General features: G+C 38.4%; 66 protein-coding genes (2 of these 66 only partly in view). 47 read left to right on the top strand and 19 right to left on the bottom strand.

The window, feature by feature from the left end:
* The 5 genes from ABMQ40_RS05805 to ABMQ40_RS05785 all read right to left on the bottom strand — a co-directional run.
* Positions 1 to 176, bottom strand: the beginning of a protein-coding gene (locus ABMQ40_RS05805; RefSeq protein WP_370897481.1) for a DNA recombination protein RmuC. 1333 nt of this gene lie to the left of the window's left edge; only the first 176 of its 1509 coding nucleotides appear in the window; the start codon lies at positions 174 to 176; the stop codon falls past the left edge of the window.
* Positions 177 to 227: 51 nt separating this feature from the next.
* Positions 228 to 1082 (bottom strand): GLPGLI family protein, encoded by an 855-nt coding sequence (locus tag ABMQ40_RS05800; protein WP_370897479.1) that lies wholly within the window; start codon positions 1080 to 1082, stop codon positions 228 to 230.
* A 65-nt stretch (positions 1083 to 1147) separates the two neighbouring features.
* Positions 1148 to 1645: a YciI family protein gene (locus ABMQ40_RS05795; RefSeq protein ID WP_370897477.1), complete on the bottom strand. Its 498-nt coding sequence runs from the start codon at positions 1643 to 1645 to the stop codon at positions 1148 to 1150.
* Positions 1646 to 1649: 4 nt separating this feature from the next.
* Positions 1650 to 2828 (bottom strand): nicotinate phosphoribosyltransferase, encoded by a 1179-nt coding sequence (pncB, locus tag ABMQ40_RS05790; RefSeq protein ID WP_370897475.1) that lies wholly within the window; start codon positions 2826 to 2828, stop codon positions 1650 to 1652.
* A gap of 80 nt (positions 2829 to 2908) precedes the next feature.
* A complete protein-coding gene (locus ABMQ40_RS05785; RefSeq protein WP_370897473.1) occupies positions 2909 to 3385 on the bottom strand; it encodes a Dps family protein in 477 nt (158 codons plus the stop codon).
* A gap of 111 nt (positions 3386 to 3496) precedes the next feature.
* Between ABMQ40_RS05785 and ABMQ40_RS05780 the strand changes: the two genes are divergently transcribed.
* The 5 genes from ABMQ40_RS05780 to rpsJ all read left to right on the top strand — a co-directional run bounded on the left by ABMQ40_RS05780 (position 3497) and on the right by rpsJ (position 8560).
* Positions 3497 to 5092 (top strand): ArnT family glycosyltransferase, encoded by a 1596-nt coding sequence (locus tag ABMQ40_RS05780; RefSeq protein ID WP_370897471.1) that lies wholly within the window; start codon positions 3497 to 3499, stop codon positions 5090 to 5092.
* 107 nt (positions 5093 to 5199) lie between these two features.
* Entirely contained in the window at positions 5200 to 5613 is a 414-nt protein-coding gene (gene rpsL / locus ABMQ40_RS05775) for a 30S ribosomal protein S12 (protein ID WP_002983146.1), read from the top strand.
* A gap of 23 nt (positions 5614 to 5636) precedes the next feature.
* Complete coding sequence (gene rpsG / locus ABMQ40_RS05770) at positions 5637 to 6113, top strand: 30S ribosomal protein S7 (RefSeq protein ID WP_370897469.1); 477 nt, start codon at positions 5637 to 5639, stop codon at positions 6111 to 6113.
* A 6-nt stretch (positions 6114 to 6119) separates the two neighbouring features.
* A complete protein-coding gene (gene fusA, locus ABMQ40_RS05765) occupies positions 6120 to 8237 on the top strand; it encodes an elongation factor G (RefSeq protein WP_370897467.1) in 2118 nt (705 codons plus the stop codon).
* 17 nt (positions 8238 to 8254) lie between these two features.
* Positions 8255 to 8560: a 30S ribosomal protein S10 gene (gene rpsJ, locus ABMQ40_RS05760; protein ID WP_002661363.1), complete on the top strand. Its 306-nt coding sequence runs from the start codon at positions 8255 to 8257 to the stop codon at positions 8558 to 8560.
* A gap of 134 nt (positions 8561 to 8694) precedes the next feature.
* On the opposite strand, the gene ABMQ40_RS05755 is transcribed toward rpsJ, so the two are convergent.
* Positions 8695 to 9708, bottom strand: a complete 1014-nt coding sequence (locus ABMQ40_RS05755; protein ID WP_370897462.1) for a terpene synthase family protein — start codon at positions 9706 to 9708, stop codon at positions 8695 to 8697.
* Positions 9709 to 10087: 379 nt separating this feature from the next.
* On the opposite strand from ABMQ40_RS05755, the gene ABMQ40_RS05750 reads away from it, so the two are divergent.
* The 5 genes from ABMQ40_RS05750 to ABMQ40_RS05730 all read left to right on the top strand — a co-directional run bounded on the left by ABMQ40_RS05750 (position 10088) and on the right by ABMQ40_RS05730 (position 15237).
* Positions 10088 to 10753 carry a GLPGLI family protein gene (locus ABMQ40_RS05750; RefSeq protein ID WP_370897460.1) on the top strand — a complete coding sequence of 222 codons (666 nt, stop codon included), beginning with the start codon at positions 10088 to 10090 and terminating at the stop codon, positions 10751 to 10753.
* A 64-nt stretch (positions 10754 to 10817) separates the two neighbouring features.
* The gene (locus tag ABMQ40_RS05745; RefSeq protein ID WP_370897458.1) at positions 10818 to 11318 is read left to right on the top strand and encodes a low affinity iron permease family protein; all 501 of its coding nucleotides are present in this window, start codon (positions 10818 to 10820) and stop codon (positions 11316 to 11318) included.
* 83 nt (positions 11319 to 11401) lie between these two features.
* A complete protein-coding gene (locus tag ABMQ40_RS05740; protein WP_370897456.1) occupies positions 11402 to 12172 on the top strand; it encodes a hypothetical protein in 771 nt (256 codons plus the stop codon).
* Positions 12173 to 12175: 3 nt separating this feature from the next.
* Entirely contained in the window at positions 12176 to 12721 is a 546-nt protein-coding gene (locus tag ABMQ40_RS05735) for a hypothetical protein (RefSeq protein WP_370897454.1), read from the top strand.
* A gap of 269 nt (positions 12722 to 12990) precedes the next feature.
* Positions 12991 to 15237, top strand: coding sequence for a zinc-dependent metalloprotease (locus tag ABMQ40_RS05730; protein WP_370897452.1), 2247 nt, complete (start codon positions 12991 to 12993; stop codon positions 15235 to 15237).
* Between the two features lie 130 nt (positions 15238 to 15367).
* Here the strand turns inward: ABMQ40_RS05730 and ABMQ40_RS05725 are convergent, their stop codons facing one another.
* From ABMQ40_RS05725 to ABMQ40_RS05695, 7 genes are all read right to left on the bottom strand, one after another.
* Positions 15368 to 18076 carry a hypothetical protein gene (locus tag ABMQ40_RS05725; protein ID WP_370897450.1) on the bottom strand — a complete coding sequence of 903 codons (2709 nt, stop codon included), beginning with the start codon at positions 18074 to 18076 and terminating at the stop codon, positions 15368 to 15370.
* Positions 18077 to 18104: 28 nt separating this feature from the next.
* The gene (locus tag ABMQ40_RS05720) at positions 18105 to 19082 is read right to left on the bottom strand and encodes a hypothetical protein (protein ID WP_370897448.1); all 978 of its coding nucleotides are present in this window, start codon (positions 19080 to 19082) and stop codon (positions 18105 to 18107) included.
* Positions 19079 to 19492: a hypothetical protein gene (locus ABMQ40_RS05715; protein WP_370897446.1), complete on the bottom strand. Its 414-nt coding sequence runs from the start codon at positions 19490 to 19492 to the stop codon at positions 19079 to 19081. The genes ABMQ40_RS05720 and ABMQ40_RS05715 overlap by 4 nt, the downstream gene beginning before the upstream one ends.
* Before the next feature lie 122 nt (positions 19493 to 19614).
* Complete coding sequence (locus tag ABMQ40_RS05710; RefSeq protein ID WP_370897444.1) at positions 19615 to 20415, bottom strand: TorF family putative porin; 801 nt, start codon at positions 20413 to 20415, stop codon at positions 19615 to 19617.
* A 16-nt stretch (positions 20416 to 20431) separates the two neighbouring features.
* The gene (locus ABMQ40_RS05705) at positions 20432 to 21163 is read right to left on the bottom strand and encodes an MIP/aquaporin family protein (protein ID WP_370897442.1); all 732 of its coding nucleotides are present in this window, start codon (positions 21161 to 21163) and stop codon (positions 20432 to 20434) included.
* Positions 21164 to 21195: 32 nt separating this feature from the next.
* Positions 21196 to 22692 carry a glycerol kinase GlpK gene (gene glpK, locus ABMQ40_RS05700; RefSeq protein ID WP_370897440.1) on the bottom strand — a complete coding sequence of 499 codons (1497 nt, stop codon included), beginning with the start codon at positions 22690 to 22692 and terminating at the stop codon, positions 21196 to 21198.
* A gap of 7 nt (positions 22693 to 22699) precedes the next feature.
* The gene (locus ABMQ40_RS05695) at positions 22700 to 24304 is read right to left on the bottom strand and encodes a glycerol-3-phosphate dehydrogenase/oxidase (RefSeq protein WP_370897438.1); all 1605 of its coding nucleotides are present in this window, start codon (positions 24302 to 24304) and stop codon (positions 22700 to 22702) included.
* Between the two features lie 111 nt (positions 24305 to 24415).
* Here ABMQ40_RS05695 and ABMQ40_RS05690 point away from each other — a divergent pair, with 111 nt between their 5' ends.
* The 29 genes from ABMQ40_RS05690 (at position 24416) to rplQ (ending at position 39258) form a co-directional block, all read left to right on the top strand.
* Positions 24416 to 25180: a DeoR/GlpR family DNA-binding transcription regulator gene (locus ABMQ40_RS05690; RefSeq protein WP_370897436.1), complete on the top strand. Its 765-nt coding sequence runs from the start codon at positions 24416 to 24418 to the stop codon at positions 25178 to 25180.
* Positions 25181 to 25384: 204 nt separating this feature from the next.
* Entirely contained in the window at positions 25385 to 26011 is a 627-nt protein-coding gene (rplC, locus tag ABMQ40_RS05685) for a 50S ribosomal protein L3 (RefSeq protein ID WP_370897434.1), read from the top strand.
* Positions 26002 to 26631, top strand: coding sequence for a 50S ribosomal protein L4 (gene rplD / locus ABMQ40_RS05680; protein ID WP_370897432.1), 630 nt, complete (start codon positions 26002 to 26004; stop codon positions 26629 to 26631). The genes rplC and rplD overlap by 10 nt, the downstream gene beginning before the upstream one ends.
* Positions 26632 to 26634: 3 nt before the next feature.
* Positions 26635 to 26925, top strand: coding sequence for a 50S ribosomal protein L23 (gene rplW / locus ABMQ40_RS05675; protein ID WP_370897430.1), 291 nt, complete (start codon positions 26635 to 26637; stop codon positions 26923 to 26925).
* Positions 26926 to 26947: 22 nt separating this feature from the next.
* Positions 26948 to 27769, top strand: coding sequence for a 50S ribosomal protein L2 (rplB, locus tag ABMQ40_RS05670; RefSeq protein WP_370897428.1), 822 nt, complete (start codon positions 26948 to 26950; stop codon positions 27767 to 27769).
* A 2-nt stretch (positions 27770 to 27771) separates the two neighbouring features.
* Positions 27772 to 28050: a 30S ribosomal protein S19 gene (gene rpsS, locus ABMQ40_RS05665; protein WP_002983209.1), complete on the top strand. Its 279-nt coding sequence runs from the start codon at positions 27772 to 27774 to the stop codon at positions 28048 to 28050.
* Between the two features lie 2 nt (positions 28051 to 28052).
* Positions 28053 to 28451 carry a 50S ribosomal protein L22 gene (gene rplV / locus ABMQ40_RS05660; protein ID WP_370897425.1) on the top strand — a complete coding sequence of 133 codons (399 nt, stop codon included), beginning with the start codon at positions 28053 to 28055 and terminating at the stop codon, positions 28449 to 28451.
* A 7-nt stretch (positions 28452 to 28458) separates the two neighbouring features.
* Positions 28459 to 29190, top strand: a complete 732-nt coding sequence (rpsC, locus tag ABMQ40_RS05655; RefSeq protein WP_370897423.1) for a 30S ribosomal protein S3 — start codon at positions 28459 to 28461, stop codon at positions 29188 to 29190.
* A gap of 107 nt (positions 29191 to 29297) precedes the next feature.
* A complete protein-coding gene (gene rplP, locus ABMQ40_RS05650; protein WP_370897421.1) occupies positions 29298 to 29723 on the top strand; it encodes a 50S ribosomal protein L16 in 426 nt (141 codons plus the stop codon).
* A gap of 12 nt (positions 29724 to 29735) precedes the next feature.
* Positions 29736 to 29921, top strand: a complete 186-nt coding sequence (gene rpmC / locus ABMQ40_RS05645) for a 50S ribosomal protein L29 (protein WP_370897419.1) — start codon at positions 29736 to 29738, stop codon at positions 29919 to 29921.
* Positions 29922 to 29933: 12 nt separating this feature from the next.
* Entirely contained in the window at positions 29934 to 30188 is a 255-nt protein-coding gene (gene rpsQ, locus ABMQ40_RS05640; protein ID WP_002661338.1) for a 30S ribosomal protein S17, read from the top strand.
* Positions 30188 to 30556, top strand: a complete 369-nt coding sequence (gene rplN, locus ABMQ40_RS05635; protein WP_002983226.1) for a 50S ribosomal protein L14 — start codon at positions 30188 to 30190, stop codon at positions 30554 to 30556. Before rpsQ ends, rplN begins: the two co-directional genes overlap by 1 nt.
* 21 nt (positions 30557 to 30577) lie before the next feature.
* Positions 30578 to 30928 carry a 50S ribosomal protein L24 gene (gene rplX, locus ABMQ40_RS05630; RefSeq protein ID WP_370897414.1) on the top strand — a complete coding sequence of 117 codons (351 nt, stop codon included), beginning with the start codon at positions 30578 to 30580 and terminating at the stop codon, positions 30926 to 30928.
* A 13-nt stretch (positions 30929 to 30941) separates the two neighbouring features.
* Entirely contained in the window at positions 30942 to 31493 is a 552-nt protein-coding gene (rplE, locus tag ABMQ40_RS05625; RefSeq protein ID WP_050020607.1) for a 50S ribosomal protein L5, read from the top strand.
* An 8-nt stretch (positions 31494 to 31501) separates the two neighbouring features.
* On the top strand, positions 31502 to 31771 hold the full coding sequence (rpsN, locus tag ABMQ40_RS05620) for a 30S ribosomal protein S14 (protein ID WP_009087322.1): 270 nt from the start codon (positions 31502 to 31504) through the stop codon (positions 31769 to 31771).
* A 147-nt stretch (positions 31772 to 31918) separates the two neighbouring features.
* The gene (rpsH, locus tag ABMQ40_RS05615; RefSeq protein ID WP_370897409.1) at positions 31919 to 32317 is read left to right on the top strand and encodes a 30S ribosomal protein S8; all 399 of its coding nucleotides are present in this window, start codon (positions 31919 to 31921) and stop codon (positions 32315 to 32317) included.
* 17 nt (positions 32318 to 32334) lie between these two features.
* Complete coding sequence (rplF, locus tag ABMQ40_RS05610; protein ID WP_370897407.1) at positions 32335 to 32880, top strand: 50S ribosomal protein L6; 546 nt, start codon at positions 32335 to 32337, stop codon at positions 32878 to 32880.
* Positions 32881 to 32894: 14 nt separating this feature from the next.
* Entirely contained in the window at positions 32895 to 33248 is a 354-nt protein-coding gene (gene rplR, locus ABMQ40_RS05605; protein WP_370897405.1) for a 50S ribosomal protein L18, read from the top strand.
* Positions 33249 to 33267: 19 nt separating this feature from the next.
* Positions 33268 to 33789, top strand: coding sequence for a 30S ribosomal protein S5 (gene rpsE, locus ABMQ40_RS05600; protein WP_370897403.1), 522 nt, complete (start codon positions 33268 to 33270; stop codon positions 33787 to 33789).
* Between the two features lie 11 nt (positions 33790 to 33800).
* On the top strand, positions 33801 to 33977 hold the full coding sequence (gene rpmD / locus ABMQ40_RS05595; RefSeq protein WP_370897401.1) for a 50S ribosomal protein L30: 177 nt from the start codon (positions 33801 to 33803) through the stop codon (positions 33975 to 33977).
* Positions 33978 to 33996: 19 nt separating this feature from the next.
* Positions 33997 to 34446, top strand: coding sequence for a 50S ribosomal protein L15 (rplO, locus tag ABMQ40_RS05590; RefSeq protein ID WP_370897399.1), 450 nt, complete (start codon positions 33997 to 33999; stop codon positions 34444 to 34446).
* 9 nt (positions 34447 to 34455) lie between these two features.
* Positions 34456 to 35835 (top strand): preprotein translocase subunit SecY, encoded by a 1380-nt coding sequence (secY, locus tag ABMQ40_RS05585; RefSeq protein ID WP_370897397.1) that lies wholly within the window; start codon positions 34456 to 34458, stop codon positions 35833 to 35835.
* Positions 35836 to 35838: 3 nt separating this feature from the next.
* Positions 35839 to 36054, top strand: a complete 216-nt coding sequence (gene infA / locus ABMQ40_RS05580; protein WP_089793277.1) for a translation initiation factor IF-1 — start codon at positions 35839 to 35841, stop codon at positions 36052 to 36054.
* Positions 36055 to 36164: 110 nt separating this feature from the next.
* Positions 36165 to 36281 carry a 50S ribosomal protein L36 gene (rpmJ, locus tag ABMQ40_RS05575; RefSeq protein ID WP_370897394.1) on the top strand — a complete coding sequence of 39 codons (117 nt, stop codon included), beginning with the start codon at positions 36165 to 36167 and terminating at the stop codon, positions 36279 to 36281.
* Between the two features lie 9 nt (positions 36282 to 36290).
* Positions 36291 to 36668, top strand: coding sequence for a 30S ribosomal protein S13 (gene rpsM, locus ABMQ40_RS05570; protein ID WP_370897392.1), 378 nt, complete (start codon positions 36291 to 36293; stop codon positions 36666 to 36668).
* 12 nt (positions 36669 to 36680) lie between these two features.
* Positions 36681 to 37070 (top strand): 30S ribosomal protein S11, encoded by a 390-nt coding sequence (rpsK, locus tag ABMQ40_RS05565; RefSeq protein ID WP_002983263.1) that lies wholly within the window; start codon positions 36681 to 36683, stop codon positions 37068 to 37070.
* Between the two features lie 19 nt (positions 37071 to 37089).
* Positions 37090 to 37698 carry a 30S ribosomal protein S4 gene (gene rpsD, locus ABMQ40_RS05560; protein WP_370897389.1) on the top strand — a complete coding sequence of 203 codons (609 nt, stop codon included), beginning with the start codon at positions 37090 to 37092 and terminating at the stop codon, positions 37696 to 37698.
* Between the two features lie 33 nt (positions 37699 to 37731).
* Positions 37732 to 38727: a DNA-directed RNA polymerase subunit alpha gene (locus tag ABMQ40_RS05555; protein ID WP_370897387.1), complete on the top strand. Its 996-nt coding sequence runs from the start codon at positions 37732 to 37734 to the stop codon at positions 38725 to 38727.
* Positions 38728 to 38733: 6 nt separating this feature from the next.
* Entirely contained in the window at positions 38734 to 39258 is a 525-nt protein-coding gene (gene rplQ, locus ABMQ40_RS05550; RefSeq protein WP_370897385.1) for a 50S ribosomal protein L17, read from the top strand.
* Positions 39259 to 39333: 75 nt separating this feature from the next.
* Here rplQ and ABMQ40_RS05545 read toward each other — a convergent pair whose 3' ends face one another.
* Complete coding sequence (locus ABMQ40_RS05545) at positions 39334 to 39768, bottom strand: hypothetical protein (protein ID WP_370897383.1); 435 nt, start codon at positions 39766 to 39768, stop codon at positions 39334 to 39336.
* Positions 39769 to 39950: 182 nt separating this feature from the next.
* Entirely contained in the window at positions 39951 to 40946 is a 996-nt protein-coding gene (locus ABMQ40_RS05540; RefSeq protein WP_370897381.1) for a hypothetical protein, read from the bottom strand.
* Positions 40947 to 41625: 679 nt separating this feature from the next.
* Here ABMQ40_RS05540 and eno point away from each other — a divergent pair.
* Together eno and ABMQ40_RS05530 are read left to right on the top strand one after the other, a co-directional pair.
* Complete coding sequence (gene eno, locus ABMQ40_RS05535; RefSeq protein ID WP_370897379.1) at positions 41626 to 42918, top strand: phosphopyruvate hydratase; 1293 nt, start codon at positions 41626 to 41628, stop codon at positions 42916 to 42918.
* Between the two features lie 82 nt (positions 42919 to 43000).
* Positions 43001 to 44287, top strand: coding sequence for a citrate synthase (locus ABMQ40_RS05530; protein ID WP_370897377.1), 1287 nt, complete (start codon positions 43001 to 43003; stop codon positions 44285 to 44287).
* Between the two features lie 90 nt (positions 44288 to 44377).
* Here ABMQ40_RS05530 and ABMQ40_RS05525 read toward each other — a convergent pair whose 3' ends face one another.
* Together ABMQ40_RS05525 and ABMQ40_RS05520 are read right to left on the bottom strand one after the other, a co-directional pair.
* Positions 44378 to 44701 carry a nuclear transport factor 2-like protein gene (locus tag ABMQ40_RS05525; protein WP_370897374.1) on the bottom strand — a complete coding sequence of 108 codons (324 nt, stop codon included), beginning with the start codon at positions 44699 to 44701 and terminating at the stop codon, positions 44378 to 44380.
* A gap of 21 nt (positions 44702 to 44722) precedes the next feature.
* Positions 44723 to 45517 carry an SDR family oxidoreductase gene (locus ABMQ40_RS05520; protein ID WP_370897372.1) on the bottom strand — a complete coding sequence of 265 codons (795 nt, stop codon included), beginning with the start codon at positions 45515 to 45517 and terminating at the stop codon, positions 44723 to 44725.
* 123 nt (positions 45518 to 45640) lie between these two features.
* Between ABMQ40_RS05520 and ABMQ40_RS05515 the strand changes: the two genes are divergently transcribed.
* From ABMQ40_RS05515 to ABMQ40_RS05490, 6 genes are all read left to right on the top strand, one after another.
* Positions 45641 to 46000, top strand: coding sequence for a winged helix-turn-helix transcriptional regulator (locus tag ABMQ40_RS05515; RefSeq protein ID WP_370897370.1), 360 nt, complete (start codon positions 45641 to 45643; stop codon positions 45998 to 46000).
* Between the two features lie 72 nt (positions 46001 to 46072).
* On the top strand, positions 46073 to 47134 hold the full coding sequence (locus ABMQ40_RS05510; RefSeq protein WP_370897368.1) for a helix-turn-helix domain-containing protein: 1062 nt from the start codon (positions 46073 to 46075) through the stop codon (positions 47132 to 47134).
* A gap of 80 nt (positions 47135 to 47214) precedes the next feature.
* Positions 47215 to 49368 carry a TonB-dependent receptor domain-containing protein gene (locus ABMQ40_RS05505; protein ID WP_370897366.1) on the top strand — a complete coding sequence of 718 codons (2154 nt, stop codon included), beginning with the start codon at positions 47215 to 47217 and terminating at the stop codon, positions 49366 to 49368.
* A gap of 232 nt (positions 49369 to 49600) precedes the next feature.
* The gene (locus ABMQ40_RS05500) at positions 49601 to 50515 is read left to right on the top strand and encodes a dimethylarginine dimethylaminohydrolase family protein (RefSeq protein WP_370897364.1); all 915 of its coding nucleotides are present in this window, start codon (positions 49601 to 49603) and stop codon (positions 50513 to 50515) included.
* A gap of 61 nt (positions 50516 to 50576) precedes the next feature.
* Positions 50577 to 51500 (top strand): citrulline utilization hydrolase CtlX, encoded by a 924-nt coding sequence (ctlX, locus tag ABMQ40_RS05495; protein WP_370897362.1) that lies wholly within the window; start codon positions 50577 to 50579, stop codon positions 51498 to 51500.
* A gap of 250 nt (positions 51501 to 51750) precedes the next feature.
* Positions 51751 to 53505 carry a discoidin domain-containing protein gene (locus tag ABMQ40_RS05490; protein ID WP_370897360.1) on the top strand — a complete coding sequence of 585 codons (1755 nt, stop codon included), beginning with the start codon at positions 51751 to 51753 and terminating at the stop codon, positions 53503 to 53505.
* A gap of 20 nt (positions 53506 to 53525) precedes the next feature.
* Here ABMQ40_RS05490 and ABMQ40_RS05485 read toward each other — a convergent pair whose 3' ends face one another.
* Together ABMQ40_RS05485 and ABMQ40_RS05480 are read right to left on the bottom strand one after the other, a co-directional pair.
* Complete coding sequence (locus tag ABMQ40_RS05485) at positions 53526 to 54365, bottom strand: alpha/beta hydrolase fold domain-containing protein (protein WP_370897358.1); 840 nt, start codon at positions 54363 to 54365, stop codon at positions 53526 to 53528.
* Between the two features lie 77 nt (positions 54366 to 54442).
* On the bottom strand, positions 54443 to 54862 hold the final stretch of the coding sequence (locus tag ABMQ40_RS05480) for a TonB-dependent receptor domain-containing protein (RefSeq protein WP_370897356.1). 1866 nt of this gene lie beyond the right edge of the window; 420 of the gene's 2286 nt are visible here — the last part of the coding sequence; its start codon lies beyond the right edge, outside the window; it ends in the stop codon at positions 54443 to 54445.

The following is a 54862-nucleotide window of genomic DNA, read 5'->3' as shown; positions in this document are numbered from 1 at the left end:
AGTTCCCGGATCTTCAAATTGGAGTTTTCTAAATCCGAACAGTTTTTGATATGCAGATTGTTCAGTTCATCATAAAAGTTTCTTGAAATCATGGAAGATTTCAAAATGAAGTATAAAATAATTGCCCCAAGGATTCCCCCGACAATGAATCCGATGATTAAATAGGTTAATTCCATGTTTCAAAATTACAAAAAGAAAAATCAATTTTCTTATGGAAAACCTTAAAGTTAATTCTCAGAAAATACTTCTATAGGATTATCATTTTCATATATTTTCATAATGGCTTTTTCTTGCTCCTTTAATATTTCCGCTAATGTTTTTCCACTGTTATCAAATGATTTGTTCATCATTTCTTCTGTAAACATACCGCGCATACTGCTCAGGGGATCTTTTTTGTAAGAGGCTAAAGCTTTAGCGAATTTTTCGGGAGTGGTGTGGATGAATTTATCATGGTTTGGAAGAGTCTTTTCGGCCAAAGATATTTCGTTGTATTGTTCAATCTTTTTATTTCCTTTCAGAGACCATGAAAACTCCTGCCTGTCATCCTCAATCTTCACGATTAACCCCGGAAGACCACAGAATTTATAAGGTCCATCCTGAAATGGGATTTGAGTTGTGAACCATGCTGTCCAGTTTCTTCCTCCGAATGAAAGACTGGCTTTTTGTGCTTCATAGGCTCCGATTTTTTCTTTTTCCGGAAGTATTTTCCATTTTAAAACAGGTTTTATGGTATAGGAAAAGTTGGCTTCTATAAAATATTCCTGATGGATCTGGTTAAAATCAGGATATTCTTTGAGAATTTTGTAAGGGATGTCCGGTTTTCTGATGAAAGTTGACAGGTCCGTGTAGACTCCTGATTTCTGCATGGAGTCCATTTTAGAGGATATCAAAGAATCCTGTGAAAAATAGGTGAAATCTTGATATATAGATTTCTTTTCCGCTATATCCAATATGGTAAGGATCTTCTTCCGTTCAGATGAATTCGTTTTGGGCTTATAGCTGAGCTCATAAAAAAATCTGTTTGCTGATTGGGCACTGCATATCACAGATAAAAATAGAAAGGCCTGAATCAGAAATTTCATACGGTTTTCATGATATGGTTGTTTTCATAAATAGGTAAAAACTTCATAATCTTATGAGGTTACTGCTAAGGGTTTTCTTTGGCTATTTCCGCATGATGCTTTAAGTATAATGGTAGCGCTGCCGATCCGTACCAGGGGAATATTTCATAGCTGAATACTCCGGCCTGAACTGCAGGATCTGTTTTTACCCATTGTTCAGCTTCTTCTCTGGATTTGGTATTGAAGATGAACATACCACGGTAATTTTCTTTGTTTTTTTCTAAAAAAGGCCCGGCAACCACAATTTTCCCTTCATCAGAAAGCTTTCCGATATTTCCTAAATGCCCCTTCATCAGTTCGTTCATTTTGGTTTTGTCTTCAATTTTGGCAGGGCCGGTTGTAAGCATAACAATCACGTAAGGCTTCATTCCATATTGGTCTGCACCAAGTTTTGCAGCAAGCTCCTTATTAAATACCGGTTTGGAAGAATCCCCCGGCTTTCCGGTCTCTCCGTTTTGGCTTCCTGTCACCATACATGAGGAAAGGATACCGCATAGAATGGCGGATAATAAAATTTTTTTCATGGTATTAATCTTTTATTCTCAAAAACTCCCTGGCCAGTTCGATCATCTTTGGGTCTCCCGTATATTTGCCATGTTCATCGGACAGCTTTACGGTTGGGATCCATTCTTTATTGGGAGCCTGCACCCCGATCAGTTTCATTACAATATTCATGGGTTTCAGGCCGACATCATTGGTCAGGTTGGTGCCGATTCCAAAAGAGACGCCTATTTTGCCTTTACAGTAATTGGTAATATCTTCTACCTTTTCCAGATTTAAGGCGTCTGAGAAAATGATATATTTAAACAGAGGATTGATTCCATGCTTTTCATAATGGGCAATGGTTTTATCCGCGAATTTCAACGGATCGCCGCTGTCATGACGCACACCGTCAAAAAGCTTGGCGAATTTTTTATCAAACTGCTGGAAGAAAACATCTGTTGTATATGTATCTGAAAGGGCTACCCCCAGATCTCCCCTGTAGACATCCACCCAATGCTCCAGGGCCAACCCGTTGGCCATTTTGAATCCATATTCGGCACCATGGAACATGAACCATTCATGGGCATGGGTCCCGATAGGCTTTACATTGTACTTCATAGCGAAATGTACATTGGAAGTGCCTATAAACGTTGAATCTTTCTTTTGGGTCAAAGCTTCCATGACCAGATTCTGTACTTTATAGGAATGCCTTCTTCTGGTTCCAAACTCTGCGAAATTGACTCCCAGTCTGGCCAGTGAATCTGCCTTTTCAAGGGTCTTGTGCATAACCATCTCATTGGAATCTCTTTCCAGGTGGTTCATCTCATAATGCAGCTCACTGATCAAAGACAATAAAGGGACTTCCCACAGAATGGTCCTGTACCATAACCCTTCAACCGTTACAGTTAGGTCACTTCCTTCCTGATGAATCTTTACTTCAGACGGATCATAATGGTACCCTTCAAGGAAGTCAAGATAAGGCAGATCTATGTATGGACAGGTTTTTGCCATAAATCTCTTTTCTTCTTTGGTCAGCTTGAGCTCTGCCATTTTATTGACCGCCTCCCTCAAAGCAACATCAAAACCTTCTGGAAAATGATGTTTTCCTCTGTTAATGAATTCGTACTTTACAACAGAATCGGGAAACAGTTTGACTACGGCATTCTGCATGGTGATTTTATAGAAATCATTATCAAGAATGGAATTCAACCGAATATCGTTCATATATGTGTATTTTTAACGCAAATATAAGGGTTTAAAATAAAAATCGCCCTAAATGTAAGACGATTTTTTTTAATATCTGCTTATTTACCCAGATAGGAATTGTACATCCAGACTTCTTTTTCCTGTTCTGTGATATAATCGCTCATCTGAGAGTTGGTTCCCTCATCTCCGGCTTTATCCGTGATGTCGAGAAGCTCTCTTTGCAGGTCTATCACTACCTTGAATGAATTTAAAATGTTTTCAACACTTTTTGTGGCATCGCTTACCTCTTTACTTTCTTTTATGGTAGCTACCTTTAAGTAATCCGAATAATTGTGTGCAGGCGTAGCCCCTAATGTGAGAATTCTCTCCGCGATCTCATCAATTTTTAATACCAGACTGTTGTAAAGTTCTTCAAATTTCGGATGTAGGGTAAAGAACTGATCTCCTTTGATATTCCAGTGAGAGCCTCTGGTATTCTGGTAGAATACTGAATAGTTAGCTAAAAGTACATTAAGCTTTTCTGCAATGTTTTTGCAATCGGCTTCTTTCAAGCCTATAATACTTGCATTTTTCATATTATTAGTAGTTTATTATTGTATGATAACAAATTTACTAAATAAAGTTTAAGATACCTTATGAATCTGATTGATGATACTTATCTTTGAGATTTTATAATTCATTCAGAAATGTTTTTATTCAGAAATAGTAGCCGGAACAGTTTCATTATTTCATTTACCATAAGTGCTGCAATATGTTTATACTACTATTGGAACTGTGTTTCAAAAGCTGAAGGCCATTATGTATACCTTATAGATGATGCCTATATTCATCTTTCAATGGCTAAGAATTTTGCATTGCATCATGTATGGGGAGTTACCCGGTATCAGTTTTCGTCTACCTCTTCTTCCCCACTTTTTACTTATCTGATAAGCTTGCTGATAAAAATTTTCGGAAACAATGACCAGCTTCCTCTTTATTTTAATGTTGTTTTCGGAACCGGGATTGTTTTTTTACTCAATCAGCATTTTTCGGGGATGTTTAAGAACCTGAAAGCGGGGATTCTGGCTACATTATTCACCATTTTCCTTGCCGTACTGCATTTACAGGTTTTGGCAGGGATGGAGCATATTTTCCATGTTTTCCTGTTTACTTTCAGTATCATTTGCTTTTACCGATGGGATAAGGATAAATATGCAAGGGGCGGATTTTATCTGACTCTATTATTAATGGGGCTGGTACGTTTCGAGAGCATATTTTATTTTGCGATTCTTGCATTTGTTTTTCTTCTGGTTAAAAAATGGAAGAGGGCGATCGGGGTTTTGTTGGTTGGATTTGTTCCCATTCTGATTTTTTGTTACTTTAATTATCAGCAGGACGGATATTTCTTTCCAAATTCTGTGGTGGTTAAAGGAACGAAGCTGAGTTGGGATGAAGATCTGATATTTCAGCTCAAAACGATCTTTCTGGATAACTTTTTACTGAATGTCAGCTTTTATAAAATCGGATTTTTTCCGATTATTCTCTGTTTTATTTTTATATACAGGGATTTTCAGAAAAAAGGGTTTTCCGGAACTATAAGGGACGATTTTTTTCTCATTGTTCTTTCCCTGCTGATGATCTGTCATTCCATGTTCGCGGATTTAAAGGGAGCGTTCAGGTATGAGGCTTATATTCTTGTTGGCTTTTCAATGGTTTTAATTCCCAGGGTGAAGGGCTTTTTGGATGATTTTAAGGTTTATATACAAAAAGAGAGGCTCGTCAGCATTCTTATAATAATAAATATTTTTTTGATGGTTTATAAAACCTGGATGGCACATGTCATGCTGGAATATGGTGGGAAGAATATATATGAGCAGCAGATTCAGTCTGCAAAATTCTTAAACCAGTATTATAATACGTCCAGGGTTGTCGCGAATGACATCGGGGCCATCACATATTTTACAGAAATTCATTTATTGGATATAGCAGGGCTGGGCTCTCCGGAAATGATCCCGTTCAGTGAAAATAAAAGAGGGATGGATGACCGGTTTGAAAGCTTTCTGACCCGATACAGCTCGGATCATAATTATGAACTGGCCATAATCTATGATGAATGGTTCCAGGGCCATGTTCCAAAAACCTGGAAAAAGGCGGCAGTGCTTAAAATCGGGCATGCCATTACCGTAGGAAGGGATCATGTATCCATATACTCTGTTAATGGCAGTAACCTTGAGTCATTGAAGCGGAATATCAGAAATTTTGGCTGGAACAGACATGTAAAAGTAACGATTGTGGAGCAATGAGCTCCTTTTGTTAATTAATTTTTAATTTATAAAGATTATTTATATATAACTACTTGTCAATTAAAAAATTATTCATATTTTTGCAGCCTAAAATAAAAAGCAATTAAATGCCTACTATTCAACAATTAGTAAGAAAAGGAAGAGCCACACTTGCCAAGAAGAGCAAATCGGCTGCTCTTGATTCTTGTCCACAAAGACGTGGAGTATGTACGAGAGTATATACTACAACACCTAAGAAACCTAACTCTGCACTTAGAAAAGTAGCAAGGGTAAGACTTTCTAACGGTAAAGAAGTCAACGCTTATATCCCGGGCGAAGGACATAATCTTCAGGAGCACTCGATAGTATTGGTGAGAGGCGGAAGGGTGAAAGACCTACCGGGAGTACGTTACCACATCGTAAGAGGTGCATTAGACACTGCAGGTGTAAATGGAAGAACACAGAGAAGATCGAAGTATGGAGCTAAGAGACCTAAACCAGGTCAGGCTGCAGCAGCACCGGCAAAAGGAAAGAAAAAATAATCATTAAATAAGGAACAGAAACAATGAGAAAGACAAAAGCGAAAAAAAGACCGTTGTTACCAGATCCGAAATTTAATGATCAATTGGTAACTAGATTCGTAAATAACTTAATGCTGGACGGTAAAAAGTCTATTGCATTCAAAATTTTCTATGATGCATTAGATATCGTGGAAAACAAAAAAGGAGATAATGAGAAATCATCTCTTGAGATCTGGAAGGATGCTCTTACTAACGTAATGCCTCACGTGGAAGTACGTTCAAGAAGAGTTGGAGGTGCCAACTTCCAAATTCCAATGCCTATCAGAGCTGACAGAAAAATCTCTATGGCCATGAAATGGTTAATCAAATATGCAAGATTGAGAAATGATAAGTCTATGGCACTTAAACTTTCTGCTGAAATCTTAGCCGCTTCCAAAGAAGAAGGTGCTGCATTCAAAAAGAAAACTGATACTCACAAAATGGCGGAAGCTAACAAGGCTTTCTCACACTTCAAATTCTAATCTGAAATGGGAAGAGATCTTAAATATACACGTAATATTGGTATCGCTGCTCACATCGATGCAGGTAAGACTACCACTACAGAAAGAATTTTATTCTATACAGGTAAAACCCATAAAATTGGTGAGGTTCACGAAGGTGCCGCTACAATGGACTGGATGGAGCAGGAAGCTGAAAGAGGGATCACCATTACTTCGGCAGCTACTACTTGTAACTGGAATTTCCCAACAGAACAGGGAAAAACTTTACCTGAAACCAAAGCTTACCATTTCAACATCATCGATACACCGGGACACGTTGACTTCACAGTAGAAGTTAACAGATCTTTGAGAGTATTGGACGGATTGGTATTCCTATTCTCTGCAGTAGACGGTGTAGAGCCTCAGTCTGAAACAAACTGGAGACTGGCGGACAACTATAAAGTTGCGAGAATGGGATTCGTAAACAAAATGGACAGACAAGGTGCTGACTTCCTTAACGTGGTGAACCAGGTTAAAGAAATGTTAGGATCCAATGCAGTTCCAATCGTTTTACCAATCGGTGCTGAAGAAGATTTCAAAGGCGTTGTAGACCTGATCAAAAACAGAGCTATTATCTGGCATGATGATACTCAGGGTGCAACTTTCGACGTAGTTCCAATTCCTGATGATATGAAGGATGAAGTATTGGAATACAGAGAAAAATTAGTAGAAGCGGTAGCTGATTATGATGAAACTTTGATGGAGAAATTCTTCGAAGATCCGGATTCAATCTCTGAAGAAGAGATCAACGAAGCATTGAGAAAAGCTACTATTGATCTATCTATCATTCCGATGACTTGTGGTTCTTCTTTCAAAAATAAAGGAGTACAGTTCATGCTGGATGCTGTTTGTAAATATCTTCCTTCTCCACTGGATAAAGATGATATCAAAGGAACAGATCCAAATACTGATGCTGAAATCACAAGAAAGCCGGACGTAAAAGAGCCTTTCTCTGCATTGGCTTTCAAAATTGCTACTGACCCGTTCGTAGGAAGACTGGCGTTCTTCAGAGCTTACTCTGGTAGATTAGATGCCGGTTCTTATGTAATGAACACAAGATCAGGAAACAAAGAAAGAATTTCCAGAATTTACCAGATGCACGCTAACAAGCAGAACCCTGTAGAATTTATTGAAGCAGGAGATATTGGTGCAGCTGTAGGTTTTAAAGATATTAAGACAGGTGATACATTATGTGACGAAAAGCAGCAAATCGTTCTTGAGTCCATGATTTTCCCGGATCCGGTAATCGGTATCGCTGTTGAGCCTAAAACCAAAGCAGACCAGGATAAATTGGGTACCGCTCTGGCTAAACTGGCAGAAGAAGATCCAACTTTCCAGGTTAAAACGGATGAAGCTTCAGGACAAACGATCATCTCAGGAATGGGAGAGCTTCACCTGGATATCATTGTAGACCGTTTGAAGAGAGAATTCAAAGTAGAAGTGAACCAGGGGCAGCCTCAGGTAGAGTACAAAGAAGCTCTTACAGCTGTTGCCAACCACAGGGAAGTTTATAAAAAGCAGTCCGGAGGTAGAGGTAAGTTCGCGGATATCGTATTCGAGATCGGTCCTGCAGATGAAGGTAAAACAGGTCTTGAATTCATTAACGAGATCAAAGGTGGTAACATTCCTAAAGAATTTATCCCTTCAGTAGAAAAAGGATTCAGGGAAGCTATGAAGAATGGTCCTTTAGCCGGATTTGAGGTGGAATCTATGAAAGTTACATTGAAGGATGGATCTTTCCACGCAGTTGACTCAGACCAGTTATCATTCGAATTAGCGGCCAAGTTAGGTTTCAAAGAATCTGGTAGAGCTGCCAAAGCTGTTATCATGGAGCCTATCATGAAGCTAGAAGTGGTAACTCCTGAAGAATATATGGGAGATATCGTAGGAGACCTTAACAGAAGAAGAGGTACGGTAAACGGTATGGATGACAGAAATAACGCTAAAGTTATCAAAGCTCACGTTCCGTTATCTGAAATGTTTGGTTATGTAACTTCTCTTAGAACTTTATCTTCTGGTAGAGCTACATCATCTATGGAGTTTGAAAAATACGAACCGGCTCCGCAGAACATTGCTGAAGAAGTAATCGCTAAAGCAAAAGGTTAATTTAAATTTAGATTAAAATGTCACAAAGAATCAGAATAAAACTTAAGTCTTACGATTACAATCTGGTAGATAAGTCTGCAGAGAAAATCGTAAAAACGGTAAAGGCTACCGGTGCTGTTGTAAACGGGCCGATTCCATTGCCAACCAATAAGAGAATCTTCACTGTATTGAGATCTCCGCACGTAAACAAAAAAGCAAGAGAACAGTTCCAGCTTTCTGCTCACAAAAGATTGATGGATATCTACTCTTCCTCTTCTAAAACGGTGGATGCTCTGATGAAATTAGAGTTACCAAGCGGTGTAGATGTAGAAATTAAAGTGTGATAACGTGCATACTTAGCCGTGATTATATAAAAATCCGTTCCTGTAAAGGAGCGGATTTTTTATATGATACCATCTTCATCAGACCCGTCTGTTCATTATCAAGCGGAAAGGCATAATTACCATAGCCCGGAATACTATTTCTGGCTGGTATATTCACCCTCTACATACCCTCCGTTTACATAACGGCTTGTATCATTCGTATGCCAGGCGTAAACCCCCGCCACCATGATGCCAAGATCCTGTATATAATTATAGGCCATGTCCTGAAACCTGCCAAACGGAGGCAAATGTTGCTGCAATATCAGAAACTCCTTCAGGTAATTATCATGAAGTTCAAGAGCCATCAGATAAGCATTTTGTATTGATGTTTTATATTCTTGCTGCAGCACTTTTACCAGGTTCATGGTATCCTCTTCCCGGTGAAGCTCTTTGGGTAGGGAAATGATGTCATTATGTATCCCGATCATTAAAGAACAGGTTGTATGCAAACGTAAAATATGCGGGTGTTCCAGTACATCATCCGGCAGCTGGCGATAATCCTTCTGCATGGCTACGTACCAGCAAAACGGGTGCGCTCCGCTTGTAGCATTCCGGATGAGCAGATAAACAGGTAACGGAGGAACAGCATTGGCCCTGTAATAAACCTTTTCATCAGAATACCCCTTAAGGACATCATGTATAGCCCTTATGTACTTTCGATACAGCCGTTCGGGCATCCCGCATTTGATCGCATCCTGTCTCAGTATCCAAAACTGATGAAATATGCCGTTATCGCGGGGTTCATCAAGCTCCTCTCCGTTAAGCAATGCCATTATACGGTTGCATATTTCAGTCATCTCATGGTACGAGCAACGATCCAGGTAATCGTCCATCATTGCACCATTAGCGGCGTAATTGGCGAGAGGCCTTAATTCTGCGATGTTTTTCAGCGATGGACAGCCTCTGGCGGCAATATCAGTCAGGTTGTGCAGCTTATGTTTTTCACGGGCGGCTTTGCTGTGAAAAGTATATTCCTTGTCAATCCAGGCATAATATTCTTCCCTTTGTTGCTGAAATTCTGGATGAATAAGGTCAGGAAACGGATACCGGGGCTTAGGTAGCTGCTGCAGGCCAGCATAAAATTCTTCATTTGAAATTGATGTTTTCATAGTATTGGTTTTTGGTTATGAGTTTCCTTTAAAATTATAAATTAAAATTGATATTGCATAATTTAAAAATATTTGATTATGGTTAATAATTCAAAAACGGCTGCTGTATTGATATTCAGATTCTGGTAGCTGTTCCCGGAAATAAAGAAAAATTGAATTAATCTATTACTATGTATTGCAAGGTTCTATTTAATATGTATATTTGTAAAAAAAATTATTATGAAAAGAATGGTATTACTCCTGATATTGATCTGGGGTCTTGCAAAGGCACAGACCCATCGTTTTATTTATGAACTGCAATACAAAAGTGATTCTGCAAGTAACACATTTGAGAAAATGAATTTTGTATTGGATGTAAATCCGGATGATGTAAAATATTATGAATATCCCTTACCTGGAATCAGATTCCATAAACAGGGCAAATGGAAATTACGAATATCAATATGGCGGCCGTTTCGAGTCTTTAAAACGGGAAAGAAATTCATTTAAAAATAAAAATTATGAATTGATCGGCCATGATATGTTTACCTTTCCGACGGAAGATAACATTACATGGAATCTTACTGATGAAACCAAAAAAATGGGAGATTATGTGCTGCAAAAAGCGACGTCCAGATTTGGGGGAAGAAGCTGGACGGCCTGGTTTAATAAGGATATGGCGATTTCCGAAGGGCCTTATAAATTCAGGGGGCTTCCCGGCATGATCTTTCAGTTGGAAGACTCCGGATCCAATTTTATTTTCACCCTGATTAAGAGTAAAAATCTGAAAGAGACCTATAGTACGGTAGGTTTCATAGAAACCTTTTATGGGCGGAAGCCTTTGGAGATTTCAGAAAAAACAAGGATCAAAAAAAAGCGTGAGATATACAACGATCCTCTGGCCGATATGAGGAATAATTTCAAAGAAAATATGCAGGGGCAAATGTATGTAATGGGGACCAGGGTTACCAGTATAGAGCAGTTTAACGAGCTCACCAGGAAACTGCAGGAGATGCTCAAAAAGAAGAATAATCCCATAGAACTGGATAAAGCCATAAAATACTGACGGATTTTGTAGATGCACCGTATTTCGGCGAAGTTTTTGATAGACTGAAATAAATTAATGGACAATGGCTAATTCACATCAAAGTATTTTTGAAAAATTTTCAAACTGGGCAACCAGATTTACGGGTAGCTCATATGCATTCATCGGTGCGACTATAATTGTAATCGCCTGGGCAGTTTCGGGTCCTGTGTTTAATTATTCTGAAACCTGGCAGCTGGTAATCAATACGGGAACCACGATCATTACTTTCCTGATGGTATTTTTAATTCAGAAAGCCCAGAATAAGGATTCAAAAGCTATTCAGATAAAACTGAATGAGCTGATAGCAGCGCATGAAAAGGCCAGCAACAGGATTGTTGATATCGAAGATTTAACGGAAAAAGAATTAGACCAGCTTCATTGTTATTACGAAAGACTGGCCAGCTTTGCCAAGAAAGATGCGGATATCCATACTTCCCATTCCATTGATGCCGCACAAAGGAATCAGGATTACAAACATGAATTTTTTAAGAGAAAACATGAAGAATGGTTGCAAAAGCAACAACAAACAAAAGAACAGATGTGATATTTTAACTTAATTTTCTTTTTTGGAGAATTGTGTGGTTTTGATTTTTTTATTTTCTTTGCGCAACTAAAAAAATTAAAACCATGAAAAAACTACTAGTTTTACTTTCAATTTCGTGTTCAATAATTTTTTCTTGCGAAAATGATATTGATGTTAAGTCTGATTCAAACATCGAAACTTTACAGAAAAAAACAGTAACCGGAGCCAGCGCTTCTAAATTAATGAGTGTAGGAGAGCAGCATAACTATTATCTGGATGAGCTGTACAATCATCTTAAAAGTCAGAGTGATTTAAGCTTGTCAAACATTGATCAGTATTCTCACGATTATTTTTCTACCATTGAATTTGGTGAAGAAGCAAGTAAGCAATATAATTTCGTAAAGAGTCAGGGTAGTTATGCATCCCAGTTTAGTGATGACTTTAATGCAGAGATTCAAAATTTCCGTACTGTACTTGAGAATTCAGATTTTAAAGATATGGAAGAGTTTAAATCCTTTGCTGATAATTATTCTGTAAAGTATATCGAAAGTGATAATGACTTGACTGCATGGAAATATTACAAAGATGTATTCGTAAGCTCTTTTGAATATTGGTCTGTAAATATTGAAAACTGGTATGAGCTTATACCAAGCAGCGATACTACAGGAAAAGGATATCCTATTTGCCAGATTTATGTATCTTGGTGGAAGCGTGCTTTTTGTAATGTAATTAATTTTGTAGGAATGGATGCTGCCGCTGCTGCCGGTAATGTATTGGGTTCTTTAATCACCGGTAACCCGATTGTAATAGGGGTAGTTGCTGTAGCTGCTTTAGGAGGTTCTGCAAATTCAGTAATAAACAATTTAGGCGAGTAAACTATGAAATGCTTCGGATTTTTATTATTTCTATATAGCCTTTTTAATGCCCAGAACATTGAATTTAATAGAGTTGATGGGCATTCAGCCAATGCTACGATTGGAAATAAAAGTCTGAAAGCCTTTTACAGAAATAAAGATTTTGATCTTGAAAGTGAAAATTTGATCTTCAAAGATTTAAAGGTTTATCCCGGTAAATTGAACTCCCCGGAAATTGCCAGATATGGTGTGGATAAACTTATTGATTCTTCGGGAATATCATATTCTTTTAAAATTGATAAAAAAAATAAGAAGGTAACGGTCTTTGATGAAAACAAGAATACTGTAATTGAAGCCGATCTTATTTTTGATCCCGAAAATCCTGAAGTACTTAAAGAAATAAATCTTGTCAAAAATTCTAACCCTTCTGAATTGTTAAATGCCTGGATTACATTGGCAACCATGAATCGATTATATGGCAATAAAAATAATGAGTTCTTAAAAGGCTTATTTAAAAGTGCCGTTTTTGGTGCAACTGTAGGAGTCATAAATGGTGTAACTACCAAATAGATATAAATAGAAATAAATAAAAAAAGGAATCATTTGATTCCTTTTTTTATTTTTTAAACTTAACTACATAATAAATCAGAACTTATACAATATGAAGAATGGCTACAAAGCTGGCAAAAAATAAATCATAAACCTGATTATATATTATAAAAATCATGATATTTTCTATATAATGGAAAATAAATATGCAAATATGTTAAAAAAGTGAATAATAAGTGTATTTTCTTTATGGTATTTAAATAAATATTAAATTTGATTAAAAAATATTAATGAGAAGAAAATTATTGTTTCTAGGATTTGTGGTTGCCGCTTCTATGGCAAATGCACAGTGGAGTGAGGCAGAGCCCACTCAGAAAATTATCAGGAAAAGTGACCATTCAAAGTATTACAGACTTGATATTGATCAGATCAGAACCCAGCTATTAAGGGCTCAGAAAGTGGGAGGAACTTCAGTTAGTATAAAAATTCCAACACTGGATGGAAAAGTTGAGAGATTTGCTGTCAACAGCTTTCCGGTGATGGATGAAGAGCTGGCAGGACAATATCACTTGGGATCTTATGTAGGGGTAGGGATTGATGATCCTTCCAAATACATCAGATTCAGTGTTGCTCCAAATGATTTCCAATCCATGATCATTAGCCCTGATGGCAAATATGAATTTATAGAACCTGCAACTGCTGATAAATCTTATTATTCCGTACACGGGAAGACTAATAAAAGCGGACATGCATTTGTATGTAATACAAAAGAGGATAAAGAGGCTGTTGCTAAAATGCAAAAGCTGATGAATTCTGGAGTTGCAGCAAAATCAAGCAACAAAACTTTTCATACCCTTAGATTGGCAATATCAGTTACCGGAGAATATACAGCATTCTTTGGAGGGGTTGCGGGAGCTCTTACGCAAATTAACGCAACGTTGTCAAGAGTAAATGGAGTATTAGAAAAAGAATTCAATGTACATGTCAATGCAATTAATGCACCGGCATTAATATTTTCAGATGCTAATAATGACCCTTACAGTAATTCAAATTTAATGTGTAAATGGAATTATGAACTGATGAATACATTACACGGAGGAGCTTATGGTGTTACAGATGCAGATTTTGATATCGGACATTTATTTGGAGCAACAGGTGGTGGTGGTAGTGCTGGCTGTATTGGCTGTATAGGAAGTAATGATGTGTCTACAGTTAATAATCCTGATTGCCTAAATCTACCTACTCCAGAAAATTATAAAGGTAGTGGATATACATCACCGGGAATTGACTATTATGCCAGTGGGACTTGGAATCCAATCAGTACTGTTCAGCTACCCCCTAGTGGAGACGCTTTTGATATTGACTTTGTAACACACGAGATAGGGCATCAGCTTGGTAATTCTCACACCTATAGTTTTTTTGAAGACTTTTTGAATCAGGAGGTTGAGCCTGGTTCAGGATCTACAATTATGGGCTATGCAGGAATTACCGGTCCAGATACAGATGTTCAAAAACATTCTGATGTTTATTTTCATAGTGTAAGTATTGATCAGGTGCAGACAAATCTTGCAACAGTAACTGCTGATGTAGAAACACCTATTGCCAACAATCCTCCGGTTATAACTGCAATGAATACGACATATACTATTCCAAGATCTACACCATTTGTACTAACGGCATCAGCAACAGATCCGGAAGGAGATGCTCTGACTTATTGTTGGGAGCAAGTCAATTCCAGTGACTTATCAAGCGGTGTAACTAAAGCGCTTATTGGAAATACAACATCCGGAGCCAATTTCAGATCATGGTCTCCAACATCCAGCCCTACAAGATATTTCCCTAAATTGGCAACCGTTTTAGGAGGTTCCGTGAAAAATACAACGGATTTTGAAGCTGCAAGTACTGTGGCGAGAACAACTAATTTCCGCGTAACGGTAAGAGATAACAAACCTGGCGGGCAGGCTCAGACAGCTTATGCTACTCAGACTGTTGTAATAGGATCGGCAGCTCCGTTCACCGTGAATACGACATCCCTTACCCCAGGTGTTAATTCTACGATTGAATGGACGGTTTCCGGAACTACCGCTTCACCTTATAACGTAGCGAATGTTAAAATAGATTACACTTTTGATAACGGAGCAACCTGGACAGAGCTGGCGGCATCTGTTCCTAATACCGGTACGGCAAGTGTTTTCATTCCCGCATCTTTAGCAGGGAAAAACGGACATCTGCGGGTTTCGGCTATCGGTAATGTATTCTATGCTGTGAAGCAGGCAACCGTTAGTGTTTTAGGGACTGGTGAAGCTGGAAATGTAAAAACCGTTCAGATTTATCCTAATCCTGTTGATGATATCCTGAATGTCACTGAAGTTTCTGCCAAAGCAACTTACGAAATTCATAATGCTCCGGGACAATTGATTACCAGGGGTGTGATCGGAGATGGTAAAATTGTTGTCAGAGATCTCGTTAAAGGGATTTATTTTATTACTATAGATAATAATGGAACGGTTATCAAAAACAAGTTCGTTAAAAAATAATACTTAAATTTTATGACGTTAAGAGGCTGTCTCACTTTTGCGGGACAGCCTCTTTTTTATTACACTCCGGTCAGGATTTTATAGGTGGATCACCTGGGATGCAGCCGGGAATCTTCAGCTTACTGATATATTACCGCTTCATGAAATAATTAAAATAAGAACAACTGCCCATTAAGTTTTTTGCCGTTTCGGTATTTGCATATTGTGTTTTCAGCTGGGCAAAATAAGTTCTGAACCTTTGGTTCCTGATATCATCAAGCTGCTTTTGATAAGCATCCGTCTTTTCCGTCCATTTCGGGTCTGAATAATCAATATTAGAAGGGTTTTTAGCCTCATACTGATAATATTTTCCTTGTTCCGCACTTGCCATCTGAAAAAGGATTCTTGCTTTTTGTTCCCTATTTGCCGTTCGCTCCAGAGCTTTTTTGTAATAGGCTATGGCCAGGTCAAAATTATCAGGCTCAATATATGAGGTATCAAGAAAATTCTTATAATAATATTGATAAGGGTTTTTCTTATCCGTATTCCAGAAATCATATTTTCCTCCGTTACTGTTATCTACATCCATCACAAAGATGTGTCTGTAATAGCCGAGAATAGAAGTATTATACAGCAGGTTGCCAATCAGCTGATTAGCCTTGGCTGCTTTTCCGTCTTTTCCCTGGGCTATCTTTTTAAGCTGGATAAGAGCATCAGCCAATTCCAGCTTATTCATATCAGATTTAATGAAAGGAAACTGAGAATAATCTTCCGGCTCCATGCTTATGGAAGCGTCACTTTCGAAGCTTTCCCAGACGTTATGACCAAAAACTAAGCTGGAGATGTTCCTGAAACCATTGTATTCGGTAGGTCCGTATTGGTGGGGAACCTTAGGATTTTCATTGGAGACCCAATCATAATTCAACCTTGGGATCCCAACAAACCCCTGTGCCTTTTGGTAATAAGATCTCGCTTTTTCAAAATCTCCTGTCTTCATGGCACGATCTCCATAGATGACATTAAAAAAAGCATCTATATTCCCCACATCATCCATGTTTTTGGCAATGATCTCCTGCTCGAACCTGGTTTTTCCGGGTTTTCTGTAAAAATCCTCAATGCTTTTCACCAGACTGGAATTCGGATTATACTGAAGGTCGGAAAGTCTATTGTTCATTAAAAAAGATTTAGCATCTTCGCCCTGAAGGAAATAACGGTTGGCCAGGACATCTTTTAAGAAGTTGGCGGTAGTGGGGACAGCATTGTAGTAATCATCACCGGTGATGCTGTCTTTTTCAGGTTTCCTTTCAATAAAATATTCACTGTAATCCTTCATCAGATGATCTTCATATTCCGCAGTGATTTTCGGTTGGGAAACCACATCATTCAGAACTTTCATTCTTTTGATCTCTTCAAGATACTCCGGGTTGCTGGTTTTGATGCCGTCCAGGATCTCTGTGCTTGCCTTATAGTCCTTCTTCAAAAATTTTAAATAAGCATCTGCGATCTGCCAGAATTCATCCTTTGATTTTTCTTTTGTTTTTTCTGTGAACTTTTCCAGGTCATTCAGGAAATCAGTTGATTTGTCATTCCAATAATAGCTGTTATTCCGGGTATAAAAGGGAATCCGGTTGGGATTATTCAAAAGGTCATCATCGCTCTGGTCTGTTGTACCGGCATGCTCAGACTGACCCTGTTCAGAGCCTCCAAAAAGTTTTTTGAAGAATCTTATTATTTTTTGCCAGAAACTAAGCTCCTTTTCTTTTACCTGTGGGGCTTCTGATTTGGATGAATCCATAGCCGGATGGTCCTTCTGTGATGCGGTAGCGGCGTTATCGTTGGAAGCGTAATAGTAATCGGGCAGGTAGCTTCTTTCAAGCTCATTAATGCTTCTTGCGGCCATTACCTTCAGGATCTCGGAATCGGGATTGATCTCATACATTTTTTCCATTAAAGGGATAGGGTTGGTGAAGTCTTCATACCCTAGCAGGAAATAGGCCATGTTCTTCTCTTCATTATTCTCTGCTCTTTTCAGGATATTATTAAAGGAGGCGGTATCCGAAAGTTTCATCGATACAAATGCGGATTCCTTACGGCTTTTGCTGTGCATAAAAACCTGGAAGAAATTCCAGTTGGCATCGCTGCCCATTTCCAGGCCCCGCTGTGCCCCGGCCAGCTGATCAAGAGCCATAAAATAAGGAGCTCCTTTTAATTTTATAGGCTCAACATAAGCTTTAAAAGCCTGGAGGGCCGTATCATAGTTTCTCGTATAATGGTTGAAACGGACAAGCTGATATCCGTAGCGTTGTTTGATCTCAGGGTTTTTAGCGGCGTTATATAAGGATGTCAGAGCAGCAATTGTCTTATGGTAATCCAGGCTGGTCGCATTTTTATCTGACGGATTTTCCCTGTAATAAAATGAATCGGGGCTTTCCACAAAATTAATCCTCATATAGGGTTCGAGGTATTTGGCTTCAATCAGATAGTCGATGCCTTCGCGATATTTCTGATAAAATCCGGTTCCCAGCTTTTTCAGTAAGGGATTGCCTGTATTGCCTCTTTTCAATTCATTCAGGTCATTCATGCTCACCTTATTCACCAGATAATCTGTTTCAGCATAGCTCAGTTGGTTGTTGAAAAACTTTTTCCATGCCTCAATATTCTCATCGGGTATCTGGGACGGCTTATAATCCGTAAAAAACCTGGTAGAATAGCTGTGAAGAAACGGGAGATAAGATTTATCCCTTATAATGGTCTGGGTAAAAAGGTTGAAATAATCATAATCCGGATCAGCCCAGGCGCAGGCCCCGAGTTTTGAGTAAAACAGGGATACAGCGGCCAGTGAAATAATATATTTTTTCATATCAGTTTTGTTTGGTAATCACAAAGTATTACAGATTAAGATTTTGCCCGGTTACAAATTTACTGTCTAATTGATAATAAATGATATTGAACCGGCGTATTTTTTTATTTAGGAAACTAATGACATCTTTTAGCTGATCCTCGGTTATTTCTTCAACCTTTATTCTGAACCCTTTGTTTAGGTAATTTCCGAAATAGAAGCCGTCTTTCATAATGATGGCCTCATTCCTGGATATTCTTTTGAAAGCCGGGTTTTCGAGGTCCTTTTCAGATAAGGCATTGATTAATCTGTGTTTTCCTAGATGGTTGGTAACAATTCCCCAGGAATAAACAGGCAGTGCCACTTCAATGTTCCTGATAGGATACCCTTCAAGCCCGGAAAGGTAACTTTTCAGAATATTGATGTCAAGTATAGAGTTTTTGTCCGAATCTTCCAGGGGAGAGGAAGTAGAATAGCACATCAGGTATACCTTTTCCACCGACGGGATCCCGGCAGATACCTTATCTCTTACCTGGTGAAGCCTGAGCGTGCAGGTAATCTCTTTACCAGAGACGGCTTTCAGCTCTTTTAAAAATTTAAAATAATCATCACGGGTTCCGGCTGTCCAGTCACAATCGATCTGAGTCTCATGACTTACATTAAAACGGTATTCATCAATTTTTTTTTCAATCAGATCATTAACGCTTTTAGCGAGAAATCTGATCTCATGTTCGGAGATATTGAGAAAGGTCCGGTTGGTAATAAAGACGACAGGAACAATTTGTTTCCCGGTCTGAAAGCTTTTATCTTTTGTAATGACGGCGACAGGCTGAAATTTTCCCGCCGTTTTATCAACATCGAAAAAACGTGTATATAAAAAAGGAACACTGCCCTTTTCCAAAGCTTTTTTTTCTTCATCCTGTAAAGACAGTCTGGTTTTCCAGTAGTAGAATGTATACGGATGTTTTTCATTCCTGTTACAGGAGATAAAAATAAAAAAAATAAGCAGGGTATTCAGGATCCTCATGGGTAAAGAGCGCTTTCACAGGAACAATTCTGATTTCCTGCCTCAAAGGCAGCACAACAGTCTTCAGATCTCTTTACATTCCCTTTGTCGTCAGTAAGAAAAATCTTTTCCTGATCAAACTTTACATAGAATGTTTCATTATAAGTTGTAAAATGAACTTTCATGACCTTTGGGTTATATTTTCCGGCATTGACCTCTTCTCTGGTTTCTTCTCCGCTGGGCTGGTTGACCTGAACAAACCCGAAATAAACATCTCCGTTTTCTTTAGCATCCAGATAATATGCAGGAGTTCCGGAGCCGCTTGCGCCCCGTTCAATATTGAAATCTCTTTTCCCGGTAAACGGTACTTTGGATTGCGCCGAAGACAGGATACCAATGCCCAGGACCATCAGACTCAAAATCTTGCTCATATCTTTTTTCTCAAAATTAAAACTATTTTGACAAACATATATCCGTAAAATCCCTGTAATTTCAAAAAGGTCAAACAAAAAGCCATTCCTTTGGAATGGCTGAAGTACGGCCGTCGGTATTTTTAAAATACGGTTGCCGCAAGCTGTATCCTGGCAAATTGGTTTGAAGGATTCCACATGGCTGTCATAGATACGGGAAGACTGTAATGTTCGGAGAACCTTAATGACTTGCTTGCTTTTATTCCTACATTCACGATATCAAAGCTGCTTTTGCCGTTTCCATAAAGAAAGTTTTTGTCATTTAAGGCAAATCCCGCTCCTAAAAAGGCATCAAGATTTACTTTCTTATTTGCCATTACAGGATAGCTTGCCTGAACATAGGTGGAATATTTATTCCTTTTATAGCTTCCGTCCGGATTTAATACCACTTCACCCGCGTTGGCGCCTCCATAGAGCATTATATCCGCTTCGATGTTGATCGGGAATGAAGGTCCAAAAGTGTAATTGGTTCTTAGGTCAATAATGTGGGTGGTCCTTCGGTTGGAATAATTGAAAATATTCTCTGACGCTACTTCAGTATTAATGTTTCTCGAGTTGAACAGATCCCATAGCCCTATGTAAAACCGTCCGTCGGAATATTGGATATAATAATTAATCTCTTTGTAATGAGTGTCGTCTTTATCGTCTGTCATGGAAGATGCTCCCCATATACCAATTTTCCATTTTTTATCCTTATCCAGGGCGTAGGAGAGGTTTCCCATTACAACAGGCTTATCTGTGATGATCAGACCTCTCCAGAGATGATTGGTCTGAATGTTGGCTGTGAAATCTAATCTGCCGTTATCACGGGTTTCTGTATTTTCCTGGGCAAAAAGATTCCCTGTGCCCAGTAATGCTAGGCAAATGATCAGTAATTTTTTCATCTGTAATTATTTTGTGTTAATTTAAAGCACCGTACAGAAGGGCGGCCAAAACGGCTCCTAATATTGGGCCTGTGACCGGGATCCATGAATAGCTCCAGTCACTGTTGCCTTTTACCGGAAGAATGGAATGCATTATTCTTGGCCCCAGGTCTCGGGCAGGATTGATGGCGTACCCTGTGGTTCCTCCTAAAGATAGGCCGATTGCCCAGACCAATAAGGTAACGGGAAGGGCACCTACAGTTCCCAATCCTATTTTTGCATCCGGATCATTATTTAAGGAAATACTGGGATCTGCAAAGTGAAAGATTACAAATACAAGGACAAAAGTTCCTATCGTTTCACTGATGAGATTTGATACAGGCTTTCTGATCGCCGGACCCGTACTGAAGCAGGCGAGTTTGGCCCCTTCATCCCCGGTGATGGCAAAATGATCTTTATTGAAAAGCCATACCAGAAAAGCACCAAGCATTGCACCCAACATCTGGGCTGCGATGTATGAAGGGACCAGATTCCAGGCAAACTTTCCTGCTACCGCCAGACCTATGGTTACTGCAGGGTTTAAATGGGCGCCGCTGATGGGGGCGGAAACTGTAACACCCACGAAAACTGCCAGCGCCCAGGCTGTGGTAATAACAATCCATCCGGAGCTATTTCCTTTGGTACCTTTTAGAACAACGTTGGCAACCACGCCGTTTCCTAATAGTATAAGAAGCATCGTCCCAATTACTTCTGCTATAAATGGAGTCATAATTTTAATTTTGTATGTGTTTTTATGAATGATTAATCTTCTATCCAATGCTGAGACCGGATTACCGCTTTATTCCATAAATGGATCATTTTATCTGCTTTTTCCTTTTCAAGCTGTGGATGAAAATCTTTGTCTATAATCCACTGGGACTGTATTTCATCAATATTTTTCCAGTATCCCACGGCAAGGCCGGCAAGATAGGCAGCTCCCAGGGCTGTGGTCTCCAGGGTTTTAGGTCTTGTGATCTTAAAGCCGAAAAGATCGGACTGTATCTGCATCAATAAATCACTTGCGGAGGCACCCCCGTCAACTCTCAGTTCCAGGCTGTTGGTGCCGGAATCCGCTTCCATGGCCTTTACAATATCATATACCTGAAAAGCAATGCCTTCCAGTGTAGCTCTTGCAATATGGGCATTTGTAGTTCCACGGGTGATTCCTACAATGGTCCCACGGGAATACTGATCCCAATAAGGAGCTCCCAGACCCGTAAGGGCAGGGACGAAATAAACGCCACCGTTATCTTCAACGGATTTAGCCAGATTGTTCACTTCTTCTGCCGTATTGATGATTTTAAGGCCATCCCTCAGCCATTGGATGGCTGCTCCGCCCACAAATACGCTGCCTTCCAGAGCGTAATTAACCTCTCCATTGATCTTCCAGGCAACAGTTGTTAAAAGATTATTTTTTGATGAGACGGCTTCTTTCCCCGTGTTCATTAAGAGGAAGCATCCTGTTCCGTAAGTATTTTTTACCATCCCGGGAGTGGTGCACATCTGTCCGAATAAAGCCGCCTGCTGGTCTCCTGCAATGCCGGCAATGGGGATTTTTGTTGAAAATAAGGTAGTGGCTGTCTCGCCATAGATTTCACTGCTTTGCTTTACCTCCGGGAGGATGCTTTCCGGGATATTGAATAATTTCAGAAGATCATCATCCCAATTCAGGGTATGGATGTTTAAAAGCATGGTCCTGCTTGCATTGGAAACATCCGTGATGAACATTTTTCCCCGGGTGAGTTTCCAGACCAGCCAGGTATCTACTGTACCGAAGCAAAGCTTTCCGGCCTCGGCCTTTTCCCTTGCTCCTTTTACGTTGTCCAGTATCCATTTCAGCTTGGTGGCTGAAAAATAAGCATCCAGAACAAGGCCGGTTTTTTCTTTGATCATCTCCGCATGTCCCTGTTCTTTCAGTTCATCGCAATATTTTGAAGTTCTCCGGTCTTGCCAGACAATGGCATTGTACACCGGTTCTCCTGTTTCACGGTCCCAGACCACAGTAGTTTCCCGTTGATTGGTGATTCCTATTGCAGCGACCTCCCTTCCGGAAATACCTGCTTTCGCAATAATCTCAGCAGCTACCGAAATCTGGGAAGACCAGATTTCATTAGGATTGTGCTCCACCCATCCGGGGGTAGGGAATATCTGTTCAAAACTTTTTTGGGAAATATATTCAATTTCTCCACTTTGATTAAATAAGATGGCTCTTGATGAGGTGGTGCCCTGGTCCAGAGCGAGTATTAATTTTTCACTCATGCTTTTTTTACATATTATTATTTAGACTGTTTTTAGGAGAATAGGGAGTTAATAAGTATCCTTCCGCCAGTTTGATGAATTCTTTTTCCTGCTCATTTGTCCATTCTTGAGAGTAGCCTTTTTCTTTGGCTATGATCAAGGCGATTTTACGGGCACTGTCTATGGCTGCACGGGCATCTAAAAATAAAAGACGGACCCTTCTTGCCAGAATATCTTCTATGGTTTCGGCCATCTCGTTACGGATGGCCCAGATGGCTTCTGCAATGGTGAAAGGGTGGTCCGGATGTATCTTTTCCGTGTACTCAGGGTTATTTTCCTGAAGAGCTTTTATAGCCGGGATATCAGATCCGTAAACATACAGGTGATTGCTTCTGTCCACCTGTTCCGGATTCATGTTTCCGTGGATCGAAAGATTCTCGGTTTTGGAAGTGGTATTTCCTAACCGGTGAATCTTCATGGCTTCGTTGATCGTATCTTCTGCCATTTTACGATAAGTTGTCCATTTGCCTCCGATGATTGAGACCAGCCCCGTTTCCGAAGTGATCACCTTATGGCTTCTGGAAACTTCTTTTGTGCTTTTGCTTCCGTCTTTCGGTGCAGCAAGTGGGCGTAATCCTGCGAAAACAGATTTTACATCTTCGCGGGTTGGTTTTTTGGCCAGATATTGTCTTGCCGTATTCAGTACGAAGCTGATTTCGGCCTCTAAGGCGTGGGGCTCAAAGCTGGGCTCTTCCAAAAGGGTATCCGTGGTCCCCACTAAAGCCCTGTCATGCCAGGGAACAACAAACAGAACCCTTCCGTCGGATGTCTTTGGGATCATGATGGCATCATCGCTCTTTAAGAAGGACTTATCTAAAACCAGATGGATTCCCTGGCTTGGAACCACGAATTTCCCATGTTTGGGATTGTTCATGTTCAGGATTTCATTGGTGAAAACCCCGGTAGCATTGATAACCACTTTTGAATAAATCTTATATCGGGTTTTTGAAAACTGGTCTTCCGCAACAACTCCGGTTATTTTACCGGAATCGTTTTTCAGGAGATTGACTACTTTTAAATAATTAATAGCGCTTCCCCCCTTTTTTATGATTGTCTGCGCCAGATTGATGGCCAGCCTTGCATCGTCAAACTGCCCGTCCTGATAAACCACTCCGCTGGCTAGGTTTTTTTGTTCTATTGTTGGAAGTTTAGCGATTGTTTTTGATCTGCTGATATATTTCGTCTTACCCAGGCTTAATTTTCCTGCGAGGAAATCGTAGACGGATAATCCTATTTTGTAATAGATTCCGCCCCACCAGGTGTAATTGGGGATGATAAAAGACTGGTTTTTTACGATATGTGCGGCATTTTTTGCCAATAGACCTCTTTCTTTCAGTGCTTCTCTTACCAGCCCTATATCTCCCTGGGCCAGGTACCTCACTCCACCGTGCACAAGCTTTGTACTTCTGCTGGAGGTGGCTTTTGCGAAATCATGAGATTCCAGCAATAACGTCCTGAATCCCCTGCTTACCGCATCCAATGCTGAACCTAAACCACTCGCACCCCCGCCTATAACAATGAAATCCCATTCTTTGACGGAGGTTAATTTGCTGAGTTCTTCGTTTCGTTTCATGTTTCTTTATATTTCGTTTCAAATGTATAAATTATAAATGAAACTAAAAAAGAAAACAAATGAAATTTTTCAAGTTCAGATAAAAGTGTTATTTTTGGTGAAATGAATAAAATGGAAAAGTTATTACCACGGCACACAGATATATTAAATGAACTGGATGAGAAAAATTATGTTCTGGTTCAGGATTTGTGTGAAAAATTTAACGTTTCATCGGTTACGATCCGAAAGGATTTGAACTATCTCGAAAGTTTAGGGTTACTTTTTCGTAATCATGGGGGAGCAAGTAGGCATGTGAGATATGCTTACGAAAAGAATGTGGATGAGAAAGAAAACATTAATGTGGAGGCGAAACAGGCCATTGCCAGGGCTGCATTATCATTGATCCAGGAAAATGACTGTATTATTCTGGCTTCAGGAACTACCATACATTATCTGGCCAGAATGTTGGTGAATTTCGGCCCGCTCACGGTTCTGACTTCTTCTTTGAGAGTGGCTATCGAGCTTTGCAATAATCCAAATATTAATATTATACAATTGGGCGGCGAGGTGAGAAAAAGTTCTACTTCTATTGTGGGCTCCATTTCCGAAACTATTCTCAAGCAGTTCTCATGCAATAAGCTATTTCTCGGAGTAGGCGGTATCGATATGGATTTCGGCATAAGTACGTCCAATGCTGCGGAGGCTCATCTGAATCAATTGATGATCGAATGTTCTGATAAGGTAGTGATTCTTGCCGATTCTTCCAAACTTAACAAGAAAGGTTTTGGTAAGATTGCTTCTCTGGATCAGATTGACTATCTGGTGACGGACAAAAGCATTCCGGAGGAAGATAAAAATAAGCTGGAGGAAGCGGGGGTAAGTGTGATCACGAAATAATTCATAAAAGACAACTTTAATTTAAAATCATCTAAATAATTAAAAATCAAATTATTTACCGGAAATATTTGCCAGTTATAAAATTATTCATAAATTTGCACACTCATTTTAGGGGCGTAGTATGCCTATATCAAAAGTAGAAATTACTTCAGACCTCTTTAAAATGGCGATGAATAAAGGATAAATTTTATTATAATATAAACAATGTCAGGTATTATTGGTAAAAAAATCGGTATGACATCTTTGTTTAACGAAGAGGGGAAAAACATCCCTTGTACAGTTATTCAGGCTGGTCCATGCTCGGTTTTACAGGTCAGAACCTTAGAAAAGGACGGATACAAGTCTGTTCAGTTAGGTTTCGATGACAAGAGTGAGAAGAACGTTGGTAAAGCGTTAGCTGGCCATTTTAAAAAGGCTGGTTCTGCTCCTAAGGCTAAATTGGTTGAATTCTACAGAGAGTTCGTTGATGAGGTGAAAGTAGGAGAAGAAGTAACTGTAAACTTATTCGCTGAAGGTGAATTTGTGGACGTAACAGGTACTTCGAAAGGTAAAGGCTTCCAGGGTGTTGTTAGAAGACACGGATTTGGAGGTGTAATGCAGGCAACTCATGGTCAGCACAACAGACTTAGAGCTCCAGGTTCTATCGGTGCTGGTTCAGACCCTTCAAGAGTATTCAAAGGGATGAGAATGGCTGGAAGAATGGGAGGTAAGCAGGTAACTGTACAAAACCTTCAGGTATTAAAAGTAGATCAAGAACAAAATCTTTTAGTAGTAAAAGGTGCTGTTCCGGGAGCTAAAAATTCTTATGTAATTATCAGAAAATGGAACTAGTAGTATTAAATACATCAGGAAAAGAGACCGGAAGAAAAGTAACTCTAGACGAATCAGTATTCGGAATTGAGCCAAATCAGCACGCGGTTTACTTAGAAGTTAAACAGTATCTTGCTGCTCAAAGACAAGGTACTCATAAAGCAAAAGAAAGAAGCGAAATTACTGCTTCTACTAAAAAACTTAAGAAGCAAAAAGGATCTGGTTCTGCCAGATACGGGGATATCAAATCTCCTGTATTCAGAGGTGGAGGTAGAGTATTCGGGCCTAAACCAAGAGACTACAGATTCAAATTAAATAAAGCTCTTAAGAGGTTGGCTAAGAAATCTGTTTTATCTCAGAAATTAAGAGACAACAGCATTAAAGTTTTGGAAGATATGAGCCTGAACGCTCCTAAAACCAAAGATTTCATCAGCGTATTGAATGCGTTGGAACTAAACGGTAAGAAATCTTTATTCATCCTTCCGGAAGCTAATAAGAATGTATATTTATCTTCAAGAAACTTGCCTAAAACCAGAGTATTGAACTTCAATGAGATCAGTTCTTATGATTTGGTAAATGCAGGTGAAATCGTATTCTTCGAAGGTGCAGTTGAAAAATTCCAGGAAAATCTAAAGAAATAAATCATGTCAGTTATTATTAAACCAGTAATTTCAGAAAAAGCCAACTATCTTACAGATTTAAGAGGTGCTTATTCTTTCTTAGTAGATACTAAGGCGAATAAGATTCAGATCAAAAAAGCTGTAGAAGAAGCTTTCGGTGTGAAAGTAGCAGACGTTAGAACCATGATTTATGCTCCTAAGGTATCTGCGAAATATACAAAGAAAGGTCTTCAAGTAGGAAAGACAAACAAATTGAAAAAAGCGGTTATCACTCTTGCTGAAGGAGAAGTAATCGACATTTTTGCTGTAAATTAATTATCAATTATAAATAATAGTAATGTCTGTTAGAAAATTAAAACCTATCACCCCGGGACAGAGATTCAGAATTGTAAACAATTTTGAGGAAATTACTACTAACAAACCAGAGAAATCTTTAGTAGTTGGTATTAAAAAGTCAGGTGGACGTAACAACACAGGTAAAATGACCATGCGTTACACCGGAGGTGGACACAAAAAGAAATACAGAATTATTGACTTCAAAAGAAACAAATTCGATGTTGAAGCAACTGTAAAGTCTGTAGAATACGATCCGAACAGAACTGCATTTATCGCTTTATTGGAATACGCAGACGGAGAGAAGAGATATATCATCGCTCCAAACGGTATCAAAGTGGATCAGAAAGTGGTTTCAGGTGAGAACGTAGAACCCAATGTAGGTAACGCAATGAAATTGAAAAACATTCCATTGGGTACTGTAATTTCTTGTATTGAAATGAAGCCTGGTCAGGGTGCTATTTTAGCAAGAAGTGCCGGTTCTTCAGCTCAATTGACTTCAAGAGACGGAAAATATGCCATCATCAAATTACCTTCAGGGGAATCAAGGATGATCCTTACTGAATGTATGGCAATGATTGGTTCAGTTTCTAACTCTGATCACCAATTAACTGTATCAGGTAAGGCTGGTAGAAGCAGATGGTTAGGTAGAAGACCAAGAACAAGAGCGGTAGTAATGAACCCTGTAGATCACCCGATGGGTGGTGGTGAAGGACGTTCTTCAGGAGGTCACCCAAGATCTAGAAACGGTAAGCCGGCTAAAGGTTACAAAACTAGAAAGAAAAACAAAGTGTCTAACCGTTACATCGTATCTAAAAGAAAATAATTATGGCAAGATCACTTAAAAAAGGACCGTTCATTCATCATACTTTAGATAAGAAGGTTCAGGCAAATATAGAGTCTGGTAAGAAGACAGTTATCAAAACTTGGTCTAGAGCATCTATGATCTCTCCGGACTTCGTAGGACAAACTATCGCTGTACACAACGGGAAATCTTTTATCCCTGTTTACGTTACAGAAAACATGGTTGGTCACAAGTTAGGCGAATTTTCTCCAACAAGATCTTTCAGAGGTCATGGTGGTAACAAAAACAAAGGAAGCAGATAAACATGGGATCTAGAAAACAAGATAGCGCAATCGCAAGAAAAGAAGCTAACAAAGACGTTGTAAAAGCTTCATTAAACAACTGCCCTTCTTCTCCGAGAAAAATGAGATTAGTTGCTGATATCATCAGAGGAGAGCAGGTAGATAAAGCACTTTATATCCTAAAATATTCTAAGAAAGAAGCTTCTAACAAATTAGAGAAATTACTTCTTTCTGCTATTGCCAACTGGCAAGTGAAAAACGAAGGAGCTGACATCGAGGAAGCCAACCTTATCGTTAAAGAAATTTATGTGGATAGTGCAAGACAATTGAAGAGACTAAGACCGGCTCCGCAAGGTAGAGGGTACAGAATCAGAAAAAGATCTAACCACGTTACATTAATCTTAGGTAATAAAGAAAATTAATCAAGGTATGGGACAGAAGACAAATCCAATTGGTAACAGATTAGGTATCATCAGAGGATGGGATTCTAACTGGTTTGGCGGAAACGATTATGGAGACAGAATCGCTGAAGACTACAAAATCAGAAGATACCTTGAAGCTAGATTATCTAAAGGTGGTATTTCAAAAATTTATATTGAAAGAACTTTAAAATTAGTTACAGTTACAATCACTACTGCCAGACCGGGACTTATCATCGGTAAAGGAGGCCAGGAGGTTGATAAATTAAAAGAAGAGTTGAAAAAATTGACTGGAAAGGATATTCAGATCAACATCTTCGAAATCAAAAGACCTGAGCTGGATGCAGTATTGGTAGCTGATAGCATTGCCAAGCAAATCGAAAACAGGATTTCTTACAGAAGAGCTGTTAAGATGGCAATGGCAAGCACGATGAGAATGGGTGCTGAAGGTATCAAGGTTCAGATCTCCGGAAGATTGAACGGAGCTGAGATGGCAAGAAGCGAATCCTTCAAAGAAGGAAGAATTCCATTGTCTACTTTCAGAGCTGATATTGATTATCACTGGGCTGAAGCACACACTACTTATGGTAGGCTGGGAGTGAAAGTCTGGATTATGAAAGGTGAAGTTTACGGTAAAAGAGAACTTTCCCCATTAATAGGACAGCAAAAGAAAGCTCCTCAGGGCGGCAGAGGCGAGAGAGAAAATAGAAGACCTAGAAAGAATAACAACAATAATAATTAATTAGAAGTTAGAAGATAGAAACTAGAAATTAGATCTTCCGTTACAAGAACTGAATTCGATTTTATCTAACATCTAACGTCTAACATCTAACATCTAATATTAAAATTATGTTACAACCAAAAAGAACCAAGTTCCGTCGTGTTCATAAGATGAAGATGAAAGGTAATGCTAACAGAGGACATCAGTTGGCTTACGGAACTTTCGGAATCAAAGCGACAGAAGGTGCTTGGATCACTGCAAGACAAATTGAAGCTGCGCGTATCGCTGCTACAAGATATATGAAGAGAGAAGGTCAGCTATGGATCAAGATCTTCCCGGATAAGCCGATCACCAAGAAACCAGCTGAAGTAAGGATGGGTAAAGGTAAAGGTGCTGTGGAATATTGGGTAGCTGTAGTAAAACCAGGTAAAATTATGTTTGAAGTAGGAGGAGTTCCTTACGATATCGCAAAGGAAGCTTTAAGACTTGCTGCGCAAAAGTTACCTGTGGTTACTAAATTTGTAGTTGCTAACGATTTTGTTAAACCTCTTTAATCTTTGAATACAATGAAAAAAGCTGATATTAAAAATTTAAGCGCGGGAGATATTCAAAACAAATTAGCTGAAACTAAAGCCCAATATCAGAAATTGAAATTGGCTCACAGAATCAGCCCAATTGAAAACCCGATCCAAATCAGAGATTTGAGAAAAACAATCGCTAGACTAAACACTGAGTTAACTAACAAACAATAATTTCATTTTACAATGGAAAGAAATTTAAGAAAAGAAAGAATCGGAGTTGTTTCCAGCAATAAAATGGAAAAAACCATTGTTGTTAGTGAAACGATGAGAATGAAACACCCGATGTACGGTAAATTCGTATTGAAAACGAAAAAGTATACTGCACACGACGAGAACAACGAATGCAACGAAGGAGATACAGTTCTTATCCAGGAGACAAGACCTTTGAGCAAGAATAAGAGATGGAGATTAGTAAGAATCATTGAAAAAGCTAAGTAATGTTACAAACAGAATCAAGATTAAAAGTTGCTGATAACACAGGTGCTAAAGAAGTATTGGTTATCAGAGTTCTGGGAGGAACCAGAAGAAGATATGCTTCAGTTGGTGATAAAATCGTAGTTACGATCAAAGATTCTACGCCATCAGGAAACGCTAAGAAAGGTCAGGTATCTAAAGCTGTAGTAGTAAGAACTAAAAAGGCAGTAAGAAGAAAAGATGGATCTTACATCAAATTCGACGACAATGCTTGTGTATTGCTAAACGCAGCAGGAGAAATGAGAGGAACCCGTGTTTTCGGACCGGTTGCCCGTGAGTTGAGAGACAAAGAATATATGAAAATCATTTCATTAGCTCCTGAAGTACTTTAATTTTTAAAATTTTAAAGAAAAATGTCAAAGTTAAAAATAAAAAGAGGAGATAACGTCATCATTACTACTGGTAAGAAAGAGATCAAAGGTAAGACAGGTGAAGTTATTGAAGTGATCAAGAAAGAAGGAAAAGACCCAAGAGTTGTTGTAGCAGGCCTTAATATCGTTAAAAAACACGTTAAGCCTTCAGCTTCTAACCCTCAAGGAGGAATCGTTGAAAGAGAAGCTTCTATTCATATCTCAAACGTAGCTTTAGTGGGTAAAGACGGAAAAGCTATTAAAGTAGGTTTCAAGAGAACTGAAGTTGAAAGAAATGGGAAGAAGAAAGAAGTAAGCGTAAGAATCAACAAAAAAACGGGTGAAACTTTATAATTTGAAATAACACATGGAATATATAGCAAGACCCAAAAAAGCATATAAAGAGAAAATTGTTCCTGCAATGATGGAAGAATTTGGGTACAAATCAGTAATGCAAGTACCTAGATTAGAGAAAATCGTTGTGTCACAAGGTTTAGGTGATGCTACTGCAGACAAGAAGATTATTGATTATGCTGTAGAAGAGCTTACAAACATCACCGGGCAGAAGGCTGTAGGAACGATCTCTAAGAAAGACGAAGCTGCTTTCAAGCTAAGAAAAGGGATGCCTGTAGGGGCTAAGGTAACTTTAAGAGCTGATAAAATGTATGAGTTCTTGGACAGACTTACTTCTTCCGCATTGCCACGTATTAGAGATTTCTCTGGTATCAAAGCTGATGGCTTCGATGGTAGAGGAAACTATAACTTAGGTATTACTGAGCAAATTATCTTCCCTGAAATCGTGATCGACAAAGTGAAAAAAATCCAGGGTATGGATATCACTTTCGTTACTACTGCGAAAACAGATAAAGAAGCTAAAGCATTATTAACTCACTTCGGTTTACCATTTAAAAAGAACTAAGAATAAGAATGGCTAAAGAATCAATGAAAGCGCGTGAGCGCAAAAGAGAAGCACTAGTTGCTAAATATGCTGCGAAAAGACAAGCTCTTAAAGAAGCTGGTGATTACGAAGCATTACAAAAACTTCCAAAAAACGCTTCTCCTGTTAGATTACACAACAGATGTAAATTGACAGGAAGACCTAGAGGATATATGAGAACTTTCGGTATTTCCAGAGTAACTTTCAGAGAAATGGCAAACCAAGGGCTTATCCCGGGAGTGAAAAAAGCTAGTTGGTAACAATTTTTAACAAATCAGGATAATCAAGTTGATTACAGATAAAGAATCAAGACAAGATCCAAGACCTATTATCTTGGTTCTTGGCTCTTGAATCTTTTAGTCTTTTTCAAAACTGATTATCATCAACCAATAATTTAAAAAAGAAAAATGGTAACAGATCCAATTTCAGATTTCCTAACAAGAGTAAGGAACGCACAAAGCGCAGGCCACAAAGTGGTGGAAATTCCTGCATCGAAAATCAAAAAGGAGATTACTAAGATCTTATTTGATCAGGGGTATATCTTAAACTACAAGTTTGAGGATAACAATGTTCAAGGTTCGATCAAAATCGCTTTAAAGTATGACAAGCAAACTAACAAACCGGCTATCAAGTCTATTCAAAGAGCTTCAAGACCAGGTTTGAGACAATACAAAGGTTCAGCTGAGCTTCCAAGAGTATTAAATGGTTTGGGTGTAGCTATCATCTCTACTTCTAAAGGAGTAATGACTGATAAAAAAGCTAGAGAAGAGAAAGTAGGCGGTGAAGTAATCTGCTATGTTTATTAATTTTTAATCAAAGGAAAATGTCAAGAATTGGTAAAGCAATTATAACAGTTCCGGCAGGAGTTACAATCACTGAAAATAATGGTGTTGTAACTGTAAAAGGTCCTAAAGGAGAACTTTCTCAGGAGCTTACGGCAGGAATTACTTTAGAACAGAAAGATGGTGAGCTTAATGTAAACAGACCATCTGATTCTAAGCAACACAAAGCGCTTCACGGTTTATACAGAGCGTTGATCAACAACATGGTTGTTGGAGTATCAGAAGGTTTCGAAAAGAAACTTGAGCTGGTAGGGGTAGGATATAGAGCTTCTCACTCAGGACAAAAACTTGAGTTGGCTTTAGGTTTCTCTCACGGTATCGTATTAGAACTTCCTAGCGAAGTAAAAGTGAATACAGAAACTGAGAAAGGTAAGAATCCAATTATTACTTTAACGTCTCACGACAAACAACTTCTTGGAATGGTGGCTGCCAAAATCAGATCATTCAGAAAACCTGAGCCGTACAAAGGAAAAGGTGTAAGATTCGTTGGTGAAAATGTTAGACGTAAAGCTGGTAAATCTGCTTAATAAATTATAAGAAAATGGCATTAACTAAAGTAGAAAAAAGAATAAGAATCAAAAGAAGAGTAAGAGGAAAAATCTCCGGATCTTCTGAATTGCCAAGATTATCTGTATATAAAAGTAATAAGGAAATTTACGCTCAGTTAATCGACGATAAAAGTGGTAGAACTTTAGTAGCAGCTTCTTCAAGAGAAAAAGGTGTTGACGCTAAAGGTACCAAGGTAGAAGTTTCTGCTGCCGTAGGTAAGGCAATCGCTGCCAAAGCCCTTGCTGCAGGAATCGAGAAAATTGTATTTGACAGAAACGGATTCGTATATCATGGAAGAGTGAAAGCTCTTGCTGATGGTGCGAGAGAAGGCGGACTTAAATTCTAATCATTAAAATTTCGGAAATATGTTAGGACTAGATAATATAGAAAGAGTAAAACCGGGAGGATTAGAATTAAAAGATCGTCTCGTAGCTGTAAACAGAGTAACAAAAGTAACCAAAGGAGGTAGAGCTTTCGGATTTTCCGCTATCGTAGTGGTAGGGAACGAAGAAGGGGTGATCGGATATGGTTTGGGAAAATCCAAAGAGGTAGCTTCTGCTATTGCCAAGGCAGTGGAAGATGCTAAGAAAAACCTTGTAAGGGTTCCTGTAATGAACCACACCATTCCTCACCAGACTACTGCCAGATACGGTGGTGCAGATATCTTCCTTAGACCTGCTTCTCACGGTACAGGGCTTATCGCCGGTGGTGCGGTAAGAGCGGTACTTGAATCTGCTGGTATTCACGATATCCTTTCAAAATCTAAAGGCTCTTCTAACCCTCACAACGTGGTGAAAGCTACTTTCAAAGCGTTATTGGATATCAGAAGACCGGAAGAGATTGCTAGAATGAGAGGAGTTTCTTTAAGTAAAGTGTTTAACGGTTAATTATTAAAACAATGGCAACAATCAAAGTAAAACAAGTAAGAAGCGCTATTGGCAGAACAAAAACCCAAAAGAGAACGCTTGAAGCATTAGGATTTAAGAAACTTCACCAAGTTGTAGAACACGAAGCTACACCTGCCATTTTAGGGATGATAGCTGCAGTTAGTCATTTAGTAGAAGTTCAAAAATAATTTTTAAAATAATTTTAAAATGAATTTAAACAACATAAAGCCTGCTGCAGGTTCTACTCACAACTCTAAAAGAATTGGTAGAGGTCAGGGTAGCGGTAAAGGTGGTACTTCCACAAAAGGACATAAAGGACAAAAATCAAGAGCTGGTTACTCAGAGAAAATCGGTTTTGAAGGAGGTCAGATGCCTTTGCAAAGAAGATTACCTAAATTCGGTTTCAAAAACGTAAACAGAAAAGAGTTTAGAGCTATCAACCTGGATACTATTCAGACTTTAATAGAAAATAAATCTATTTCAGGAGATATTACTAAAGAAGTTTTGATAGAAAACGGTTTAGTTTCTAAAAACGAATTAGTGAAAATTATGGGTAGAGGAGAATTGAAATCTGCGGTTTCAATCTCTGCTGACAAATTCACTAAATCTGCTGAGGAGCTTATTGCCAAAGCAGGTGGAAAAGCAATTACCTTATAATAATTACTAATGAAAGAATTTATACAAACCCTTAAAAATATTTGGAGCTTAAAGGAACTTAGAGAAAAAATTCTCTTTACTTTAGGTATCATACTTGTGTATAGATTCGCATCTTATATCTCCCTGCCTGCGATTAACCTTGCAGAAGTAGGAGATCTCTTGGAGCATTATAAAAATCAAGGCGGTAACAAGCAAGGAGCAGGTCTCCTTGGCTTGCTTTCGTCATTTACGGGGGGAGCTTTCAGCCACGCTTCCGTAATGGCATTAGGGATCATGCCTTATATTTCTGCTTCTATTATTGTTCAGTTGATGGGGATGGCTATTCCTTATCTTCAGAAGCTTCAGAAAGATGGAGAGTCAGGTAGAAATACACTGAATCAGATTACAAGATGGTTAACGATAGGAGTTTGTCTGGTACAGGCACCTTCGTATTTAACGTCTATCACTCAGTTATTCCTGCCATATGCTCAGTTCCAGTCTGCATATTATGTAGAGCCAAATTCTATCATGTTCTGGTTGCCAAGTATTGTGATCCTGGTGGCCGGTTCAGTATTCGCGATGTGGTTAGGTGAGAAAATCACCGACAAGGGTATCGGAAACGGTATCTCTATCCTTATTATGGTAGGGATCCTATCAAGACTACCTGAAGCATTCGTACAGGAAATGGCGGTTCAGAACGGAAAAGGAGGAATGGGGTCTATCATGATCCTGATTGAAGTATTATTCTGGATGGTGGTGGTTCTTTTAGCAGTAATATTATCTGTTGCTGTTAGAAAAATTCCGATCCAGTATGTAAGCAGAGCTCAAGCAAGAGGAGGTGTAAACAGAAATCTTATGCAGGGAGCGAGACAATGGATCCCATTGAAAGTAAATGCTGCCGGAGTAATGCCAATCATTTTTGCCCAGGCATTAATGTTTGTTCCGGGGTTATTGACCAAAGTAGATGAATCCAACACATTTCTTGCAGGTTTCAAGAATGTTTTTAGCTGGCAATACAATGTATTGTTTGCGTTATTAATTATTATCTTCTCATTCTTTTATACTGCGATTACAATTCCGGTAAACCAGATGGCTGATGATTTGAAGAGAAACGGAGGTTTAGTACCGAAAGTAAGACCCGGGAAAGAAACTGCTGATTATTTAGATGATATTTTATCAAAAATTACCTTGCCAGGTGCAATTTTTTTATCTATCTTTGCAGTCCTTCCGGCCATTGTGCACGGAAGCTTTGTTCAGACAGATGCGTTCGCCCTATTTTTCGGGGGAACATCACTATTGATTATGGTTGGCGTAATTCTAGATACTGTTCAACAGATTAATACCTATCTGCTGAATCATCATTATGATGGCTTAATGCAGTCTAAATTATCAAGAACGACTGGATATTAATTTATGGCGAAACAAAAACATATTGAACAAGATGGCGTGATCGTGGAAGCACTTTCGAACGCCATGTTCCGTGTAGAGCTGGAAAATGGGCATGTACTCATTGCTCATATCTCCGGTAAAATGAGAATGCATTATATTAAACTTTTACCTGGTGATAAGGTAAAGCTAGAAATGTCTCCCTATGATTTAACAAAAGGGAGGATCACTTTTAGATATTAAACAACTGCCAAATGGAGCGTAGGTTCCATTTGGCTATTGTTGAAAAATAAATACTATCAAAATGAAATCGGAAGATTGCATTTGGCAGTTAAAAAAATAAATATTTTCAAATGAAAGTTAGAGCATCAATTAAAAAGAGAAGTGCTGATTGCAAAATCGTACGCAGAAGAGGCGTACTTTTCGTAATCAACAAGAAGAACCCAAAATTTAAACAAAGACAAGGCTAAAATTAAATTATGGCGAGAATTGCAGGTATTGATTTACCAAAAAACAAAAGAGGCGTTATCGGTTTAACTTATATCTACGGAATCGGAAGAAGCACTGCTTCTGAAATCCTTAAAGCTGCCGGTATCAGCGAAGATAAGAAAGTCAACGAATGGAATGACGATGAATTGGCTGCCATCAGAGGCTATATCTCCGAAAATATCAAAGTAGAAGGAGAATTGAGATCTGAGGTGCAATTGAACATCAAAAGATTGATGGACATTGGATGCCAACGAGGAATACGTCACAGACTGGGATTACCTTTAAGAGGCCAAAGAACGAAAAACAACTCTAGAACTCGTAAAGGAAAGAGAAAAACTGTTGCTAACAAGAAAAAGGCAAGTAAATAATCGTTAGGAATTATGGCAAAACAAACTAAAGTAGTTAAAAAAAGAAAAGTAAAAGTAGAGGCTATTGGTGAAGCTCACATCCAAGCGTCTTTCAATAATATTATTATTTCTTTGACCAATAAAAACGGAGAGGTAATTTCTTGGGCGTCTGCCGGTAAAATGGGTTTCAGAGGGTCTAAAAAGAATACTCCTTTCGCTGCCCAGATGGCAGCTGAAAATTGCTCTGCTGTAGCTCACGAAGCTGGGTTAAGAAGAGTGAAAGTGTTTGTGAAAGGTCCTGGAGCAGGTAGAGAATCAGCTATCAGATCTATCCACAACTCAGGGATTGAAGTAAGTGAAATCATTGATGTGACTCCTATGCCACACAACGGTTGCAGACCACCAAAAAGAAGAAGAGTTTAATTTTTAGAATTTACCCATTATGGCAAGATATATTGGACCTAAAACTAAGATTGCTAGAAAGTTTGGTGCTGCAATCTACGGAGATGACAAAAACTTCGAAAAAAGAAAGAACCAACCGCCAGGACAACACGGTCCTAATAAGAGAAGAGGCGCTAAAAAATCTGAATATGCAGTTCAGTTAGCTGAAAAACAAAAAGCTAAATATACTTACGGTATTTTAGAAAGACAGTTTGCTAACTTATTTGATAAAGCACACAGAAGTAAAGGTGTAACAGGTGAAGTTCTATTACAACTTTGCGAATCCAGATTGGATAACGTAGTGTACAGATTAGGTTTTGCTAAAACAAGATCTGCTGCTAGACAATTGGTTTCTCACAGACACATCACAGTGAACGGAGAGATCGTAAATATTCCATCTTACTTGCTTAAAGCTGGTGATGTGATCGCCGTAAGAGAAAAGTCTAAGTCTCTGGAAGTGGTTACCAATGCATTGGCTTCTAAAGCAAACTATGAGTGGTTACAATTCAACGATGAGAAGAAAGAAGGTACTTTCGTTTCTGCTCCTGAAAGAATCCAGATTCCGGAGGACATTAAGGAACAGCTTATCGTCGAACTTTACTCTAAATAATTTTTTAATCAAATTTTTGCTCAACCCAATAATATGGCAATTTTACAATTCATAAAACCCGATAAAGTAATTTTACTTAACTCTGATGAATTTAAAGGTCAATTTGAATTCAGACCTTTGGAACCAGGTTTCGGGCTTACAATCGGTAATGCTTTGAGAAGAGTGTTGCTTTCTTCTCTGGAAGGATATGCTATTTCATCTATCAAAATAGAAGGTGTAGAGCACGAATTTTCAACTATTCCAGGAGTAATCGAAGATGTTACCGAAATTATTCTTAACCTTAAGCAGGTAAGACTAAAAGCTGCAGCAGAAAACCAGGCTAATGAGCAGGTAGTTGCTAAAATTTCAGGTCAAACGGTTATTACTGCTGGTGATTTAGGTAAATCCATCAACGGATTTGAAGTACTGAATCCGGATTTGGTAATCTGTAACCTAAACAGTGATGTGACTTTCGAAATTACTTTCAATATAGAAAAAGGAAGAGGGTATGTTCCTTCAGAACAAAATAAGTCAAACAATGCACCTGTAGGTACTATTGCCATTGACTCTATTTTTACTCCAATCAAGAAAGTACAATACAGCATTGAAAATTATCGTGTAGAGCAAAAAACAGACTACGAAAAACTTGTATTAGATATCGAGACTGATGGTTCCATCAGCCCTCAAAACGCTTTAACAGAAGCTTCAAAGATATTGATCTATCACTTCATGTTGTTCTCAGATGAGAGAATCACCCTTGAAACTGAAGCTGTAAAAGCATCCATCCAATACGATGAAGAGACTCTTCATACAAGACAACTTCTTAAGTCTAAACTGGCAGACATGGATCTTTCCGTAAGAGCCCTGAACTGTCTGAAGGCTGCAGAAGTAGAAACTCTTGGAGAGCTGGTTTCTTACAGTAAGTCTGATTTGATGAAATTCAGAAATTTTGGTAAAAAATCTTTGACAGAACTAGAAGAATTAGTGCATTCAAAAGGTCTTAACTTCGGTTTCGACGTTGCAAAATATAAGTTAGACGCTGATAAATAATTAATAATGAGACACGGTAAAAAATTCAATCACTTAGGAAGAACGGCTTCTCACAGAAGCGCTTTACTTTCTAATATGGCTTGTTCTCTAATTGAGCATAAAAGAATCAACACTACTGTAGCTAAAGCTAAAGCTTTAAGAGTATATGTTGAGCCTCTATTAACAAAAGCAAAAGAAGATACTACACATAACAGAAGAACTGTTTTCTCTTATCTTCAAAATAAAGAAGCAGTTGCTGAATTGTTCAGAACTGTAGCTCCTAAAATCGCTGAAAGAAACGGTGGTTATACAAGAATCATCAAAACCGGTTTCAGACCGGGTGATGCTGCTGATACCGCACTTATCGAATTAGTAGATTTCAATGAGCTTTACAATCCTAATGCTGAAGAGAAAAAAGCTACAAGAAGAAGCAGAAGATCTACTGCTAAAAAGGCTGAAGCTGTAGCGGCTGAAGCTCCAAAAGCAGAAGAAAAAGTTGAAGAGCCAAAAGCTGAAACAACTGACTCTGCTGAAGAAAAAACTGAAGAATAATATTCATTCAGAGATAAATAAAAACCATCCGGAGCCGGATGGTTTTTTTATTTAAGACGTATGTCTTTTATAAAATTAAATCTTCGTTCTTTTCAGTTCAATGATATTATCACCCTGTTCAAGATAAAGGCTGTCTTCCTTTACTCTTGCCGTCATGTCATCTTTCTTGTAGATGGTTTCTTCACCTTTGGTTTCAACTTTTGTTAGGGTAAATGTCTTTTTATTGCTGGTAATAGCTACTGTGCTTTCCTTTGGATCATTTTTGAATACTACTTTTACCAGGGTTCCGTCCGCAGCTTTATAAACAAAATCCGTTTTTTCTGTCTTCTGGCCATTGACATTTGTTGTGGATGAGCTTTGTGTTGCAGAATCTATCTTTCCATTGACATCGGTGACCACAGTCTCCGAACTGTCTGTCCTGATTACGTTCTTATTTCCGTTTTCTGCTTTTTTACAGCTTGTAAGCAGTAATGCAGCGGCTGAAATTATCACTAAAAATCCTTTTTTCATAATGGTTATTTTTTGGTGTTAAATATAGCTTACTTTTGATAAAGAAAGCAATGCGTTTCAAGATGATCAAAAAATAAACCAATTGTATGGCTATCATAAAAATAAAGTGATGCAATAAAAATGAAAAGCTCCGGATTGAACCGGAGCTTATTTAATTCAGAATCTATGTGAATTGCTTTTGGTTAAAGTGGTTGTGCTGGAGATTCAACAACAGTTATTTCTAAATACTCAATAGCTTTTGCAGTTCCCGTTTCGCTTTTAATATTAGGATTAAAATTCGAGTAGGAGGTAATATCACCGGACCAGAAATAATGTCCATCAACCTGGTGCTGAAAGTTGGTTCTTACTGTTCCTGTCAATGAGAATGGGATGGTATAATCAACTGTTGTAGATTTCATTTTTGTAAAAACTTTTATAGTTTTCTTACTATGAGGTGCTACCTTTGCCTTGTAGATAGATTCTTTGGTAACTTCGTGGGATGTTTCCGAACCGTCCGTTGTTTCCCCGCCAACAACTACTTCAGTGGTAACATCTCCTGATACGGTTGCTGCAAACTTGAATCCTAGCTTGAATCCTAGTTTGAAGCTTCCTAAGACTTTTCTTTGCCAGGTTGTTTTATAACCGGTTTTTTCAGAATACTTGACATCGATTTCTGATTCTGTATTACCTTGATTAACTGCATTAGTAGTAAAGACATCATCAGGCAAATTGGTTGTGATTTTATTAGATATTTGTGGAGTGCCCAGTTTGATTTGTGCGTTAGGCTGTTGACCGGCGTAATTTTCAGTATTAACATTACCTACCATGAGACCTGAATTAAACCATATACCATCAGGAGTTTGATTATTTCTTGTAAACGCACTTTTTAAACTGGTTATCCCAGCGGGAAAGGCTACATCATATCCTAAATCTCGTAAATGGGATTCGGTTAACGGGACAGGTTGCGGGGTTGTTACTGTAGTTTTGGCACTGTTTAGTTGAGACAGATCAGAATTTAACTTAATGACTTTAACTATTTTCCACCCTTGTTTAAGGAGTTCTTCTTTTGTGTAGTCATCTTTACTGACAGTTGAAGTTGAAGGATCCTGAGCCAAATCGGTACTCTCATTCTGGCAGCTGCTAAGTGTTAAAATCAGCAGGATTGCCAGGATCTTAAGAAAACTTGTGTTTTTTTTCATTTTAGAAGTTTTTAATTGGGTTGGTTTGATATTTCACAAAGATAATTTGAAAAGAATATAATTCACTAATTGTTGAATTAATTATTTGTGAACATTGACTCATTGTCAGATAATTCAACATATTGGATTATGAAATATAATTTTGTTTTAATAAAATGATTTTGAAATAGTAATATTGAAAATAAACAAAATTAATTCCCTATTTAATTTTGTTTCTGATATTATGGAATATGAACAATTCTTAATATTGTCTTAATCCAATATAGTAATAAATTATCTGCAATTAAAGAAAAAGTGATTAATAGATACCGAAAGAATAGTTTTATTGAACAGGTATGGTACTGCAGATAAATACTGGAGAATGGCATTTTGATAAGTGGGTTCCGGATGTAGGTAAGACACAATAAAATACGGAAGCCCGTATTTGAAGAAGAAAACTGTAGTTCAGGTTTTGGTTAACTTTACGAAAACAGAGACATTGCTTTTATGAGTTGCATTGAACATTTGATTTTAGACGTTTTTTTCGAAAATAATTTGTGTTTCATTGCTTGTTGGTCAGATAAAATTTATCAGATTATTCTAACCTGAATTTTAATCCCGAATTGTTGTAAAGAACTTTTTGAATAGCTTTGAGAAGTATAATTTTTGATTAAATTTGTATAAACTAAAAAAATAAAAAATGAGTTACATTTCTTACATTGAGGCAAGACAAATTTTAGATTCTAGAGGAAATCCAACAGTTGAAGTAGATGTATTTACAGAGAGTGGTACAATGGGGCGTGCTGCGGTACCTTCTGGAGCTTCTACAGGAGAACATGAAGCGGTAGAGCTGCGAGACGGCGGTTCAGAATATATGGGGAAAGGTGTTCTTAAGGCTGTTGAGAATGTAAGAGAAGTAATAGCTCCTGAATTGGTAGGTCTTCCTGTGTATGATCAAAACCTGATCGACCAGATTATGATCGACCTGGACGGAACTAAAAACAAAGGAAACCTTGGTGCAAACGCAATTCTGGGTGTTTCTCTGGCTGCTGCCAAAGCTGCTGCCGCTGAATTGAAAATGCCTTTATACAAATATGTAGGTGGTGTAAATGCCAATACACTTCCTGTTCCAATGATGAATGTTATCAATGGTGGTTCCCATTCAGACGCACCTATCGCGTTCCAGGAATTCATGATCATGCCGGTAAAAGCAGATTCTTTCTCCCATGCTTTGAGAAAAGGGACTGAAATTTTCCATAACTTAAAATCCATCCTTCATTCCAGAGGTCTTTCTACGGCTGTGGGTGACGAAGGAGGTTTTGCACCTGCTTTTAAAGGAACCGAAGATGCCTTGGATACTTTGCTGCAGGCGATTGAAAAAGCCGGTTACAAGCCTGGTGATGATATCATGCTGGCTTTAGACTGCGCTTCTTCTGAATTCTATAAAGACGGAATCTATGACTATAGAAAATTCCAGACCCCTGATGCGGCACAATTCTCCAGCAGTGAGCAGGTCTCTTACCTTGCTGAATTGACGCAGAAATACCCGATCATCTCTATAGAAGACGGGATGCAGGAAAATGACTGGGAAGGATGGAAAATGTTGACAGAAAAAATCGGCGACAGAGTACAGCTGGTAGGAGACGATTTATTCGTAACCAATGTTGAAAGATTATCACGGGGGGTAAAAGAAGGAATTGCCAATTCAATCCTTGTAAAAGTAAACCAGATCGGGTCCCTTTCCGAAACTATGGCCGCCGTACAAATGGCACAGCACAACAGATTCACTTCAGTAATGTCTCACAGATCAGGTGAAACAGAGGATTCTACAATTGCTGATCTGGCAGTGGCTATGAACTGCGGACAGATCAAAACAGGCTCCGCTTCCAGATCAGACAGAATGGCGAAATACAACCAGCTTTTAAGAATAGAGGAGGCTCTTGGTGAAACTGCAATTTTCCCTGGATTAGACGCATTTAAAGTAAAAAGATAATTGAAATTATAAATAACGGCAAGCGAAAATTTTTGTTTGCCGTATTTTGTAATAAGTAGTATATTTAGAAAAAAAATAAATAATGTCAGACAACAAGGTAATATTGAATTACGAAGGTAATTCATATGAATATCCAATTGTGGATAGTACTATCGGAGACAGAGGGATTGATATTTCAAAATTAAGAGACCAGACAGGTTTAATCACTCTGGATTTAGGCTATAAAAACACTGGGGCTACCATTAGCGAAATCACTTATTTAGACGGAGACAAAGGAGAATTATTCTACCGCGGCTATCCTATCGAACAGATCGCTGAAAAGTCTAATTTCACGGAGGTAATGTATCTCTTGTTACATGGTGAATTACCTACTCAGGATCAGTACACATCTTTTGAAAACAATATTAAAAAATATAACTTCATAGCAGAAGAGATGAAAAAGATCATCGATGTTTTCCCTCGTTCTGCTCACCCTATGGGAGTTTTATCTTCTTTAACTTCCGCATTAACCGCGTTCAATCCTAAAGCCGTTAATGTAAACTCTAAAGAAGAGATGGACCATGCTGCCGAATTATTAATAGCTAAATTCGCTCATCTGTGTGCATGGACCTACAGAAAAACTCAGGGCTTACCTCTTAACCACGGAGATAACAGCCTGAACTATGTAGAAAACTTCTACAAGATGACTTTCAGATTGCCAAATGAACAATTTGAAGTAAATCCTGTAATAGTGGATGCTTTGGATAAATTATTAATCCTTCACGCTGATCATGAGCAAAACTGCTCTACCTCTACAGTAAGAATGGTGGGTTCTGCTCATACCGGCCTTTTCGCTTCCATTTCTGCAGGGGTTTCCGCACTTTGGGGCCCGCTTCACGGTGGTGCGAACCAGGCTGTGATCGAAATGCTTGAGCTGATTGAAAAAGATGGTGGTGATGTTGCAAAATACGTTGCAAAAGCAAAAGATAAGAATGATAATTTCCGTTTGATGGGATTCGGGCACAGAGTGTACAAAAACTTTGATCCGAGAGCGAAGATCATTAAAAAAGCGGCAGATGATATCCTTAATGCATTAGGAATCCAGGATAAAGCTCTTGACATTGCCATGCAGCTGGAAAGAGTGGCTCTTGAAGACGAATACTTCGTGGAAAGAAAGTTATATCCGAATGTAGACTTCTATTCTGGTATCATCTACAGGGCATTAGGTATCCCAACAGAGATGTTTACCGTAATGTTTGCATTAGGAAGACTTCCTGGATGGATCGCTCAGTGGAAAGAAATGAGACTCAAAGGAGATCCGATCGGAAGACCAAGACAGGTTTACCAGGGAGCTCAGAAAAGAGACTATATCGATATTGCAAACAGATAATAAAAGATATCATAAAATCCCAAAGCAACAACGCTTTGGGATTTTTATTTGCAACCATCAAATCATAGGCTTTAATGAAACATAATGAGGTTAATCCGAAATCATTAAAGAAGAGATCTTATCATTTTCAATTTGAAATGTAAAAGTCAGGGTAATCGGGCTTCCTTCAAAGGAACCGGAAATGCTGGCCTTTAATTTATAAGTTTCACCTTCTTCAGAAAATTCAAGAGGCTCGATCTGAGTTTGATATTGCGTGTTGGTCTTCTCATTCCACCGCCTTATTTCATCCTTCCCTTTATAGACCTTTCCCTCATCGAAAACCAGTGCATTCTCAGAAAAACATTCAGAATACAGGACACTGTCAGAGGTGTTCTGGGCTTCCAATAATTTTTTTAATACAAGAGGTAAATTCATTTTATTACTTTTTATGGTTAATTATATTGTTGGAATTGTTCCGCCATCGATTACATACTCAGTTCCGGTGAGATAACCTGCCCTTGGAGATACCAGAAAGCCGACAAATTCTGCAATATCTTCAGGTTTTGCGGGACTGCCAATGGGTATTCCGCCTAAAGCATCCATTACACTCCGGGTAGCTTCCTCTATCGTTGAATGGGAGCTTTCGGTAATACGTTCCATCATCCGGATGGCAGAGGTTGTCATGATCCATCCAGGAGAAACGGTAAGCACCCGGACTCCCAAAGGGGAAACTTCTTTTGACAGCCCTTTGCTGTAATTGATCAAGCCTGCCTTTGCTGCTGCGTAAGGTAATGTGGAATCATAAAGAGGCAGCCTTCCCTGGATAGAAGCGATATGGATAATTACTCCCGATTTTTGTTCAATCATCTGTGGAAGAAACCCTCTGTCTAAACGAACGGGGGCCAGCAGATTAGTCTGAATGGTTTCATCCCAGTCCTTATCCGATAAAACCGCGAAACCTCCCCCCGGAGTTTCCGAACCACCCATATTGTTTATCAGAATATCCAATTTTCCAAAAGTGGATAGAATCTCTGTCACAACTTTTTCAGTTCCTTCGGGCCTACTTAAGTCCGCTCCTATAAAGTGGATTTCTTTCCGTCCGGATTCAGGCGGGTTCCTTGCAGTGACAATTACTGTAGCTCCTGCATTAAGGAGTCTCTCTGCAATAGCTTTTCCGGCACCTTTTGTTCCCCCTGTCACCAGGACAGTCTTACCTGATAATTCATTACCATAATTGAATGCTTCTTTCATGTTCTTATTTTTAGTACAAATTTCAGACGTATGTAAACCCTGTACAAGAACGGAAAAACGATTCATATAGGGACAAATTTTTCCCTTATTGCTGTTTTTGGAACATTAAGTAATTTTGTTATTATGTACGAAAGAAAAATACCACCCAATTTAAATTGCGGTCTCGATCTGATCGGAGAAGTACTTTACGGCAAATGGAAAATCCGCTTGCTCTGGTTCATTAATGAAGGTTTTTTGCGTCCGAGCGAATTGCAGAGAAAAATACCTGATGCCTCGAGACGGGTTCTGAATATGCAGCTAAAAGAGCTTGAAGAACATGAATTAATTACAAAGAAAATCTATCCCGTTGTTCCTCCAAAAGTTGAATATAATCTTACGGAATTTGGGAAAACTTTAATTCCTGTGATTGCTGCTTTGGGGCAATGGGGAGATGAGCATGAAGAAAGGCTGCGGAATGTAATTCTTAACCGGCTGGAAAAATAATTATATCATGACCTGGAACTGAATGTAAGAATTTTAGTAAATTTACCTTTATCCACAAAAAATTAATATTCAATGACTTTCGGACAGCAAATGTTGTTTTTTTTCAGTGCAGTAGGGGCTTTTAACGGGTTTCTGCTGGGAGTTTATTTGTTGTTTGTAAAGAAAATAAAATATATTCCTGATTTCTTTTTAGGGCTGATTTTACTCACATTAAGTATCAGGGTAGGAATTTCAGTTTTTATTTATTTTTATCCTGACTGGCCTAGAATTATCCCGTATTTTGGGCTGGCCGCCTTATTTTATACAGGGCCTGCTTTATATTATTATGTAAAATCATCTTTTCTGCAGGAGCAGTTTATTTTAAAAAATTGCAGGAAATCTTTTGGGATTTTAACGCTGATCTTGGGGGCTGTAGGTTTTTTATACCTGTTTTTTCCGATTACCTGGAACACATATTTTGCAACCTTTGTTTATACAGTTTGGTCAGTATTTGTTTTTCTGTCTGTCTATCAGTACTATGTGTTTTCAAGACAAAACTCAAAAAATCTAAATAAATTTATCCTTCCGGTCTTGCTAAGCAATGTCATTATTTTTCTTGCTTATCAGCTGATTTCTACGGGCTGGGTTCAGATATATTGCGCCGGGGGAAGCATTGTATTTTCATTTGTTTTGTATGTTAATTTTCTGATTTTATTTAATAAAAAGTATAAGCCTTCCGTATCAAAAGAAGTGAATAAATATTCCAATAAAAAAATCTCTGATGAGGTAGCAGATAATTTTGTTACAAAACTGGAAAAATTAATGCATCATGAGGAATTATACAAAAACCCAAATTTGAAACTGAATCACCTTGCAGCAAAAATGAGCATGTCGCCGCATCAGCTTTCACAATTGCTGAATGATAACCTGGGTAAAAGTTTTTCTACTTATATTAATGAATACAGAATTAAAGAAGCTTGTGAGCTGATTGAAAATGATTCTTATTTGAAGATTGAAGAAATAGGGTATGAAGTAGGATTCAACTCAAAATCTACATTTTTCTCAACCTTCAAAAAAATAAAAAACACAACACCTCTTTTGTATAAGCAGTCGCAAACACCATCCGGATCAGCATTCCAGAGTTCGAATCTATAATTCTGTACTTCGGAATTTATATTTTAAAACCTGATTTCCGTCTCTTCCCGATACTTTTGGTTTCATAAAATTTTAAGATTATGATAACCAGATTATGGTTTTTTATTCTGCTGTTATTTTTATCATTTTTTGTAAAATCACAGGAAAGAGATTCTTTAAAATCAAATGATTCTGTCAAAACAATTTCGGAAGTTACCATTCAGTATTCCAGAAGAAACGTAGAACTGAATGAGGGAAACATTGTAATGCGTGTCGCTAACAATAAAGATTTTAAAACATCAACAAACATTCTCGAAGTTCTCAGGAAAACCCCCAATGTAACCGTTGATGCCGAGGACGGAATATTTATCAGCGGAAGAATTTCTCCGTCAATTTTCATTAACGGGAAACCTGTGGCTATGAGCAGCCAGGAATTACAGGCTTATTTGCGTTCACTTTCCCCTGAAATGGTTGAGTCTATTGAGGTCAATACCAATCCGTCTTCAAAATATGATGCGGAATTTAAAGGAATTATTGATATTAAGCTGAAAAAGAATACCAATCCCGGATGGAGGGGAAATTATAACGGAAATATATATGTTAACAGATTTAGTTACCGGGAAAATTCCTTAAACCTTTCCTATAATGCAGGTAAAATCGCTTACAATTTGCAGCTGGGCTATAACAACGGAATTTCAACATACCGGTACAATGCTTTACAGCGGCTGGCAAATACCAATGTCATGCGGACTTCCACTGATCAAAAAGATGAAGGCAAAATGTATAATCTTCAGGCTGGAATTGATTTCAGAATAGATGATAAAAACAGAATAGGCTTAAATTTCAGAAGAAATTTCAGCGAGCATGAAAGAATCCGTCTGGGCTCTTTGTACACAACCAATCAGGATGAAACCGAGCTGGTTTTTAATACGGAAAGTGAAAATCCGACTTCATATAACCAGAGTAATTACGGGATTACGGCCGATTACTCATTTCAGAATAAAAATTTTAAATTAAGTTTTTTAGGGAATTATCTGTCTGTTGAAAATAAGCAAAATGATGATTTTATCAATAAAGACAAACCGACTTCACAACTTTTATCCTACTGGAAATCTGATTTGCTGAATAAAATTACAATTTATACCTCACAAATTGATGTCTCCCAAAAAATTAAAAATGCAACCTTTGAAGCCGGAATAAAATACAGCAGTTCTGATACCAATAACCACATCAGATATGATACTTTAGCAGCAAATAACCAGTTTGCTTTTGACCCGTTCCGAAGTAATACATTTTCATATAAGGAAAGAATATGGGCAGGATACCTGGCATACAGCCGGAAATTTGATAAGCTTCAAATCAATGCCGGGCTGAGACTTGAAAATACAAAAAGTATTTCCAATGCCATTACAATTGATTCAGTTGTTTCAAGGAATTATCTGGAATGGCTGCCGTCTTTTAGCACCAGTTATAGTTTTAATAAAAACAATGAATTGTCGGTTTCTTACAGTCGGAAGATCACCCGGCCGGTTTTTTCACAGCTAAATCCTTTTAGATTTTATTTCAGTCCGCTGAATTACTGGATCGGAAATCCTTATTTGCAGCCGTCTTTCACCAACCAGATCAAAGCAACGTACCGGTACAAAAACTGGGTAACAAGTTTTACCATAGGAAAGGAAAAAGATGTCATGACGCGATATCCGCTTTATGACCCGGAAACTAATGTTCTGGAATATTTGGGAACGAACTTGCCTTATCGGAATTTTGCTGTTTTAGAAACCAACTTTCCTGTAAAAATTACAAAATGGTGGAATATAAATACTCAGTTTTCGGGATTTTACAATTATGAATTCAGGCCTTATCTGGATGAGGTTTTTGCATTGAAAATTTATAATTACGAAATAAGAATGAACCAGGCTTTCACACTTCCGAAGGGCTTCACAATCAATGTTTTTGCCAATTATGAATCGAGGACAGGAAACAGTTTATACATTATAAAACCCCGCTACACCATTGATATTTCTGTCCAGAAATTCTGGTTTGAAAATAAATTAAATACAAAATTGAGCTTTAATAATATTTTTGATTCTTACGATCAAAGGCTGGAATTCAGGCATAAACAAATCATGGATAACCGTTTCAGACATTGGTGGGACAGTCAGAAGCTGATTTTGGCATTAAGTTACAACTTTGGTGAATCAAAATATCAGACCAAAGAAATACAAAAAACGGAAGAAGAAAACAGGACAAGGTGAAAAAAAGGATAATTAGTAAATAAATTCTTTGATTTTAATTACAAAATAAACAAAGTTCATTATTAAAAATATCTTAAAAAGCCGGATAATACAAATTAATATCCTTATAAGAAGACAAGACTGAAGTAAAAAAATTGTGCATTGCAAATTTTACAGAGAAAGATTTCTTCCCTGACGTAAAAGTTTCGTAAATAGAGACCTTTACTTATATTTGTACATTGCATAAATCTTTATGAAACTAAATATTAAAAACGAAACGGGGAGGCTAAGATCAGTTGTTCTTGGCCAGCCTAATTCTATGGGACCGGTTCCCACCCTTGAAGAAAGCTATGATGCCAAATCATACTATTCTATCGAGCATAATATCTATCCTAAGGAAGAGGATATCATTAATGAAATGAATGCTTTTGAAGCGGTATTGAAGAAATATGATGTGGAAGTTCTGCGCCCGAGCATTATTAAGGATTATAACCAGGTCTTTGCCAGAGATGTGGCCTTTGTAATTGATGATAAAATGATCATTTCAAATGTGATTGCCGACAGGGCGGATGAGCAGGACGCATATAAAAAAGTTTTTGAAAAAGTAGCCTGGAGAAAAATTATTAATCTCCCGGAAACAGCACATATAGAAGGAGGAGATGTGATCGTCTGGGATGATTTTATTTTCATCGGGACCTGCTTTAGTGAAGATTACCGCAATTATAAAACCGCTAGGACGAATGAATACGCCATAGAGATCTTAAAGGAGTATTTCCCGAAGAAAAGAATCATCGATCTCGAACTGAAAAAAAATGATAAAGTTCCCTATGAAGGGATCTTACATCTGGATTGCACATTCAATCCTGTAGGAAAAGATAAATGTATCATCTATAAAAAAGGATTTGTGGATGAAAGTGACTATCGCCTGATCATTGATATTTTCGGTGAAGAAAACTGTTTCCACGTAACCGATGAAGAAATGTTTGAAATGTATCCGAATATTTTCTCTATTTCGCCTGAAATCGTAGTTTCAGACAGTACTTTTACAAGGATGAATGATCATTTGAGAAATGAATGGGGAATGACCGTAGAAGAAATCCCATACCGTGAAATTTCAAAAATGGGTGGATTGCTCAGATGCTCTACCATGCCCCTTGTGAGAGAATAAATGATATGATGTAGAGATGTTGCAGTGAATATCGTTACATCTTAATTTTTAAGTATAATACATGCAGACAACAGATACCGTTTTAATGATAGAGCCGATAGCGTTCGGCTATAATGCGCAAACAGCAGAGAATAACTATTTTCAGGTTGATCAGAAAGATTCTGACGTTCAGCAGAAAGCTTTGCAGGAGTTCAATAATTTTGTTGGAAAGCTGAGAAGCAAAGGAATTAACGTCATTACTGTTAAAGACACCTTAGAACCTCATACTCCGGATTCAATTTTCCCGAATAACTGGGTGAGCTTCCATAAAGACGGGAAAGTAGTTCTATACCCGATGTTTGCTCCGAACAGAAGAGTGGAAAGGAGAAATGATATTATTGAAGCCATAAAAGACCGGGGGTTTGAAGTAGAGGAGGTGGATGACTGGTCATCTTCCGAAGCCGATGAAAAATTTTTGGAAGGAACAGGAAGTATGATTTTTGATCATGACAATAAAATTGCTTATGGTTCAGTGTCCTTAAGGCTGGATGAGAAGCTGTTCAGAAAGTTTTGTGAAAAGTATGGCTTTATGCCGGTGGTTTTTCACTCATTTCAGACAGTAGGTACAGAAAGGCTTCCGATTTATCATACCAATGTAATGATGTGTGTTGCGGACAGATTTGTAGTGATCTGTCTGGATTGTATAGATGATGAGCTTGAAAGAAGCAAGGTGATCGAAACGATCAAAAATTCCGGAAAAGAGATCATCGAGATCTCAGAAGAACAGATGCAGCAGTTTGCAGGAAATATGCTCCAGGTTCAAAATAAAGAAGGTGAAAAATTCCTTGTTATGAGTGAAACAGCTTACAGGTCTTTAACTCCGGAACAGGTCGCAAATATTGAAAAATATTGTGAAATCATTTATTCAGACTTACACACAATTGAAGTAAACGGTGGAGGAAGTGCCCGCTGTATGCTGGCTGAAGTTTTCTTGCCGAAAAAATAAATATATTTGCGAAAAATATTTAATTGAAACCATTATCCGGCAAAGGTTTACATATACTTCTGACTTTGGAAACAGAGTCAGAAGATTTTTATAATAATCTATACTTATTACCATTATAGGCAAAACTGGTCTCAATTCCTGATTCCGTTATTAGTGGTTCCGCAGTTAACGCACTATTTATTGGACGGATTTATTTGGAAGAAACCGAAAAAAGTTAACTAAATTTGTCTTTAATGTAAAAAAAGTAAAGATGCAGAAGTACCTTATCTCATTTGCGATGGTATTGGGAATATTCCTGAGTGCCCAGCAAAAAACATTTTGTAACCCGGTCAATATAGACTACGGTTATACACCTTTCGAGTCTTTTTCAAAACAGGGGAAACACCGGGCGACAGCAGATCCGGTAATTGTTAATTTCAAAAACAAACTATTCCTTTTCTCTACTAATCAGGAAGGCTACTGGTACAGTGATGATATGCTGGACTGGAAATTTATTCACCGTAAGTTTTTAAGGGATAATAAATACATCCATGATCTTAATGCACCTGCGGTCTGGGCAATGAAGGACACTTTATACGTGTTTGGCTCTACCTGGGAACAGGACTTTCCGATCTGGAAAAGCACAAACCCTACAAAAGATGACTGGCATATTGCAGTGGATACCCTGAAAGTGGGAGCCTGGGATCCGGCATTCCATTATGATGAAGATAAAAATAAACTCTATCTGTACTGGGGCTCAAGTAATGAATGGCCGCTGCTGGGAACAGAAGTAAAAGTGAAAACCCTGCAGTCCGAAGGTTTTGTAAAACCTATCATCAGGCTGAAGCCGGAAGATCATGGCTGGGAAAGATTTGGTGAATATAATGACAATGTTTTCCTCCAGCCTTTTGTGGAAGGTGCCTGGATGACGAAACATAACGGAAAGTATTATATGCAGTACGGGGCTCCGGCAACCGAATTCAGCGGATATTCAGATGGAGTATACGTAAGTAAAAACCCCCTGGAAGGTTTTGAATACCAGCAGCACAATCCATTTTCATATAAGCCGGGTGGCTTTGCCCGGGGAGCAGGCCATGGAGCCACCTTTGAGGATAACTTCAAAAACTGGTGGCATGTCTCCACAATCTTTATTTCAACTAAAAATAATTTTGAAAGAAGAATCGGAATATGGCCGGCAGGTTTTGATAAGGATGATGTGATGTACTGTAATACGGCTTATGGGGATTATCCTACTTATCTTCCGCAATATGCCCAGGGAAAGGATTTCACAAAAGGGCTTTTTGCAGGCTGGATGCTGCTGAACTACAACAAGCCGGTTCAGGTATCATCCACTTTGGGAGGCTATCATTCCAATTATGCGGTAGATGAAGACATCAAAACCTACTGGAGTGCAAAAACAGGAAATGCAGGAGAATGGTTTCAAACTGATTTAGGAGATGTTTCCACCATCAATGCCATTCAGATCAACTATGCCGATCAGGATGCGGAATTTCTGGGTAAGACTTTAGGAAAAATGCACCAATATAAAATTTATGGATCCAATGACGGTAAAAAATGGCGTGTAATTGTGGACAAGAGTAAAAATACCAAAGATGTCCCTCATGATTATGTAGAGCTTGAAAAACCCGCCAAAGCCAGATTCCTGAAAATGGAAAATCTGAAAATGCCGACAGGAAAGTTTGCGTTAAGCGGTTTCAGAGTATTTGGGAAAGGAGCCGGCAGCAAACCGCAGAAGGTGCAGAACTTTGTTCCTTTGAGAGCTGATGCCAAAAAATATGGAGAGAGGAGAAGCATCTGGATGAAATGGCAGCAAAACCCTGATGCAGATGGGTATGTGATCTACTGGGGAAAATCTCCTGACAAACTTTACGGAAGCATTATGGTGTATGGTAAAAACGAGTATTTCTTCACGGGAGCTGACAGGACAGATGCCTATTATTTTCAAATCGAGGCCTTTAATGTCAATGGAATTTCAGAAAGGACTGAAATTGTAAAATCTGAATAAAATAAAAACGCTTTGAATTTTCAAGGCGTTTTATTTTCAATCCGTTTCAGGAACTTGGCAATCTTATCGATCAAAAAGTTTCTGTTATCCTCCTTTAACCAGTCTAAATGTCCGCCACTAAATTCTAAAGATTCATGGATCACATGGTTCCTATTCAATACTGAATCAAGGATCTCCTTTTGTGAGAAGGGAATGACGCGGTCATTTTTTCCATAATAGGAAAGGGTGGGCACGGAGGTGGTATCAACCCAGGATATGGGGCTTGCAAAGGCCATCGGAGATTCGGAGGAAACAATTTTAGGATCTATCAGATGCCTTTCAACAAAAAAGTAATCTTCATAGCTCTTAAATCCGGGATCTGATAGATCTGCAGGGCCAACAATATTCACCACTGCTTTTATATTTCTGCCGGTATTGAATTTATAAGCATAGAACATGGAAAGATATCCGCCTGCACTATTCCCCAGAAGAATAAATCGGGGACTGTTCGTCAGCTTTTTCTCCAGATAGCGGATAACATGGCCGATGTCATCAGTCTGGTTGGGGATTGCATATTGTGAAGTTGAGGCCAACCTGTAATTGATATTTGCAAAAACAGAATTGGGGAATTTCTTCATCATGGAAACAGTAAAGGCTGTCAGTTCGGATTTATTGCCGCCACGCCAGCCTCCGCCATGGATAATAATGAAAACATCACGGCTTATATTCTGAGTTTTGGGAAGGTAGATATCCATCTTTTGTTCTGGATCCTTACCATAAGCAAAATCATATCTTATAACATGGCGTTGGTCCGGACTGCTTTTCTTCTCCGTACAACCGGTAATAAAGGCAAAGACCAGAAAGAACAATAAATTTTTCATGTTCTTAAAATTAAAAAAAACTCACCGATTTCTCAGCGAGTTTTACACAAAATGATTGATTATGAAAGATGATTGTTTTATCTGGTCCTGCTTTTAATAGCATCCGAAGCGCTTTCGATATCTCTTACCTTTTTCACTTTCTGGTTTCCGAAATTATAGGTAAGGCTTATTGTCATGCTTCTTCTGTACTGATCATTTTTTATATAATTATAATTCCCATTGGCCTGATAATCTTCTATTTCTACAATGTTGGTTCTGAATATGTCGTTTACATTCAGGGCAAAGGTCCAGTCGTTCCAGTTTTTCTTCAGGCTTAAATCTAAGCTCATTAAATTTTTCAGCATTCCAAGTTCGATCTGCTGTTTGTCTACATAGAAGTAATTTACCCCGAGGAACCAGGTTTTCTTTTTGTCCAGCCGGATGGTATTATTACTTGTGATGACCAGACTGGTTGATTTTACATTATTGGTGTATACCAGAGGATTCCCGTCTTTATC

Source organism: Chryseobacterium gossypii (genome assembly GCF_041361455.1).
GTDB classification, from domain to species: domain Bacteria; phylum Bacteroidota; class Bacteroidia; order Flavobacteriales; family Weeksellaceae; genus Chryseobacterium; species Chryseobacterium gossypii.
Note: the sequence above shows the minus strand (reverse complement) of the source record. Positions and strands in the feature narration are given on the sequence as shown.

What these genes read in the sequence shown, in the direction of transcription:
- ABMQ40_RS05800 (WP_370897479.1), bottom strand. Translation starts at nt 1,082, where the DNA reads ATGAAATTTCTGATTCAGGCCTTTCTATTTTTATCTGTGATATGCAGT.
- ABMQ40_RS05795 (WP_370897477.1), bottom strand. Translation starts at nt 1,645, where the DNA reads ATGAAAAAAATTTTATTATCCGCCATTCTATGCGGTATCCTTTCCTCA.
- pncB (WP_370897475.1), bottom strand. Translation starts at nt 2,828, where the DNA reads ATGAACGATATTCGGTTGAATTCCATTCTTGATAATGATTTCTATAAA.
- ABMQ40_RS05785 (WP_370897473.1), bottom strand. Translation starts at nt 3,385, where the DNA reads ATGAAAAATGCAAGTATTATAGGCTTGAAAGAAGCCGATTGCAAAAAC.
- ABMQ40_RS05780 (WP_370897471.1), top strand. Translation starts at nt 3,497, where the DNA reads ATGTTTTTATTCAGAAATAGTAGCCGGAACAGTTTCATTATTTCATTT.
- rpsL (WP_002983146.1), top strand. Translation starts at nt 5,200, where the DNA reads ATGCCTACTATTCAACAATTAGTAAGAAAAGGAAGAGCCACACTTGCC.
- rpsG (WP_370897469.1), top strand. Translation starts at nt 5,637, where the DNA reads ATGAGAAAGACAAAAGCGAAAAAAAGACCGTTGTTACCAGATCCGAAA.
- fusA (WP_370897467.1), top strand. Translation starts at nt 6,120, where the DNA reads ATGGGAAGAGATCTTAAATATACACGTAATATTGGTATCGCTGCTCAC.
- rpsJ (WP_002661363.1), top strand. Translation starts at nt 8,255, where the DNA reads ATGTCACAAAGAATCAGAATAAAACTTAAGTCTTACGATTACAATCTG.
- ABMQ40_RS05755 (WP_370897462.1), bottom strand. Translation starts at nt 9,708, where the DNA reads ATGAAAACATCAATTTCAAATGAAGAATTTTATGCTGGCCTGCAGCAG.
- ABMQ40_RS05750 (WP_370897460.1), top strand. Translation starts at nt 10,088, where the DNA reads ATGAATATCCCTTACCTGGAATCAGATTCCATAAACAGGGCAAATGGA.
- ABMQ40_RS05745 (WP_370897458.1), top strand. Translation starts at nt 10,818, where the DNA reads ATGGCTAATTCACATCAAAGTATTTTTGAAAAATTTTCAAACTGGGCA.
- ABMQ40_RS05740 (WP_370897456.1), top strand. Translation starts at nt 11,402, where the DNA reads ATGAAAAAACTACTAGTTTTACTTTCAATTTCGTGTTCAATAATTTTT.
- ABMQ40_RS05735 (WP_370897454.1), top strand. Translation starts at nt 12,176, where the DNA reads ATGAAATGCTTCGGATTTTTATTATTTCTATATAGCCTTTTTAATGCC.
- ABMQ40_RS05730 (WP_370897452.1), top strand. Translation starts at nt 12,991, where the DNA reads ATGAGAAGAAAATTATTGTTTCTAGGATTTGTGGTTGCCGCTTCTATG.
- ABMQ40_RS05725 (WP_370897450.1), bottom strand. Translation starts at nt 18,076, where the DNA reads ATGAAAAAATATATTATTTCACTGGCCGCTGTATCCCTGTTTTACTCA.
- ABMQ40_RS05720 (WP_370897448.1), bottom strand. Translation starts at nt 19,082, where the DNA reads ATGAGGATCCTGAATACCCTGCTTATTTTTTTTATTTTTATCTCCTGT.
- ABMQ40_RS05715 (WP_370897446.1), bottom strand. Translation starts at nt 19,492, where the DNA reads ATGAGCAAGATTTTGAGTCTGATGGTCCTGGGCATTGGTATCCTGTCT.
- ABMQ40_RS05710 (WP_370897444.1), bottom strand. Translation starts at nt 20,415, where the DNA reads ATGAAAAAATTACTGATCATTTGCCTAGCATTACTGGGCACAGGGAAT.
- ABMQ40_RS05705 (WP_370897442.1), bottom strand. Translation starts at nt 21,163, where the DNA reads ATGACTCCATTTATAGCAGAAGTAATTGGGACGATGCTTCTTATACTA.
- glpK (WP_370897440.1), bottom strand. Translation starts at nt 22,692, where the DNA reads ATGAGTGAAAAATTAATACTCGCTCTGGACCAGGGCACCACCTCATCA.
- ABMQ40_RS05695 (WP_370897438.1), bottom strand. Translation starts at nt 24,304, where the DNA reads ATGAAACGAAACGAAGAACTCAGCAAATTAACCTCCGTCAAAGAATGG.
- ABMQ40_RS05690 (WP_370897436.1), top strand. Translation starts at nt 24,416, where the DNA reads ATGGAAAAGTTATTACCACGGCACACAGATATATTAAATGAACTGGAT.
- rplC (WP_370897434.1), top strand. Translation starts at nt 25,385, where the DNA reads ATGTCAGGTATTATTGGTAAAAAAATCGGTATGACATCTTTGTTTAAC.
- rplD (WP_370897432.1), top strand. Translation starts at nt 26,002, where the DNA reads ATGGAACTAGTAGTATTAAATACATCAGGAAAAGAGACCGGAAGAAAA.
- rplW (WP_370897430.1), top strand. Translation starts at nt 26,635, where the DNA reads ATGTCAGTTATTATTAAACCAGTAATTTCAGAAAAAGCCAACTATCTT.
- rplB (WP_370897428.1), top strand. Translation starts at nt 26,948, where the DNA reads ATGTCTGTTAGAAAATTAAAACCTATCACCCCGGGACAGAGATTCAGA.
- rpsS (WP_002983209.1), top strand. Translation starts at nt 27,772, where the DNA reads ATGGCAAGATCACTTAAAAAAGGACCGTTCATTCATCATACTTTAGAT.
- rplV (WP_370897425.1), top strand. Translation starts at nt 28,053, where the DNA reads ATGGGATCTAGAAAACAAGATAGCGCAATCGCAAGAAAAGAAGCTAAC.
- rpsC (WP_370897423.1), top strand. Translation starts at nt 28,459, where the DNA reads ATGGGACAGAAGACAAATCCAATTGGTAACAGATTAGGTATCATCAGA.
- rplP (WP_370897421.1), top strand. Translation starts at nt 29,298, where the DNA reads ATGTTACAACCAAAAAGAACCAAGTTCCGTCGTGTTCATAAGATGAAG.
- rpmC (WP_370897419.1), top strand. Translation starts at nt 29,736, where the DNA reads ATGAAAAAAGCTGATATTAAAAATTTAAGCGCGGGAGATATTCAAAAC.
- rpsQ (WP_002661338.1), top strand. Translation starts at nt 29,934, where the DNA reads ATGGAAAGAAATTTAAGAAAAGAAAGAATCGGAGTTGTTTCCAGCAAT.
- rplN (WP_002983226.1), top strand. Translation starts at nt 30,188, where the DNA reads ATGTTACAAACAGAATCAAGATTAAAAGTTGCTGATAACACAGGTGCT.
- rplX (WP_370897414.1), top strand. Translation starts at nt 30,578, where the DNA reads ATGTCAAAGTTAAAAATAAAAAGAGGAGATAACGTCATCATTACTACT.
- rplE (WP_050020607.1), top strand. Translation starts at nt 30,942, where the DNA reads ATGGAATATATAGCAAGACCCAAAAAAGCATATAAAGAGAAAATTGTT.
- rpsN (WP_009087322.1), top strand. Translation starts at nt 31,502, where the DNA reads ATGGCTAAAGAATCAATGAAAGCGCGTGAGCGCAAAAGAGAAGCACTA.
- rpsH (WP_370897409.1), top strand. Translation starts at nt 31,919, where the DNA reads ATGGTAACAGATCCAATTTCAGATTTCCTAACAAGAGTAAGGAACGCA.
- rplF (WP_370897407.1), top strand. Translation starts at nt 32,335, where the DNA reads ATGTCAAGAATTGGTAAAGCAATTATAACAGTTCCGGCAGGAGTTACA.
- rplR (WP_370897405.1), top strand. Translation starts at nt 32,895, where the DNA reads ATGGCATTAACTAAAGTAGAAAAAAGAATAAGAATCAAAAGAAGAGTA.
- rpsE (WP_370897403.1), top strand. Translation starts at nt 33,268, where the DNA reads ATGTTAGGACTAGATAATATAGAAAGAGTAAAACCGGGAGGATTAGAA.
- rpmD (WP_370897401.1), top strand. Translation starts at nt 33,801, where the DNA reads ATGGCAACAATCAAAGTAAAACAAGTAAGAAGCGCTATTGGCAGAACA.
- rplO (WP_370897399.1), top strand. Translation starts at nt 33,997, where the DNA reads ATGAATTTAAACAACATAAAGCCTGCTGCAGGTTCTACTCACAACTCT.
- secY (WP_370897397.1), top strand. Translation starts at nt 34,456, where the DNA reads ATGAAAGAATTTATACAAACCCTTAAAAATATTTGGAGCTTAAAGGAA.
- infA (WP_089793277.1), top strand. Translation starts at nt 35,839, where the DNA reads ATGGCGAAACAAAAACATATTGAACAAGATGGCGTGATCGTGGAAGCA.
- rpmJ (WP_370897394.1), top strand. Translation starts at nt 36,165, where the DNA reads ATGAAAGTTAGAGCATCAATTAAAAAGAGAAGTGCTGATTGCAAAATC.
- rpsM (WP_370897392.1), top strand. Translation starts at nt 36,291, where the DNA reads ATGGCGAGAATTGCAGGTATTGATTTACCAAAAAACAAAAGAGGCGTT.
- rpsK (WP_002983263.1), top strand. Translation starts at nt 36,681, where the DNA reads ATGGCAAAACAAACTAAAGTAGTTAAAAAAAGAAAAGTAAAAGTAGAG.
- rpsD (WP_370897389.1), top strand. Translation starts at nt 37,090, where the DNA reads ATGGCAAGATATATTGGACCTAAAACTAAGATTGCTAGAAAGTTTGGT.
- ABMQ40_RS05555 (WP_370897387.1), top strand. Translation starts at nt 37,732, where the DNA reads ATGGCAATTTTACAATTCATAAAACCCGATAAAGTAATTTTACTTAAC.
- rplQ (WP_370897385.1), top strand. Translation starts at nt 38,734, where the DNA reads ATGAGACACGGTAAAAAATTCAATCACTTAGGAAGAACGGCTTCTCAC.
- ABMQ40_RS05545 (WP_370897383.1), bottom strand. Translation starts at nt 39,768, where the DNA reads ATGAAAAAAGGATTTTTAGTGATAATTTCAGCCGCTGCATTACTGCTT.
- ABMQ40_RS05540 (WP_370897381.1), bottom strand. Translation starts at nt 40,946, where the DNA reads ATGAAAAAAAACACAAGTTTTCTTAAGATCCTGGCAATCCTGCTGATT.
- eno (WP_370897379.1), top strand. Translation starts at nt 41,626, where the DNA reads ATGAGTTACATTTCTTACATTGAGGCAAGACAAATTTTAGATTCTAGA.
- ABMQ40_RS05530 (WP_370897377.1), top strand. Translation starts at nt 43,001, where the DNA reads ATGTCAGACAACAAGGTAATATTGAATTACGAAGGTAATTCATATGAA.
- ABMQ40_RS05525 (WP_370897374.1), bottom strand. Translation starts at nt 44,701, where the DNA reads ATGAATTTACCTCTTGTATTAAAAAAATTATTGGAAGCCCAGAACACC.
- ABMQ40_RS05520 (WP_370897372.1), bottom strand. Translation starts at nt 45,517, where the DNA reads ATGAAAGAAGCATTCAATTATGGTAATGAATTATCAGGTAAGACTGTC.
- ABMQ40_RS05515 (WP_370897370.1), top strand. Translation starts at nt 45,641, where the DNA reads ATGTACGAAAGAAAAATACCACCCAATTTAAATTGCGGTCTCGATCTG.
- ABMQ40_RS05510 (WP_370897368.1), top strand. Translation starts at nt 46,073, where the DNA reads ATGACTTTCGGACAGCAAATGTTGTTTTTTTTCAGTGCAGTAGGGGCT.
- ABMQ40_RS05505 (WP_370897366.1), top strand. Translation starts at nt 47,215, where the DNA reads ATGATAACCAGATTATGGTTTTTTATTCTGCTGTTATTTTTATCATTT.
- ABMQ40_RS05500 (WP_370897364.1), top strand. Translation starts at nt 49,601, where the DNA reads ATGAAACTAAATATTAAAAACGAAACGGGGAGGCTAAGATCAGTTGTT.
- ctlX (WP_370897362.1), top strand. Translation starts at nt 50,577, where the DNA reads ATGCAGACAACAGATACCGTTTTAATGATAGAGCCGATAGCGTTCGGC.
- ABMQ40_RS05490 (WP_370897360.1), top strand. Translation starts at nt 51,751, where the DNA reads ATGCAGAAGTACCTTATCTCATTTGCGATGGTATTGGGAATATTCCTG.
- ABMQ40_RS05485 (WP_370897358.1), bottom strand. Translation starts at nt 54,365, where the DNA reads ATGAAAAATTTATTGTTCTTTCTGGTCTTTGCCTTTATTACCGGTTGT.